Raw genomic sequence first — 56,679 nt, forward strand, 5'->3', positions numbered from 1 at the left:
CCCCAAAGGACTCGTCTTCTACTACTTCCCGACCAAGGACTCGATCCTGTCCGCCTTGATGTCCGAACGGGTGCCCACCCAGCCGATCGACGACATCGGCACGGTGGTGGCGCCGGGAGATCCGGCGAAGAGCTTGGTCAACCTCGATGCCGCCCTGAATCTGCGCGACCACCACTCGTCGGTGCTGCGGGTGATCCTCTGGCGGGAAGCAGACACCCATCCCGACGTGCGACGGCAACTGCGCCGCCTGCGCGACCACCTGCTCGAGGTCACCACGAAGGTGCTCCAGGCGAGCGCCCCGGTCCCGGTACGCCCGGGTACTCTGCGCGCGTGCGCGGCGGCCTGGGTCTCGGCGATGTTCGCCATCGCCAGCACCGACCGCCTGCACGCGCTCGACGGCCTGCCACTGCCCACCGCCGACGAAGTGCTGAACGTGGCGCAGGTGGTGGCGGCCGGGATGGCCCAGATGGGGTAGATCCGGAGTTATCCACAGCCGGTGTGTTGTCCACATGCACTGCCGCGGCGGGCACTCCGGGGGCGCCGGACGGTCACGATCGTCGGTATGGAAGCACCGCAACTGATCTCACGCCGGCAAGCCCTGGCATCCGGTCTGTCCGACAAGGCGCTGCACCGGCTGTGCAGAACCGGGCAATGGCAGCGCCTGCGCGCCGGGCACTACCTGAACTCTTCGGGTTCCGGTCTCGGCGCGACCGGCAGGCATCTGCTGCTGACGCTGGCGACCGCGGAGTCCGCGTCCGACGCCGCCATCACGAGCCACTGTTCGGCGGCGGTGCTGCACGGCCTGTCAACCTGGGGCATTCCGCTCGACCGAGTTCATCTGACCAGGAATCGGATCAACGGCGGCCGGCTGAGCAGACGGGTCGTGGTCCATTCGGCACAGGTGGAACCCGATGAAGTCACCCTGGTCGACGACATACGAGTAACCACCCCGGCGCGGACGGTCCTGGATATCGCTCGCTCGCAAGGATTCGAACAGTCGGTCGCTCTAGGGGATTCCGCGCTGCGCCAGGGTCTGACGACCACGACGGAATTGCGCGAACACCTTCGTCGTGCCCGGCACCGGCCCGGTTGCCGCCGAGCCGCCCTCGTCCTCGACTTCTTGGACGGCCGCAGCGAAAATGTCGGCGAATCCCGCAGCCGGATCCTGCTGCGTCAAGCCGGTCTCCCCGCTCCACAAGTGCAGGCCAGGGTCTTCTCCGACGACGAAATCTGCGTCGGCCGCGTCGATTTCCTGTTCCCGGATCTCGGCGTGATCGGCGAGTTCGACGGAAAGATCGATCATCGAGCCGCAGCGCGTGGCCCAGTACCCGCCGCACCCGTGGTCAGAGCGGAGCAGCAGCACGAAGCCCGGCTCCGATCCCTCGGCTGGGTGACCGTCCGCTGGGGGTGGGACGACCTTTCGGCTCCCACCCGCCTGGCCGAACGCTTGCACACCGCCATCCGCACAGCCTCCGGCAACCATCGCTCCGGTTACTGGACCCCCACCCCCGAACCATGAGCTGCCTGCCCACCGGACCGACGACCGAGCACCCTGGAAGTCGTTGCTCGGTCAAAGCCCCGAGCCGCTGCGCGAAGGGGCAGCGGGCCGGCTTCTCGAAGCACGCCGGGGGACGGGATGCCACGGTCTGCGGCGACGAGGTGGCCGACGCGAGCCGGAGCCGGGCCGTAAGGTACCGATCATGGTGCCCACCGAGAGGTCCGAGTTGGTGCGATCGGTCGTCGAGTCCTACCTGCTGGACGGAGTGCGCCGGTACAACCGCACCGAGGTCGCCGAGCAGTCGGGGACGACGACGGCGCTCACCAGGCGACTGTGGATGGCGCTCGGTTTTCCGTCGAGCATCGGCGACGAAGCGGTCGACTACGCCGACGCCGATGTCGCGGCGGTGCGCAACTTCGAGCAACTGAACGTGTTGTCCTCGGCCGACACCCGGCAACAGGCGGCGACCGCGCGCACCCTCGGCCAGGGCATGGCACGCCTGGCGGAATGGCAGGTCGATCTGGTGCTGGCGGAGATACAGGAGCGCATCGCCGGAGCCGAGCCCGATGCCGACCCCGAGCAGACGGTGCGCGCCGCCACCGAGGGCGCCATCGCCACGCTGGAGCAGTTGAACATCTACGCCTGGCGGCGCCATCTCGCCGCGGCGCTGTCGCGCTCGCTCGACCCGGGGACCAGCGCGGGTGAGTCGGTGCGCGAACTGGCCGTCGGTTTCGCGGACATGGTCGGCTACACCAGGCTGACCAGGCACCTGCACCCCGACGAGCTGTCCATGCTGCTGGAGGCGTTCGAATCGACCACCACCGCCGCCATCACCGAGAACGGCGGATGGGTGATCAAGAACGTGGGCGACGAAGTCATGTTCGCCGCGGAAACCGCGACCGAGGCCGCCCGCACGGCCCTGGCCATCCAGGAGTCGACCATGATGGTCGGCGGCACCCCCGACCTGCGGGTCGCTCTCGCCTACGGCCCCGTACTGCAACGTTTCGGTGACCTGTACGGCTCGGTCGTGAACATCGCGTCCCGGCTCACCGGCGTTGCTCGGCCGGGCACCGTCCTGATCGATGACCACGCCGCCGCCGCGCTGGAGGGCGATCCGGCATTCGACATCAAGCACCTGCGCAGCGTCCGGGTGCGCGGCTTCAACCGCCTTCGTCCGCACCTGCTGCGCCACAACGGAAAGAACGGCAGGTAGCCGACACCGCGTGCCACCTGCCCCCGGCGACCCCCCTAGGCTCGTCCGGTGGACAAGGACTGGTCACGGCTACGCGCCCGTTGCCTCGTGGAGGAGGACGCGGCGATTCTGGCCCTGCACAAACCTGCCGGCATCTCCGTCACCGGCGAGCGGCACGACACCGACCTCGTCGAAATGGCCGCCGCCGCGGGGGAAACGCTGTATCCGGTGCACCGGATCGACAAGGTGACCTCCGGCCTGATCTTGCTCGCGAAGGAACTGCGCGCGCACGGCGAGCTGACCAGGCAGTTCAACAAGCAGACCGCCGACAAGGCGTACCTGGCCGTCGTCGCCGCCACCGGCGTGCCCGATACCGGCGTGATCGATCTACCGCTCAGCGTGGGGCGCAAGAACCGGGTGCGGATCGCGGCGCCGCGCGAGAGCATCCGCCACGAAGCGGGCCGCTGGTTCGTCGACGACGCCGACCTGCTGCCCGCCAAGAACTACCCCTCGCTCACCCGGTTCGCGACGGTGCTGCGCGGCCCGGCGCACACCGTTCTCGCGCTGCGCCCGCTCACCGGCCGTCGCCACCAGATCCGCGTCCACCTGGCCTGGACCGGACACCCCATCGTCGGCGACCCGTTGTTCGACCGCTCCAGTGCCCATGCACGGACCTACCTGCACTCCTGGCAGCTGGGCCTCACCGCCTCGTGGCGCACCCCGCCGGAGCTGACGTTGTCCGCCGAACCGGACCCCGATTTCTGGCAGCCGCTGGACGAAGTCGCCGGCCCGTCCGCCCTCGAACGCGCTGCCCACTTGCTGCGGACCCTCGGCTAGCGGCGCCTTCCCTGCGGCGTCGGCCGTCCTCGCCGCACTGGGCGTCGACCATGGCGACGGGCCGAATCGCGTCCGCCGCGCCCGTTCCGGGCCGACCGGCATCCGTCCAGCAAGGTCCCGGTTGCCGACGGACGGAGTCGCGGCCACCCCGCACCGCACGGCTGCCGCCCGTGTGCGGGGCGGAACGGTGCGCGAGGCAGCCCGACCGCCTCGTCGACCTCGGCGGAGCGAAAACATCGGCTCCCGGTTCGTCCACAGTCATCCCCAGGCAATCGCCCGAGTGCACACAGCCGGTAGGGAAAGCCGCGCGGAGATGCGCGGCCGCGGGTCAGTTCGGCCAGTTCGGGGAGCGGCCGAGCAGCAGAAGGATCCGGTCCAGGGTCGGCGTTTGTCCCGGGACGGACAGGGCCGGGGCGAAGGCCGCGCCGGGGGCGGTGCGTTCGGGACCGTCGGGGACCGCGAGGGCGATGTTCAGCGCGGCTTCGCCCACGTCCGGATCGAGGGTGATGGTTTCGCCGATCGACCGCGCGACGTCCCAGGCGTGGACGACGCTGTCCACGAGGTGGAAGCCGATCGCCAGTTCGGCCGGGATCCCTCGATCGGGGAGGACTTCCGGCAGCAGCAGTGCGCGCTCGAAGACGTCCTCGGCGGCGAAACCCGCGAGCACGTCGTCCGCCGAGGCGCGATAGTCGGCGACCGGATCGCCGGACGCGCGAACGGCCCAGGCATCGGGATCTCCGCTGCCCCGCGCGGCCGCCGCGAAGCCGTGATTCTGTGCGGTCATGTGTTCCAGCAGGTCACGAAGGCGCCAGCCCGCACAGGGTGTTTCGCATTCCAGTTGATCGGGGCGCACGCGGGCGACGGCGTCCACGCTCGACCGAACCGAACGAGCGTGCTGGTCGCGCAAGACTTCCAAGGTTTTAGTAGGCATAAGCGTATCGTAAGCTTAAGCTTACGATTTGCCAAGCAGTATCGTCGATTCATGCCCACCGCCCGTCCCGATCTGGCCGCGATGATCGCGCCGCTCGTGCGGGCGCTCATCGCGGCGGAGACGCCCATCCTGGAGCGCCACGAGCTGTCGATGTGGGGCTACTCCGTCCTGCTCGGCCTGGACGCGGAGCCGGTCTACACCCAGGCGGCGCTGGCCAAGGCGATCGGCGCGGACAAGACCCGCATCATCGGCGTGCTGGACGAGTTGCAGCGCCGGGGCCTGATCAGGCGCGAACCGGACCCTTCCGACCGCCGGGTCAACCTGGTCTCGCTCACCGACGCGGGCCGCGCCCTCCGCGACCGCGCCCAGAGCGACATCCAAGCCGGCGAGGATCAACTGCTCGAGCAGCTCCCCGCACCGGACCGTCGCACGTTCCTGCGCGCCCTGCGCATCCTCTCCGCCGCGGTGTCCGAACAGCCCGGATCCTGACCACCAGGCTCCGTAGTGTGACTGAAGACACATATTCCAGGGTGACGTTCGCATGGTGGCGAGCGTCATGACGACTCGTAATGCGCAGGTCAACTAGCCTGATGACGTGTGGCGGACGTGACGCGCGCCCACTCTGACGCAATGCAGCGAACCCCTAGCGAAAGCGAATGCCGATGATCCTGGTGGCTCAGGTCAGCGACACCCATTTCGATCTCGGCGCCCGCAACACTCAGCGTGTACAGCGGGTGATGGAGTTTTTCGCCGGGCTGCGCCGCAGGCCCGATGCCATCCTGGTGACCGGCGACATCACCGATTCCGGCAAACCTGAGCAGTACGCAGAGGCCAAGCTCGCGTTCGACACCGAGATCCCGGTGTACGCCCTCCCCGGCAACCATGACGACCGCGCGGGCTTCCGCACCGGCTTGCTCGGCGAGCCCACCTCCGACGCCCCCATCAACCGCACACACCGGATCGGTGATCTCACCGTCGCACTGCTGGATTCGAGCATTCCCGGCGAGCCCGGCGGCCGGCTCGCCGACGAGACCTACCGCTGGCTGGTCGACGTGCTCGACGAGGCGCCCTCCGGCAAGCCGATCCTGCTCGCCCTGCACCACCCGCCAGCGCACCTGTACAGCCCGATCGTCGACGGGATCTCCCTGGCCGATCCGCAGCGACTCGCCGAGCTGGTGGCCGGGGACGACCGGATCGTCGCCGTACTCACCGGGCACGCGCACTCCGCCGCGACGACCACGTTCGGGGGGCGTCCGCTGCTGGTGGGTCCCAGCACCGCGTCGGTGCTCAGCGGCGAGTGGGAACTCGACCTGCCCGACCACGTGATGGACTACGCGCCGGACCCGACGGTCGCGCTGCACGTCATCGGTGCCGATCACCGGATCACCACCCATTTCCGGTCGGTCCCGATGGGCGGCCGGATCGGCGTGCAACCGGCTTGAGCGCGGTTTACCCGGCACCAGCCGGGGCACTCGGGAGGCACGAGACGCCTACCCGGGAGGATGCACCATGGTCGACCTGCCAGCCGCAGTGGTGAAGAGCGCGTTCGCGACCGGAGCGCGGATCCGGCATGCGCGGGTGTTCCACCCGAACGGGTTGCACCTGGCCGGTCGTCTGCACGCCGAACCCGAGTTCGAGCCGCTCTTCGGCAGCGGCGAACGTGCGGTGATCGCGCGGCTGTCCAAGGGCGTCGGACTGCCCAACGGCCTGCCCGACGTGCTCGGCCTGGCGTTCCGGGTACTCGACCGCGACGACGAGCCCTGGGATTTCGCGCTGGCCACCACCGGTCAGGGAGCGCTGGGCCGACTGGTGATCACCCCCGCGCGCGGCTGGGCCAGCGCACGTTACGGCTGCCTGATGCCCTACCGGATCAGCAACTCCGCGCCGACCTGGTTTTTCGCCGAGCCGGACGGCGTGCAGCCCGCCTCGGCGTCGCTCGAGGCGATGCAAGCCCACCTGAACGAGGATCTGGTGAGCTTCACCCTCAGCGCGGGCCGTCTCGGCGGACCCACCTGGCGGGTCGCCGAAATCACGCTTCGTCCCGCCGAATCCGCCGAGCACCGCACGGACTACTTCGATCCGATGCTCAACCACCCGGCCGAGGTGGAGTTGTTCCCCAAAGCCATCGGCAAGCTTCGCGAACTGGCCTACACGGGCAGCCGCAGCGGCCGCGGCGAAGGGGCTTAGCGCCGGAGGACGCGTTCGCGGCGATAGGCGGCCGGGGTGTTACCGGTCCACCGCTTGAAGGCGAAGATGAACGTCGAGGCTTCGGCGTAACCGAGGCGGATCGCCACATCGCTCACCGATAGCGGTGTGGCGCTGAGCATTTCCTCGGCCAAAGCCCGCCGCACTTCGTCCAGCAGCGCGCGATAGCTGGTTCCCGCCGCGTCGAGATGTCGGCGCAGCGTGCGTGTGCTCATGTTGAGATCGTTCGCCACGGCGTCGATGCCGGGTGGCGCGGCGAACCCGTCCGCGCCGCCGCGCGGGACGAGGCGCTCGCGTACCTCGGCCGCGATGCCGGTGCGGGCCCTGCGGCGGTGCACCAACTCCCGGCACTGCGCCAGGCACATCGCCCAGGTGTGCTCGTTGGCCTGCGGCAACGGTTGCTCCAAGAGCATGGGTTCGATGGCGAACAGGTTGCGCGGCATGTCGAACCGCGGGGCCACCAGGGTTACCTCCGCGATCCGCTCGGCGTAGCCCGGTGCGGGAAAACGGAATTCGGCTCTGGTGAGCGGCAGGCGCGTGCCGAGCAGATCGCTCATCACCTGATGCATCGCGGTGACGTCGCGTTCGACGAGGAACTGGCGCACGTCCGTCGGCACCGACTCGTCGTGCACCACCGCGACGAACTCGCTCTCGCCCCACTCCGCCACCGGCAGGCAGAACGTGAAGCTGAGGTCCAGGTAGCGCAGCGCGAAGCTGATCGCCTCCCCCAGCGTCGGGCTGCTGACGCAGGCGAAGCCGAAGATGCCGAAGGTGGTGATGCGGTAGCGGAGGCCGACCTCGACGCCCAGCGCGGGATGGCCTGCGAGTTCGCGGACGAGATTGCGGATGACCGCCAGTTCGGTGTGCGCATCGATCTGCGCGTCCGGATCGCGCAATTGCTGCTCGGTGAGCGCGGTGCCGTGCAGCATGCGCGTCACGGGCACGCCGTGTTCGGCCGCGTAGCCGACCATCAGCGCCACGCTGGCCACACCGCGCGGAAAATTCCAATCGCGGATCTCCGGATCCTGCACCCGCTCCACGCGGACATTATGGCCGAATTTCTCTATGCGACCGCACGGCGGCTCCTACAGTGGAGACAACTACGGTCGAAGTGAGGAGCGTCACATGACAATGCGCGATCAGCCGTCGATCCTCATCATCGGCGCGGGATTCGGCGGCATCGGCATGGCGATCGAATTGCGCCGCAACGGCTTCGACGACATCACCGTGCTGGAGCGCGCCGCCGACCTCGGCGGGGTGTGGCGGGAGAACACCTACCCCGGCGCGGCCTGCGACGTCCCCTCACCGCTGTACTCGTATTCGTTCGAACCCAAGCCGGACTGGCCGCAGCGGTACTCGGGGCGCACCGCCATCCACGCCTACCTGCGCGGCGTCGCCGAGCGGCACGGCGTGCTGTCGGCGATTCGTTTCGGCACCAGCGTCACCGACGCCGAATTCGACGACGCCACCGGCCGGTGGACCGTCCGCACCGCCGACGGGGGCAGCCGCATCGTGGACGTGCTGATCTCGGCGGTGGGCCAACTGTCGCGTCCGTCCCTGCCCGCCATTCCCGGCATCGACACCTTCGCGGGCCCGTCGTTCCATTCGGCCGAGTGGGACCACGACGTTGACCTCCGCGGCAAACGCGTCGCCTGCGTCGGCACCGGCGCGAGCGCTGTCCAGTACATCCCGGAGATTCAGCCGGAGGTGGCCCATCTCACGCTTTTCCAGCGCACACCGGCCTGGGTGATCCCCAAGTTCGACACCGATTACTCGCCGATCCAGCACAATCTGTTCGCGCGGGTGCCCGGCGCGCTGCTGGCCGAACGGTTCGGGTGGTGGTCGATCGCGGAGTTCGTCTCACTCGGGCTGGTCGAGGTCCCCGCCATCGCCCGGTGGGTGGCTCGCATCGCTTCCCGGCACCTGGCCGAGCAGGTCGAGGATCCGCGGCTACGCGCGAAACTCACCCCGGACTATCCGATCGGGTGTAAGCGCGCGTTGTTCTCCAACGACTACTACCCGGCACTGACCCAGCCGAACGTCCGGGTGGAGACCACCGCGATCAGCGAGATCACCCCGCAGGGCGTACGCACCGCCGACGGTGCGACGCATGAGGTGGACGTGATTATCTACGGCACCGGCTTCAAGGGCACGGAGTTCCTCTGGCCGATGGAGTTCTACGGTCGCGGGGGCCGCAGGCTGGCCGACGCCTGGGCCGACGGCGCGCACGCGTACTACGGCATCGCGGTGCCGGACTTCCCGAACCTTTTCCTCGTCTACGGGCCGAACACCAATCTCGGCGTCGGTTCGATCATCTACATGATCGAGTCGCAGACCCGCTACATCCGCCAAGCGGTGCGATGGCTCACCGACCATCCCGGCCACTGCGTCGATGTCCGGGCGGACCTGGAGGAGGACTACAACGTCGCGCTCCAGCAACGCCTGGCCCGCACCCCGTGGAACTTCTGCTCGAGCTGGTACCGCAATTCCGCGGGCCGCATCACCAACAATTGGCCCGGCTCGCAGACCAGCTACCGTCGCCGCACCCGGCGCTTCGATCCCCGGCACTACACCCTCAGCCCGGTCTCGTGACCGATCGCACGGCTGTCGGTCCCGCTCGAATGGGACTCGACCCGGCACCGCGCGCCGGGCTGGCAGACTTGTGCTGTGAATGAACTGCCCCGTCCGGGCGCATCGGAGCAGCGCGGGCCGCTGCGTCCGATCGAGCTGGCCACCGGCGCCGTGCTCGGGGGAGCCACCGTCGGGCTGGTGACCATCGGTTCGGTGATCCCGTTCGCCGGTGCGCTGCAGTTGGTCGCGGCGGTTCCGATCGGGCTGATCGCGCACCGTTTCCGGCCGCGCGCCCTGCTCACCGCGACCATCGCAGCGACGCTGGTCACCTTCGTGGCGGCCGGTATGGCGTCGGCGACGGTGCTGGTCGCCTCGGCCACCATGGGCGGCATCATCGGAACCGTGAAGCGGCGCGGCGGCGGTCTCGTCGCGGTGCTGGGACTCTCGCTGCTCACCGGGCTGGTGTGGGGCGCGCTCGCCGTCGGTTCGCTGCTCGCGTTGTCGAGTGCGCGCGAACTGGTCTTCGACAACATCCGCAACGGCGCGAGCGGCCTGCGGGATCTCGCCGCCCAGGTGGGCGCGGCTCCGCTCGGACGGCTCGTGGCGGACCTGGCCGACGCGGTGCTGCGCTCGTGGTGGGTGTGGCTGGGCGGTGGTGTCGCGCTCGGCATGATGGCCACCGGGGTGTGCTCCTGGTATGTCCTCGGCTCGGTGCTGGACCGGCTCGACTGGCTGCCCGGCCGGGACCGGCTCGACGCGCCGCTCGACGACCGGCCCGTCGCGCCGCTGCCGGTCACGCTCCAGCACGCTGGATTCCGCTACCCCGGCGCGGCTCGCGACGCGCTCGGCGACGTCGACCTGACCGTGCGGGTCGGGGAATTCGTCGCGGTGGTGGGCCACAACGGTTCGGGCAAATCGACGCTGACCCGGTTGCTGGCCGGTCTGCCGCCCACCTCGGGATCGGTGCGGCGGCCCGGCTCGGCCGGACTGGGGCGGCTGGGCGGCACGGCGCTGGTGTTGCAGCGACCGGAGAGCCAGACCCTCGGCGTGCTCGTCGCCGACGACGTGGTGTGGGGACTGTCCGCGCAACTCGCCGCCGAAGTGGACGTCGACGGACTGCTGGGCGAGGTCGGTCTCGCCGGGATGGGCGGCAAGGAGACCGCGACGCTGTCCGGCGGTCAGCAGCAGCGGCTGGCGGTCGCGGCGGCATTGGCCCGGCGTCCCGCACTGCTGATCGCGGACGAGGCGACCTCGATGATCGATCCGGAGGGACGCCGGGAACTGGTGGAACTGCTCGTGGACCTGCCGAAACGGCACCCGATGGCCGTGGTCCTGGTCACCCACCACGAAGCCGATGCCGCGGCCGCGGACCGGGTCGTGCACCTGGCCGGGGGTCGCACGGTCGCGCAGCTGCCCGCGTGGCCCCGTCCGGCGCGCGCCGTGCGCCGCAGGCCGATGGGCGAGCCGGTCCTCGAACTGCGCGATGTCCGGCACACCTACAACCGCGCGACGCCGTGGGAAGCGCCCGCGCTGCACGGGGTCGACCTGTCCGTCCGGCAGGGCGAAGCGCTGCTCGTCGTCGGCGGGAACGGCTCGGGCAAGTCCACGCTGGCCTGGATCATGGCCGGTCTGATCGAACCGAGTTCCGGCCGGTGCGAACTGCGCGGGAAGCCGGTCGGCAAGCAGATCGGCGGGGTCGGGCTGGCGTTCCAGCATTCCCGCTTGCAGTTGCAGAAGCAGACCGTCGGCGCGGAGATCGCGGACTGGGGTGGGCGCGCCACCGGCTCCGGTGCGGTCGGGCGCGCGCTGGACGCCGTCGGGCTGGACCGGTCGCTGGCCGCACGCTCGATCGAGGAGCTCAGCGGTGGCCAGGCCAAACGGGTGGTGCTCGCCGCGATCGTGGCCAGCCACCCCCAAGTGGTCGTGCTCGACGAACCGCTGGCCGGACTCGACCCCGAGGGCCGAGCCGACATCGTGGAATTGCTCGCCCGGCTCCGGGATGCCGGTTTGACGCTGATCGTCATCTCGCACGACGTGGCCGATATGGCGGCGGTGTGTGACCGTACGGTGCACTTGCGGTCGGGTCGCATCCTGAGCCCGGAATCCGCGTGGGCGGCCACGCCGGAGCCGAGCAAGGCGGCCGCGCGAGCCGACTCCGGAGCGCTGCACGCGCCCGGTGAATCGGCTTGGCGGTTCGAGCACGGAGGTCGATGATGAGCACTGTTCTACTGCGTCAAGTGCCGGTCGCCAGTCCGGTGCACCGGCTGTGGGCGGGCACCAAGATCATCGGCGTGTTCTTGATCAGCCTGGTGTTGATGTTCCTGCCGTCCTGGCCGGTGCTCGCTGTGATGACGGCGTTCCTGGTGTTCGTGGGCGTCGTCGCCCGCCTGCCGCTCGGCACGCTGCCGCGTCCGCCCTGGTGGTTCTGGGCGCTGTTCGTCGTCGGCGGGCTGCTCACCGTCCCCGTCGGCAGTACGGCGGTGCTGCGTTACGCGCAGATCGCGACGTTCACTCTGATCCTGGTGACCGCTTCGTTCCTCATCGCGTGGACCACCCCGATGGGCGACGTCGCACCCGCTCTCGCCAAGCTGGGCGCGCCGCTGCGCAGGCTCAGGATGCCGGTGGACGAATGGGCTGTCGTCGTCGCGCTCACCCTCCGCGGCCTGCCGCTGCTCATGGAAGAGATCCGGGTGCTGCGCGCCGCCCGTCGCCTCCGCCCCAAAGACGGCATGCTCGCCCGCGCGGCCGACAACCCGCTCATCGACATCCTCACCGCGGCCATGGCGGTAGCCACCCGCCGCGCCGGTGAACTGGGTGAGGCGATCACCGCACGCGGTGGCACCGGCCAACTCACCGCCCATCCCAACGCTCCCGGCCTGCGCGACGCGCTCGCCCTCGTGCTGGTCTTCGGCGTGTGCCTCGGCTCCATCTTGCTGCACGCACTGCTCTGACACCCGCGAGAGCGTGAGCGGGCACAAGCGGAAGCGGGGCGAGAACCTGGATCGAATCCGAATCGGTCCCTGATGGTGTCCGGGAAAATTTCGGCGTCCGATATTCGCTGATCATTTGCAGATCGACTGGCATCACTTGAGCTACACCCCGGCCGAAGCCCCCCGGAACCAGCGCAGACAGTCTGCGTACCGCGCTGACGCCCGAGCCGGCCGTCAGCGCGGGCCAGGGTGGACCCGAGGCCGATCCGCGCACTACTCGGCCGGCCCGGTCCGGTGGCCAGAATGCGTCCCTCCACCAGCGCACGTCGCGATGCCCAGAAAGATGCTCCTGTGCTGGCACTTACGCCGACCGACACCGCAATGTGAATGCTTCGAATCAGATGCTTCAACTCGAGTGTTTCGTCGAATCGCCTGCGATAGAGCCGAACCTGCGTGATCAATACACTCGAAGCCAGGCTCAATAAATAGCGATTCGCTATTTCCCAGAAGGGGCGGAAAGCCGGAAGATTACCCTCTGAATTCGTGTCCCAAACCCCACCGGCCCCAGTACAGTTATCACTCGGAAGTAACTGTCTTTTGGATCACATCACGGATGTACACGCCGGCGGGGGAAGGAAATTCGGCGTGCGCCGCGTTCTCTATTGCTCGAAGCCTGATGAAGATTGGAAACCGAGAAATGATTCTGCGGAAAGTCACCGCCGCTGTCGTGCCACTGGTCGCCGCGCTCACGGTGGGGTCCGGTGTCACGCACGCTGAACCGACCGCGACAGCGGTTCCGGATATCGGCTACCAAGCCGAGCTGATCGGGAACAAGGTCGTCACGACGCTGACCGCGGGCACGTTCGAGGTGCGCGGCGAGACGGTCGACATCAAGGACGCGGCAGGCGACGTCGCGGTCACGCTCCCGCTCGCCTTCCGGCAGGACGGGCTCGAATACCCCATGTCCCACGTCGTGCGGGACGCGGGCCGGGTGCTGGAGCTGACCGTCGTCAAAGACGCGGCACAGGCCCGCCCCGTGGCCACGCCGGTCGCGTCGCCGTTCGAGAACCAGCGGGCGATGGACGCTTTCCTGTCGCAGTTCGGCATCGCCACCGCGGTCGGCGGATTCATCGGCACGGTCATCGGAGCGCTCGTCGGTTTGACGGGCCTCATCGGAGGACCCGTCGGTATCGCCACCGTGCTCGCGGGCGCGGGTATCGGCGGCATCATCGGCACCATCGTCGTCGGTGGACCGGCCTTGATCATCGCCGGTATCGATCTGATCAGCACGCTGGCCGCCCCGCCCGGCAGCACCAAGTGGATGGACACCACCGGGCGCTCACAGAACTGACCGGTACCCCCGGGCACTATGCGCACCGAATCGACCGCGATTCGGTGCGCTTTCGTCTGTGCGGACAGTCGGTGACTCTCGGCGGCGACTACCTGGCTCAGGCACCGTCGTCCGTCGGTCGGGTACGGTGCCGCACCGCCCGTGACTCCCCGAAACGAACGCCACGCACACACCCGAGGCCACCGACGAACGCTGCCGCACCGCCGGTGACTCCTCGGAACGAACGCCACGCTCACACACCCGCATCCGTCGGCAAGTCCGGTGCGCACGGCCGTCGCCGACGATCAGGCGATCGTCCACTCACCGCTCACGGCATCCGGGGGCCACCGGTAGACCCGCGAACCGATCGGCGAGGAAGTTCATCGCGCCCGGCGCCTCACCGATCGCCGCCGGGTTGTGGGTGGGCAGCATCGAGTGCACCGAGGTGATCGCCGCCCCTTGCGCGCAGTACCGGCCGACCAGGTCGGTGAAGCCCGCCACGGGGATCACGTCGTCGGTGCGACTGTGGTACAGGTACATCGGCGTCTCCGGTGCGTTGCCGCCGAGCTCCTGGGCGTCGGTCGCGGCGCGGAAAGCCGGATGCGACAGCAGATCCGGAACGACGGCGAAGTCGTCGACCCGCGCGCCGACGTACTTCGGCACCAGGTCCGACCCGCACATGGCGGCGTTCTCGACCAGCGCCGCGCGCCCCCGCTCGTTGAGCAAATCCAGCACGCCATTGCCGGGTTCGTTGCGTGCGATGGCGAACAGGATCAACAGCGCCAGCCCGGCCTGCACGGTGCCGTCGGCCTCGCGAGCGATGGCAGGCCAGTCCGCCGGAACGCCACCCGAGGTGATGCCCGCGAACCGGACGTCCGGCGCGTACCGCGGCTGCATCTGCGCCGCCCACAGCGTGGCGAACGCGCCGCCCGAATAGCCCCACGCGCCGATGGGCGTCGCGGGCCCGAGCCCGGCCTGCGGGAGATCACGGGCCGCCCGGATACCGTCCAGCACACCGCGCCCGGAGTTCACCCCGTCGAGGAACCGTGAACGCGGCCCCTCGTAGTCGCCGGCCACCACCGCCCACCCCCGCCGCAGCGCCTCCGCCATGAACGGCGTGTCGATCAGCGTGTTCACGGCGCCGCTGTCCCAGCCACCGCGCAGCGCGTACGACGGCGCGCACCGCGTGCCGAGACTGTCCTCGGGCACCTGATACGACAGCAGGGGCCGGGCGCCCGGACCGAACCACGGCAGCATCGGGACCATCACGGTCGCCACGTCGGCCACCGGAGCGTCGCTCGCGTCGGTGCTGCGATACTTCACCTGCCACGCCGAAACCGGCAGGGGCACGGGCAGCCCGAACAACGCGATCGGGCGGGAATCCAGCACGGCGCCGTCGTGGTAGCGCTCGAGGTCCGCGGGGGCCGCGTAGAACGGGTCCTGGTCCGGCGGCGGTAGCTCGGCGTGTGCCGCGGGGACGGCGGCTAGAGCGATCAACGCGGACAGCGCGATCCCCAGGATCGCCGTGCGCACAGGATGGTTGCTCGCCTGCGAGATGACAGGCGCTGCGTGCATATCCTTCATCAGGGCCTCCCCGGTCCCGGCGAGGCGGTGAGTGTCCCGGTGCGGGGGCGCCGGTTCACCTGGCCTCCAGACTTCAACGGTACTGCCGGGCCGACCGACCCGGCAACGGTCGATCGCAGGTCACACCCACCGCCGCCGTTGTCCGCCCGGGTGGTTACAGTGTTGGCCAAAACATCCCTGGCGCAATCGAATAGCTGCCCGGCGTCACCCCGCCCACAGCGTGAGCGCAACGAAGAGGAGTAGCCGAGCATGCGGCATGGCAACGGACTGGACATCCCCGAGGGACTCGCCGACGTGTGCACGCCCGACCGGATGGCGGTGATCGTCTACGACATGCAGGTCGGCGTGCTCAGCCAGTTGCCGGACGGGCCGGAGATCATCGAGCGGGTGGTTCGGGTGGTCGACGCGGCCCGCTCGGGTGGCTACCCGGTGATCTTCCTGCGCCACTTCTTCCTGCCGGAGCGGCTGAGCGGGGCCTTCGCGTTGCGCATGGCCATGAGCTGGCAGCAGGTGGATTCGGTGGACGATGTCCGCTTCATCCTCCAGCGCGACACCCCCGCCTTCGAGCTGGTTCCCGAATTGCGGCCGCGCGCCGACGAGGTGGTGTTCGACAAGACGTCGATGTCGGCCTTCGAGGGGACTCCGCTGGCCTCGACGCTGCGCGACCTGCGCATCGGCGCCTACGCGATCGCGGGCGTCGCCCTGGAGATCGGCATCGCGCCCACGGTCACGCATTCCACCGATCTCGGCTTCGTCCCGGTGGTGATCAGCGACGCGGTCGGCGGCCGGGACAAGGAGGCCATGGCGCGGGCCTACGAGGATTTCGAATTCCAGGGCCACACGCTGGTGACCGACATCGCCACCATCACCCCGCTGCTCGCGGGCCGCGACTGACCCGCGAACGGGACCCGGCCACGACCGGGTCCCGTTCGATGCTCACTGCTCCCGCAATGCCTTCTTGGCCGCGTCCTGGGCGGCGTCGACCTGGCTCGCGAACTTGTCGCCCGTCTTCTCGTCGACGAGGTCACCCGCCTTGTCGATGACCGCGTCCAGCTTGTCCGCGTTCTTCTGGGCCAGGTCCATCGCCTTGCCCGCCAGGTTCTTGAAGTCCACCGTGCACTCCTCGTCTCGCGCTGGAACAACCGCGAGACAACCCTACTCAGCGCCCAGCCAAGCCGGGTGCCACAACCGGCCCGTCTCCGTCCAGTTCATGAACCGCACGGTGCCACCGAGTTTCGGTGTCACCCACACCGCTTCCTTGCGTTCTTCGGCGGTGAGGTCGTTGTCGAACGGCGATGTCTTGCGTTCCAGCTTGCGCAGCCGCGCGGCCAGCTCCCGCAGGTTCGAGTCGTCGAACCCGGTGCCTACCCGTCCCACGTAGACCAGCCTGCCGTCGTGCGGAATGCCGACCAGCAGCGACTTGAACTCCCGCGCGGTGCTGCGCCGCCACCCCCCGATCAGTACCTGCTGAGTGCGCCAATTGCGCTGCTTCACCCAGGAATGCCCGCGCTTGCCCGGCAGGTACACCGAATCCTTGCGTTTCGCGACCACGCCCTCCAGCCCGTGGTCCCGGCTGTAGCGCAGGGCCTCGGCGCCCGAGCCGTCCAGTCGCGGCGGCACCACCATCGACGGCGCGTTCCCGGCGAGCGCCTCCAGCACCCTGCGGCGATCGGAATATCGTTTGCGCAGCAGCGACGTGCCGTCCAGGTACAGCACGTCGAACGCGACGAACACCGCCCGCGCGGCATCGGCTTGCAGCAGGCCGAGGTTCGCCACCCCGTGATCGTCGAAGACGACGGCCTCGCCGTCCAGCACCACCTGGTGTCCGGACAGTTCCCGCCGCAACGCCGCGATGCCGGGATAGCGGTCGGTCACCACATTCCCCGCCCGGCTGTGCAACGTGATCGCTCCGGAGTCGATTTCGGCGATCAGCCGGAAGCCGTCCCACTTCGTCTCGAAGCACCACTCGTCGGCGTCGAGATCGGCCACGTCACCTTGCGTCGCGAGCATCGGCGACAGGCCGCGTGGAAGCGGCGCGGGCGCGTTGACGGGACGAATGATCCGGGCGGGCGGGCGCTGCGGCTGCTCCTGCGGTTCGGCTCCGTTGCCCGCCCGCATCAGATGCATCAGCCATTGGTTGCCGTTGGTCTGGATCAGCGCGTACCGGCCGGCGAGCCGCTGACCGTGGAACCGCACGATGACCTCGTCGTCGCGCCACTTCTCGGTCTCGTAGGTGCCGGAGTCCCAGATCGTCATCTCGCCCGCGCCGTATTCGCCCTTCGGGATGGCGCCGTGGAAGTCGAGGTACTCCATGGGGTGGTCCTCGGTGTGCACGGCGAGGCGGTTCTGCTCGGGAGAGGTCGGCGGGCCCTTCGGCACCGCCCAGGACACGAGGACTCCGTCGCGCTCCAGCCGCACATCCCAGTGCAGGCGGCGCGCGTGATGTTCCTGCACGACGTAGCGGTTGTCCGCCCCCGGCGCGGGTGGCTGCGCGGGAACGGGCTCGGGCGTGCGGGACGGATCCCGCATCGATCGGTACTTCGTCAACGCGTCCGGGCCTGCCCGCATCGCGGAGGAATCATTCCTCGCGGGCTGCGCATCCAGTTCGGCGAGCAGATCGCCGTCCGATCGATATCTGGCGAGCACTTCGTCGAACCGCAGATGCCGCAGCTTCGTCCGGTTCTCGATCTCTTTCCAGGTGCGCGGGGCGGCGACGTTCGGCTCCGGCCGCCCCCGCATCGAGTAGGGCGCGATGGTGGTCTTGGCGGCGTTGTTCTGGCTCCAGTCGAGGAAGACCTTGCCGCCGCGAGCCGCCTTCGCCATCGTCGCGGTAACCAGGTCCGGGTGCAGCCGTTGCAAATTCGCGGCCACCTGTTTCGCCACCGTGGACGCGCCGCCGGGGCTCAGCTCGCGATCCAGCGGCACGTAGAGGTGGATTCCCTTGCTGCCGCTGGTCACCGGGAACGCGTGCAAGCCGATTCCCTCGACCATCTCCCGCACCGCGAGCGCGACCACGGCGCATTCGGCGAGCCCGACCCCCTCGCCCGGGTCCAGATCGAAGACCAGCCTGGTCGCCGGGCCCATGTCGTCGCCGTCGAAGCGCCACTGCGGCACATGCACTTCCAGCGCGGCCTGCTGCGCGATCCAAGCCAGCCCGGCCTCGGCATCGATCAGGGGGTAGACGACCTTGCGATCGGAATGCCGCAGGGCGCGCCGTTCAATCCAGGAGGGGGCGTGCGACGGGAGATTCTTCTCGAAGAAGGACGGCTCGTCTACACCGTTGGGCCAGCGCTTGCGGGTGACCGCCCGCCCGGCGATATGCGGCAGCATGGCGGGCGCGATCGCTGAATAGTAAGCGATCACTTGGCCTTTGGTGGTCCCGGTGGCCGGGTACAGCACCTTCTCGAGGTTGCTCAGGTCAACCTCGATACCACCGAACTCGCGGCGGGCCACCATATCCGAAGTGTAGCGGCGGAGACCCGGCTGTGGGTCTCCGCCGCCGACTCAGGCGTGCGGTCCGGACTGATCCGGCGGGACCACCTTCTTGGCGGCCTCCTTGCCCTTGGCGATCTTGTCGGTGTACTTGCCGTGCGTCTTCTCGTCGATGAAGTCACCGGCTTTGTCGACTGCTTGGTTGATCTTGTCGGCGTTCTTGGCCGCCGCGTCCTTGCCCTTGTCGACCAGGCCTTTGACCGTATCCGCGAAACTCATCGCCGTGATCCTTCCTGTCGCCCTACTAGCAGAAGTCGTTCACTCGACATTCTCCCACCAGGAATCCGCAGGTGGGGCACTCGACGGGTCCACACGCTGCCCGGGTATCGGCACCGCGACATCGGTGCCCGCCGCCCGCGCCGCTGCCACCATGCGCCGGACCGGCTCGGACCAGCCGTGGAAGGCGAGATTGAACGTGGCCCAGTGGATGGGCACCAGCAGTCCGTGACCGGCATTCCCGCCACACAGATCGGCGTGTGCCCGTACCGCCTCCTCGGGATTCATGTGCACATCCGGCCACCGCTCGTCGTAGGCGCCGATCGGCAGCAGCGTCAGGTCGAACGGGCCGAGCGCCGCGCCCGCCTCGGCGAACGCCTTGGTGTAGCCGGTATCGCCCCCGAAGTAGGCGCGCCGCGTCGGACCGACGATCGACCACGAGGCCCACAACGTCGTATTGCGCAGCAGGCCGCGTCCGGAGAAATGCCGCGCCTCCGTGCAGGTGAGCACCAGATCCACGCCGTCGCGGTCGCGGCCGAGTTCGGCGAGCGACACCGAACCGCCCCAGTCCAATTCGATGATGCGATCCTCCGGGACACCCCAGTGCCGCAAGTGGGCCCCGATACCGACCGGAACCAGGAACGGCGCGCTCTGGCGTGCCACCAGTTCCCGCACCGTCCACTTGTCCAGGTGGTCGTAGTGGTCGTGCGAGATGAGCACCGCGTCGATCGGGGGCAGGTCGGCCAGCGGCTGCGGCACCGGATGCAGCCGCGCGGGCCCGACCAGCGCCGACGGCGAAACTCGCTCGCTCCACACCGGATCGGTGAGAATGCGGTACCCGTCGACCTCGACCAACGTTGTGGCGTGGCCGTACCAGGTGACGGCGAGCGCGGACGCCGCCGTCGGTTGCTGCGGTGTCCGCAGTGGTATCGGGCCCCGCGGTCTGCCCGCGTTGCGTCGGGTCAACGCCGAGACCAGCAGCGAGGGAGCCGAACCCGCGACCACCTGGCTACTGGGCTCGGTGTTGTGGAACTGTCGGTCGCGATAGGTCGCCGCGCCCATCGCGTACGGCTGAATCGCCGAAATCGAAGCGCCCATCGCCGAAGGGATGTCCCAGACCGCCCGGACCACCCAGGTGATGCCGAGCGCGCCCGTCGCGGCGCCCGCGATGCGTCTGATGTCCATCATCGCCCCACAAATTTCGCGGCGCGCTTTTCCTGCCTGGCCAAACGACCCTCCTTGGCGTCCTCGCTGGTCCACGCCGCCTCCAGTGCCGCGCGCTGCTGCGCGGTTTCCGGATCACGCGTCCCGTCATCATTGAGCACCAGCTTCATGTGCCGCAGGGACAACGGGGCCAATGCCGCGATCTCCTTGGCCCAGGCCTGCGCGTCGGCTGCCGCACCGATCCGGTTGGCGAACCCGAAGGCGTAGGCGTCCTCGGCCGATATCTGTTCGGCGCCCAGCAACACCGTGCGCGCCGGACCGCCGCCGATCAAGGCGACCAGCCTGCGCACGGTCCACCGGTCCACGCTGATGCCCAGTTTCGCCGCGGGAATCGCGATGTAGGCCTCCGGTGAGATCACCCGCAGATCCGAAGCCAGCGCCAGTTGCACGCCCGCCCCGATCGCGGCGCCGTTGATCGCCGAAATCACCGGGATCGGCGCGGATTCGATGGTGTGCAGCGCTTCCAGCCACCCGGACAGGAAATCGCCGGAGTACACGCCGGACAGATCGGCGCCCGCACTGAAGATCGGGCCGCGCCCGGTCAACACGATGACCCGCGCCTGATCGGCGACAGCGGCGAGCACGGCCTCGCGCAGCAGCGTCACGAGTTCGTAGTTGAGCGCGTTGCGGCGCTCTTCGCGCTGAAGTTCGATGGTGACCACGTCACCGTCCCGGCTGACCCCGAGCATGCGACCTCCCCGACTGAACGGTCCGTCTGATCTCTTCACTCTGCCACAGGGGATCACCCTTTCCGCACCGGGCGATACGATCACCGGCTGTGCCGACCGACTTCGACATTCTGGTGATCGGCGCTGGTCAGGCCGGACTGTCGGCCGGTTACCACCTCCAGCGCCTCGGGCTGCGTCCCGAGCGGCACTTCCTGCTCGTCGACCGCTCCCCCGGGCCCGGCGGCGCGTGGCAGTTCCGCTGGCCCTCCCTGACCTTGGACACGGTCAACCGGGTGCACGATCTGCCCGGTATGTCGTTCGCCGAGACCTTGCCGCCGGGTTCGTCGTCCGCGCCCGCGGCAGCAGCCGTGCCGCATTACTACGAGCTGTACGAGAAACGGTTCGACCTGCGTGTGCACCGGCGGGTATCGGTCACCGTGGTCTGTGATCGCACCGAGAACGGCGACCCGGCCGATCGCGGTGCGGTGCTCAACGCGGAGACCGACGCGGCCGGCCTCCTCCGGGTGCGCGGCCTGATCAACTGCACCGGCACCTGGGAGAATCCGTTCGTTCCGCACTATCCGGGAGCGCGGAGCTTCGCCGGTCGCCAGCTGCACACCCGCGACTACCACAATGCCGAGGAATTCGCGGGCAAGCACGTCGTGGTGGTCGGCGGCGGCATCTCGGCTGTTCAACTGCTCGACGAAATCTCCCGAGTCACCACGACGACCTGGGTCACAAGAACGCCGCCGCGCTTCCGTGCGGGCGCTTTCACCGAAGAAGCGGGGCGAGCCGCGGTCGCGGTGGTCGAAGACCGGGTCCGGCGCGGGCTGCCGCCGGGATCGGTGGTCTCGGTCACCGGTCTGCGGCTCGACGACCGGTTACGAGCGGCGCGAGCTCGCGGCGCGCTCACCCGTCTGCCGATGTTCGAGCGCATCGAACCCGGTGGGGTGCGGTGGGCCGACGGAACCTATCAGCAGGCGGAGGTGATTCTGTGGGCCACCGGCTTCCGCAGCGCGCTCGACCACCTCGCGCCGCTGCGGCTGCGCGGGCCCGGCGGCGGCATCACCATGTCGGGACGGCTGGCCACTGAGGTAGCCGCCGATCCGCGCATCCACCTGATCGGCTACGGGCCGTCGGCCAGCACCGTCGGCGCCAATCGCGCGGGACGCGCGGCGGCGCTCGAACTCACCCGGCATCTCGGGCTGCGCTGACGGGCGCGCCCGGCCCGGTATCAGTCGATCAGGCCGAGTGTGAACGTGTCCGGATCCCCGCCGATGCGCGAACCGGTGTCCAGCGCGTTGATCGCGTCCATCTGCTCCGCGGTCAGCTCGAAGCCGAACACGTCGAAGTTCTCCGCGATCCGCGACGGCGTCACCGACTTCGGGATGACCACATTGCCCAATTGCAGATGCCAGCGGATGATCACCTGCGCCGGCGTGCGACCGACCTCGGCGGCCACCTGGTTGATGGTGGCGTCGTCGAGCAGAGTGCCCTGCCCCAGCGGGCTCCACGCCTCGGTGGCGATCGCGTTGGCGGCGTGGAACTCGCGCAGTTCGCGCTGCGCCAAGCTGGGGTGCAGCTCGATCTGGTTCACCACCGGGATCTCACCGGTCTCGCCGATGAGCCGCTGGATGTGCGCGACCGTGAAGTTCGAGACGCCGATCGACCGTACCCGGCCCTGCGACTTCAGCGCCTGGAAGGCACGGAAGGTGTCCACGAAGCGGTCGGCCGCGGCCACCGGCCAGTGGATGAGGTAGAGGTCGAGGTAGTCCAGGCCGAGCCGCTGCATGCTGCCGTCGAACGCGCGCAGCGTCGAGTCGTAGCCCTGGTCGGCGTTCCACAGCTTGGTGGTGACGTAGATCTCGTCGCGGGGCAGGCCGAATTCCCGGATCGCGCGGCCGGTGCCCTCCTCGTTCCCGTAGATCGCGGCGGTGTCGATACTGCGGTAGCCGACCTCGAGCGCGGTGGTGACGACCGAGGAGACATCCTCGGCGGGTACCTGGAATACGCCGAAGCCGAGCTGCGGGATCACGTTCCCGTCGTTCAGCACGATCGAGGGAACGGTGCTGGTCTCGCTTTTGAAGGTCACATTCCGACGGTAGAAGTGCGGCGGCGAACCGTCAATCACGCACTCGGGTGTGTTGGCCTGTAATTTGCTGGGACCACGTGCGGTCAGCTCGTTCCACCGGGCAGCCCAAGCCGCCGGTACCGCGCCTGTCGCGCCGCGAGCACCTCCGGTTCGGGCCGGGCACGCAGGGTCGCCAGTTCGTGCGCGATCGCAGCGACCATCCGGCGGGCGAAGTCCACCGGCTCGTCCGCCGCGTCGGGAAGCTCCGGCACGATCCGGTCGACCACGCCGTCATCCAGCAGGTCGGCGGCGCTGATCCGTTGCGCCGCGGCCAGTTCAGCTGCATGGTCGGTGTCGCGGAAGACGATGGCGCTCGCGCCTTCCGGCGGCAGGGGGGCCAGCCACGCGTGCGTGGCGGCGAGTACCCGGTCGGCGGGCAGCAGCGCCAGCGCACCACCGCCAGTGCCCTGGCCGAGCAGCACCGACACGGTCGGAGTGTCCAGCGTAACCAGATCGGCGATGCAGCGGGCGATCTCGGGCGCCAGCCCGCGCTCCTCGGCCTCCTTGGACAGCGCCGCGCCCACCGTGTCGATCACCAATACCAGCGGCAGCCGCAACTCCTGAGCAAGCGCCATACTGCGCCGCGCCTCCCGCAGCGCGGCCGGGCCCATGGTGTTCTCGCCCTGCTGGCCGCGCCGGTCGTGCCCGAAAACCACGCACGGCTGCCCTCGGAAACGACCGAGGGCGAGCACGGCGGTGCGATCGGACTCGCCCTGGCCGGTGCCGCTGAGCGGAACTCGTTGCGTCACATGACGCAGAAGCTCCCTGATGCCGGGGCGCTGTGAGCGGCGGGAGATCAGGACCGACTGCCACACCCGAACGTCCGCAGCGGAATTCCGCTCGTCATCGGGTCGAATCCGCTCCAGTTCAGCATCTTTCGGATCCCGAGTACGGCCGGGCGCAGTCGAGGACTGCGGTCGCGACGCGATCGGCTCGGAAGATCGGTGTGCCGCAACGGAATCAGGCAACTCGATACCGCTGAACACACTCAGTGCGCGATGGGCGATGCGGCGGAATACCGGAATCGTCAGAACGCCGTCGATGACGCCACGCCGATACAGATTCTCCGCGGTCTGCACGCCTTCCGGGAAAGGCCTGCCGTAGAGGGCCTGATAGACCCGAGGGCCGAGAAACCCGATGAGCGCTCCGGGCTCGGCGAACGTGATGTGGCCCAACGAGCCCCAGGAAGCGAAAACGCCGCCCATTGTGGGGTCGCGGAGGTAGACCACGTAGGGATGCCCCGCCGACTTGTGGGCCGCCACCGCACCGGCGATCTTCACCATCTGCACGAAGGCGACGGTGCCTTCCTGCATCCTGGTCCCGCCGGAGGTCGGCGAAGCGATCAGCGGCAGCCCGAGTTCGGTGGCGCGCTCGACCGCCGAGACGATCCGCTCCGCCGCGGCGACGCCGATCGAGCCGGCCAGGAAGCCGAACTCGCAGGCGATCACGGCCACGCGCCGACCACGCAGCAGTCCTTCACCGGTAAGCACCGATTCGTCGGTGCCCGCCGCGACCGCCGCCTTTCGCAAGGCATCGCGGTACTGCGGAGAAACGGCCACCGTCACCGGCGGCCGGTCCCAGCTGACGTAGGAGTCCGTGTCGAGCAACCGCTCGAGTAACTCTCGCGCCGAAGTACGCACCGGGCGAGCCTATCCGGCCCTACCCGGCGCTCCGGCGAGCCACGCGAGCACTCAGTAGCCCTGCATCACCTTGCGCAGCGCGTACTCGGTGAGCGCGACCAGCGCCTGCTTGGCCGGCTCACGACGACGCGCATCGATGGACAGGATCGGCACATCGGCGGGCACGGCGAGCGCCTGCCGGATGTCCTCGATCGGGTATCGCGGCGCGTCGTCGAATTCGTTGAGCGCCACCAGGAAAGGTAGGCCGCGCGCTTCGAAGTAGTCGACAGCCGCGAAGCTGTCCTCCAGCCTGCGGGTGTCGACCAGCACGACGGCGCCGATGGCGCCACGGATCAGGTCGTCCCACATGAACCAGAACCGATACTGGCCGGGTGTGCCGAACAGGTACAACACCAGATCGTCGGCGAGACTGATCCGGCCGAAGTCCATCGCCACGGTGGTGGTCGACTTCATCGGAATGCCGGTCAGGTTATCGATCCCGGCGCTGGCATTGGTCACCAATGCCTCGGTGCGCAGCGGAACGATCTCCGAGACAGCACCGACCAACGTGGTCTTCCCGACACCGAAGCCACCGGCGACCACGATCTTCGCCGATGTCGGCTTGCTGGTACGGGTGTCGACCTGCGCCGTCGAATCAAATACGCCGGAGTCCACTGAGAACCCTTTCGATCAGCTCGCGACGCTCATCGTCGCTGGAATCGTCTTTCAAAGTCGCCGATACGCGTACGTGCCCGGCCTCGATCAAATCGGCCACGAGCACACGGGCCACGCCGATCGGGATACCCAATCGGGCTGCTACCTCGGCAACGGACGGCGATTCTCTGCACAACTCCACGATTGACGTCTCGATGTTGGTCAGTTCGAACTGCCGCTCCAGGGCGACCGGATGCGATGCGACGAGAGCCTCCAACGCCAACTCGACCGCGGGCCTGGTGCGGCCTGCGGTCAGCGAGTATGGGCGTACAAGGCTCGGCTCGGCGCTCCCCACGCGGTGATCTTCTATGTCCATCCCACCATCAGGAACCCATCGTGACGCGTGGCGTGGCCTGAACAGTCTGGCCAACACGCTCGACCAACAGAGCCATCTCGTAACCGACCTGACCGATGTCACACGAAGTGTTGGTCAGTACCGCGAGATAGGAACCGTCGCCGACAGCCATGAGTAGCAGGTAACCGTGCTCCATCTCGACGACGGACTGCAGCACGGTGCCACCCTCGAACAGGTTCGAGACGCCGACTGACAGGCTGGCCAGACCGGCCGTGACGGCCGAGAGCTGTTCGGCGCGGTCGACGGGCAGCTGTGCACTCGCGGCCATGAGTAGGCCGTCCGCCGAAACCAGGACGGCATGGGCTACGCCAGGAACCTCGTTGGCAAAGTTCGAAACCAGCCAATCCAGCTGACGATTCGTACCACCTAGATCGGGGTTCATCGGTCTCCTTTATCTCCGGTTAGGTTCATTGCTCTCATTGCGCGGCCATCCCGGACGCCCTGCTGGTGACGACTCAAGCTGGACCTGATCGTTTCTGGGTCACGGCGCGGCGCCCGATCCGCCGCACCGGTCACGCCGCCGGGGACAAGCCTTCCGCCCGGATTGCGTTGAGGCAAGCCCGCCGCCGTTTTCGTCTCGGGCTGCGCCTCGCTGGCGCGCCGAGCCGCTTGCCAACCTTCGTCACCCGGCGATTCGAAGGACGCGGCCACCTGGGACCGATCCGCGTTGGGATCCGACAGCCACGCCGACATCATCTCGGCGAAGATCGGCGTTCCGCCTATCGACGCCCCCGACTCGTCCGCGGGCTGCAGCCTCGTCTGGAAGAACGAGGCCGTCTTGGCCGGGTTGGACCGGTAGCTGTGCTTGCCGGGATCACGCCCCGGCGGGGTGGCGGGCTGCTCTTCGCTCGCGGCGTGCTGGCCGCGTTGCGGCAGCGCGATACCCGGCGGGACGGGCTGGCGCTGCGGCGCTTGCGCACCAGGCTGCCGTTGCGGCAGACCCGTCAGCCCGCTCTCGCGCTGCGGCGGGCCCGACGGTGCGGGTGGACGCTGCGGCAGACCGTTCACCGCACCCGCCTCACGCTGCGGCAGGCCACTCGCCGCCTCATGCTGCGGCAGACCGTTCGAGGCCGACTCCCGCTGCGGAAGACCGCTGACGGCGGGCAGCGCGCCGGAGCCCGGCTCACGCTGCGGCAAACCATTGGCGGACTCACGCCGCGGAAGGTGATGGGCACCGGAATCGCGTTGCGGGAGGCCGCTACTCGGTTCACGCTGCGGTAGTCCACCGGGTGCGGCGTCGCGTTGCGGGAGGTTCGGCGCAGGCTGCCGCGGCGGCAGGCCGGTCGAGCCCGGTTCACGCTGCGGCAAGCCGCCCAAGGCCGACTCACGCTGCGGCAGACCCGTCGAACCCGGCTCACGCTGCGGCAGACCACCCAACGCGGACTCACGCTGCGGCAGACCACCCGACGCCGACTCACGCTGCGGCAAACCCGTCGAACCCGGCTCACGCTGCGGCAAACCGCCCAAGGCCGACTCACGCTGCGGCAAACCGGTCGAACCCGGCTCACGCTGCGGCAGACCGCCCAAGGCCGACTCACGCTGCGGCAAACCCGTGGAACCCGGCTCACGCTGCGGCAGACCACCCAAGGCCGACTCACGCTGCGGCAAACCCGTGGAACCCGGCTCACGCTGCGGCACACCGTTCGAACCCGGCTGCCGCTGCGGTAGGCCGGTGGGACTCGATTCACGCTGCGGCAGACCGCCGGCGGCGGGCTCGCGTTGCGGCAGACCACCCAGACCGGCTTCGCGTTGCGGCAGACCGCTCGCCGAGTCGCGCTGCGGCAGACCACCGGAGGCGGCTTCACGCTGCGGCATGCCGTTGCTGCCCGGCTGACGCCGCGGCAGACCGGTGGTCGGCTGCGGCGCACCATTGCCGCCCGGCTGACGCACCGGCAGCTCGCCCGAGTTCGGCTCGCGCGGCGGCAGGCCAGAACCGGACTGCTCCGCGGGACTACCGGGCTGACGCGGCGGCGGACCGCCAGGGGTGAGGTTGCGCTTGGGCAGGTTGGCCGCGGCCAGCTTGCCACGCTGCGGACCACTGGGCGCCTGCTGACCCGGCGCGGGCCGCAGGCTGGTCCCCGATGGCTGGGCCTCCGAGCGCATGCCGGACGACGGCATCGCCGATCCGGGCTGCCGCTGCGGCAGTCCGCCGGGGCCGGTGGGGATGGGACCGCTCGGCGTGCCGGTGGGTTTGGCGCCGGCGACCGGAATCGGGCCGCTCACCCCGGGATCGACAGTGACCATGACATTGCCCCCAGGAGTCCGGGTGACCGCCCGCGTCTGCATGGACGACGGACGCTGCGGCACGGCGGCCTGCGGCGAGGGCTGCGGAGTGACCGGCTGCGGAGTCACCGGCTGGGGAGTGAGCGACTGCGCCGCGCTCGGCTTACCCGCGACGATCAGTCCGACCGGCACGTGCACGGTCACCGTCACGCCCGGATCGCGCGCGGTGTCGAAGGTCGGGCGCAGCCGCACGGTGAGACCGTGCCGCTCGGCCAGCCTGCCCACCACGAACAGACCCATGTGGCGGGCCGTGTCCGGCCCGGGCTCGGCGGTCTGCTCCAAGCGGCGGTTGATGTCGGCCATCTCGGCGGGCGGCATACCGATGCCACGGTCGGCCACCTCGATGAGCAGGCCCTGATCGTGCGCCTGCGCGAAAGTGAACTTGACGTCGGTCTCCGGCGGCGAGGCGCGCAGCGCGTTGTCCAGCAGCTCGGCGAACAGGTGCGCGAGGTCGGAGGCGGCGGGTTCCTTCAGCGAACCGCGCGGCGTGGCGCCGAGCTTCACGCGCTCGTAGTCCTCGACCTCGGAGATCGCGGCGCGCAGCACGTCGGCGATCTCGACCGGGGCGGACTTGGCGCGGCGCTGCCTGGTGCCGGCGAGAATCAGCAGGTTGTCGCCGTTGCGGCGCATGCGGGCGGCGAGATGGTCGAGCCGGAACAGGTTCTCCAGCAGGCGCGGGTCCTTCTCGTCGTACTCCATCGCCTCGATGAGGGTGAGCTGATGGTCGACGAGCGACTTGGACCGCCGCGCCAGGGTCTCGAACATGTCGTTGACCTGCGAACGCATCTTCGCCTGGTCACTCGCCAGGCGCAGCGCCTGGCCGTGGATGTCGTCGACCGCGCGGGCCAGCTGACCGATCTCCTCGGTGCTGCGCACCGGCATCGGCTCCAGCGGCACTTCTTCCGGCGAGGCGCCTTGGCGGAGCTGGGCGACCTCGTGCGGCAGATCGCTCTCGGCCACGCGCAGCGCCGCCAGCCGCAGCCGGTGCAGCGGAACGATCATCGAGCGGGCCACGAAGACCGCGAGCAGCAGCGCGGCGAGGATGGTCGCGATGACGACCGCGGTGTAGGTCCACGCGTCGCGCTGGGCGGTGGTCACCAGCGAATCCATCGCGGAGTCGATGTCCTTGGTCGACTTGCCGACGACGTGCTCGTAGACCGCGAGGCTGTCGGTCAGCGACTTCTTCAGGTCACCGATCGGGAGCTGGCCCGCCTGGGCCTGCGGGCTGGTCAGCAGCGCGACCCTGGTGTCGATGCCCGCCCGCAGATCGGCGATCGAGGTGTCACCGTCGGGAAAGCGGTGCGCGACCACGTTGAGCAGCGCACGCTCCGTGCTGGACGCGATGAGGAAGCTCTGCACACCGGCCTGCTGGTTGCGCAGCACCTCCGGGAAGGAGGCGACCACGCTGACCAGCGCGGCACGGGTGTTGAGCGAGTCGACCAGCCGTAGTTTGGCCGCGTCGACACCGCCGTCGCTGACCTGGCCGACGGTGGTTTCGACGATATGCACGCTGTCGTTGCGGACGCGGTCGATCAACGCGACGGTATCCGAGGCCGGACCGGTGGAAGCGCCTTTACCCTGCGCGCGGACGGCTTTGGCCTGGTTGAGCATGCTGTCCAACGACGCGCGCGCACCGGGAACGGTGTTCAACCGGTCGGCCGACTTCTCCGCGTTGGCGATCGCTTTGTCCAGATCCGCCAGGTTCTGATCGGTCACAATGGACACGTTCGGCGCCAGCGTGACCATCTGCGAACTCGCAGTGGTCGCCGTCTGCGCGCTGAGCCCGGTGACCACCGGGATGGCGGCGACGTTCTCCGAGATGTCGGCGAGCCGGTTCGAGTCCGCGAACTCCGATGAGATCCTGGACACGCCGAGCCCGACCGCGACCGCCAGAGGCACGGCGAGCACCGCCGTCACCTTCCAGCGCAGGTCCCAGTTGCCCAGAGCCCAGCGGCTGCTGCCGGACCTAGCGGCGTCACGCATCTCCCACTCACTTTCCAAACTGGCCTCTACCACGCGCCATCAACCGAACCTCCACATTCGCGTGCTTGGCTCGACAGGTGGAGCTGGCCGAGAGCTGCGGCTGGCCGAGAAATTGCGTCTACGACGGCCCAAATAAGTGACATCAGATTCTAACGGATCAATAACTTCTTGGGTGACTGGGCGTGATGTCGCGATCATTGACCTGCCGATTCCAGGCAAAACCAAAGGTAGCGGCACCCACCCGGGCGTCGCGTGAAGTCTGCCACAATCAACCAGATCTATCGAGGCGGGCATCGAGGCGAGGCTAGGGAGTCACGGGGTTGAACGTGCGGCACGAGTATCGACCGGCCTATCAGACCAGCTTGGTGGATCCCGCCGAGTTCTGGGCCGGCGCGGCCGAGGCGATCGACTGGGACGTGCCGCCGACGCAGATCGTCGACACCGGCGCCCGCCCGGTGGCCAGGTGGTTTTCCGGCGCTCGCCTCAACACCTCCTTCAACGCACTCGACCGGCACGTCCACCCCACCGCCCCCGGCGTCCCCGATCGCGCCGATCAACCCGCTCTGATCTACGACTCGGCCATGTCCGACGCCACCGTCGTCTACACCTACGCGGAGTTGCTCGACAAGGTGTCGCGGTTCGCCGGTGCGATGGCCCGGCTGGGCGTCTCGACGGGCGATCGCGTGGTGATCTACCTGCCGATGATTCCCGAGGCGGTGGTCGCGATGCTGGCCTGCGCTCGCATCGGCGCGGTCCACTCCGTCGTGTTCGGCGGCTTCGCGGCCCCGGAGCTGGCCGCTCGCATCGATGACGCGGAGCCGGTGCTGATCATCACAGCCTCCGGCGGCCTCGAACCGAGCAAGAAGATCGAATACCCGCCCATCGTGTTGCAGGCGCTTGATCTCGCCGAGACAACCGCGCCGCGCACGGTGATCGTCAAGCAGCGGCCGCAGTTCGACACGATCCCTTTCCCCGCTCCGCAGCCCGCCACCGAGTACCTGCCGAGTTCGGCGCAGACCGTGGCCGCGCAGTGGCTCGATTGGGACGACGCCGTGCGCGACGCGCCCGCGGCCGATCCGGTCTCGCTAGCCGCGACCGATCCGCTCTACATCCTCTATACCTCCGGCACCACCGGGAAGCCGAAGGGAGTGGTCCGGGACAACGGCGGGCACGCGGTAGCCCTCGCCTGGTCGATGCGCAACATCTACGACATCGACGCGGGCCAGGTGATGTGGTCCGCCTCCGACGTGGGCTGGGTGGTCGGTCACTCCTACATCGTCTACGCGCCGCTGCTGGTCGGAGCCACCACGCTGCTGTACGAAGGCAAGCCGATCGGAACGCCGGACGCGGGCGCGTACTGGCGGGTGGTCGACAAGCACAAGGTCGAGGTGTTGTTCACCGCCCCGACCGCGCTGCGTGCCATCCGCAAGGCGGACCCACGGGCCGAGCTGGCGCACCGCCACGACCTGTCCTCACTGCGCGCCCTGTTCTGCGCGGGCGAACGCCTGGATCCGGCCACCTACGCCTGGGCCGAGGAAATCCTGCTCGCGGGTCGATCGGACTGCCCGGTCGTCGATCACTGGTGGCAGACCGAGACCGGTTGGCCGATCTGCGCGAACCCGCTCGGCCTGCAGCGGCTGCCGATCAAACCGGGCTCGGCCTCGGTACCGGTTCCCGGCTACCGACTACGTGTGCTCGACTCCTCCGGCAACGCGGTGGCGCCGAACACCGAGGGCAACATCGTCATCGGGCTGCCGCTGCCGCCCGGCACGCTGACCGGGCTCTGGCGCGACGACGCCCGCTACGAACGCTCCTACCTCTCCGCCTATCCCGGTCACTACCTCACCGGCGACTCCGGCTATTTCGACGAGGACGGCTACCTCTACGTCCTCGGCCGCAGCGACGACGTGATCAACATGGCCGGGCACCGGCTCTCGGCGGGCAGCATCGAAGCGGCCATCGCGGGGCACGAGGCGGTCGCCGAATGCGCCGTCATCGGACTGCCCGACGAGCTCAAGGGGCACCGGCCGCTGGCCTACGTGGTGCTCAAGTCCGGCGTCGACATCGATCCGGACCGCTTGCGCGACGAGCTGATCGAGCGGGTGCGCACCCAGGTCGGCGCCATCGCCACGTTGCACGACGCCGTCGTCGTGACGGCGCTGCCCAAGACCAGGTCCGGCAAGATCCTGCGCAAGACCATCCGGCAGATCACCTCCGGTGAGACGTTCGAAGTGCCCTCCACCATCGAGGACCCGGGCGTGCTCGCGGCGCTGGAGCAGCAGATCCGCGCGGCGCGGCCCGAGTGGCGGGATCCGGCGCACGACAACAGCGGGAACAGCGACGACGTGGTGGCGCCCGGCGTGGATCCGGTTGTGCCGTCCTGAGTTTCCATAGCGCCGGTGCAACGTCCTCAGAGTTTCCACAGAGGATGTTCAGATCGGTGCCAACAGTTCGAAATAGCCTCGAGACCGCCCCGAAACCAAATCGATGATCTGGAGGCAATACATCATGAAACGTTCCGTAGGCCGCCCCGCCGTCGCCGCTCTCGCCGCAGGTGGATTCGCCACGGTCACGTTGTTCCTGAGCCCGGCCATCGCCGGCGCGGGCCCGATGGAGTACGCCGAGCCACTGCTCACCTCGGACTGCTCGTTCGCCCAGGTCGACGCGGCACTGCACGACAAGGCGCCGCAGCTGGCCGCGGTCCTCGACGCCAACCCGCGCCAGAAGGCGGAGTTGCAGCGCAGGTTCGACCAGCCGGTCGAGCAGCGCCGGGCCGAGTTGCGGCGGGCCATCGACGAGAACCCGGACGCGGTGCGCCAGGCGGAGAACGACCCGCGGACCGCGCAGTTGCGTGACACCATCCGCGTAGTAGCCGAGACCTGCCACAACTACTGATCCCAGCGAAGACATGGGCGACTCGCCGGGTTTGCCCCGCCCCGGTGGGTCGTCCCGCGGCAGATGAGCCCGGGTTCCGCGTACCCGACTCGCACAACGCGAGGTTTCCCCGGAGGCGGGGAGCAGAATGGATGACGTGACCTCGACCTCGAATCCGACGGTCCTCGTTGTCGACGACGACGAGGACGTGCTCGCCTCGGTCGAGCGCGGGCTGCGGTTGTCCGGCTTCCAAGTCCTCGTGGCCAGGGACGGCGCGCAAGCGCTGCGCAGTGTGAACGAATACGCGCCCGACGCCATCGTGTTGGACATGAACATGCCCGTGCTCGACGGCGCGGGGGTGGTGACCGCGTTGCGCGCGATGGGCAACGAGGTACCGATCTGTGTGCTCAGCGCCCGCGCGTCGGTGGACGACCGCATCTCCGGACTGGAGTCCGGCGCCGACGACTACCTGATCAAACCGTTCGTGCTGAAGGAGCTGGTGGTACGGATCCGGGCGCTGCTGCGCCGGCGGTCGGACACACCCGCCCCCACGACACCGGGCGCGGTCACCGTCGGCCCGCTCGAGGTGGACGTCGCGGGGTACCGCGCGCTGCTGCAGGGCCGCGAGATCGAGCTCACCAAGCGGGAATTCGAGCTGTTGTCGACGCTGGCCAGGAATGTCGGCGTGGTGCTGAGCCGGGAACGTCTGCTGGAACTGGTGTGGGGCTACGACTTCGCCGCCGATACGAACGTGGTGGACGTCTTCGTCGGCTACCTGCGCCGCAAACTCGAGGTGGACGGCACCCCCAGGCTGCTGCACACGATCCGCGGCGTCGGATTCGTGCTTCGAGCACCGAAATGACCGTGTCCGCCGCCGCGCCGCCGGAAACCCGACGGCGCCGGTCGTTTTCGCTGCGCACCCGGGTCGCGGGCGCGGCGGCCGCGGGCGCGATCATCATCGTCACCCTGATCAGCCTGATCAGTATCCGTGCCATCGAGCGCAACAACGTGCAACAGTCCGATCAGCAACTCACCGTCGCGGCGCGGATCGTGCTGATCGAGCCGCAGATCGCGGTCCGGTTCATCAGCCTGACCGGGCTGAACAACGACATGGCCGTGACCGTCCGGGACAACGGCGATGTCGTCGCGAGCACACCCACCGAACTGCCGTCGCTGCCGACCGGTTCCCGCACCGTCCCGGTGGGCGGCACCCCGTACCGGATCCTCACCACCATCGAGAATCAACCCGCGGGCCGGGTGGTCTCGCTCGGCATCCCCGCCGCGGGCGCCGCCGAGGCCACCGCCGAGCAGCAACGGTGGGTGCTCGGCGGCGCTCTGCTGGCCATCGCCGCCGCCGCGGGACTGGGCTGGTTACTCGCCGGCGCGGCGGTGCGCCCGATCGTGCGGCTCACCCGGCAGGTGGGGGCACGCAGCGCGTATCCCGATCCCCGCAATCCCCAGGCGCCGGTGGAAGGCGCGGGCGTGCACGAGGCCGAACAACTGGCCGACGCGGTGAACACGATGTTGCAGCGGGTGGATCAGGCGCATGCCCAGACCGCCGCGGCCCTGGAGACCGCCCGCGACTTCGCCGCAGTGTCCGCCCACGAGCTGCGCACCCCGCTGACCGCGATGCGCACCGACCTCGAGGTGCTGCGCACCCTCGACCTGGACGAGGCGCAGCGGGCCGAGATCCTGGACGACTTGCAGCGCAGCCAGGGCCGGGTGGAGAGCACGCTCGCGGCGCTGGAGCGGCTGGCCACCGGCGACCTGACCAACGAGCGCGACCACGTCGCCACCGACGTCGGCGACTTGTGCGATCAGGCCGCACACGACGCCATGCGGCATTTCCCCGGCCTCACGGTGCGCATCGATTCCGACGCCGAACTGGTCACCCGCGGCCTGCCCGCCGGGCTGCGGCTGGCCGTGGACAACGCGCTGGCCAACTCGGTCAAACACGGTGGAGCCACCGAAGCCCTGGTCTCCGCGCACCGCGGGCCGGGGGGACACATCGTGATCTCGATCGACGACAACGGCCGCGGCATCCCGGTGGAAGAGCGCGAAGCCGTCTTCGACCGCTTCTTCCGCGGCAGCGGAGCGAGCAAGGGCGGCTCGGGCCTGGGCTTGGCGCTGGTTGCCCAGCAGGCCCAATTGCACGGCGGTCGAGCATATTTCGACGAAGGCATGCTGGGCGGAATCCGCTTGGTCCTGGATCTGCCCGGCAGTGGATGATTCGTGTGACGTTCGTCGATCGCGATCAGGGGAATAGCTTTGCGATCGCCGCCACGATCTCGTCCGGCGCGTGTTCCTGAATGAAGTGCCGCGCGCGCGGCAGCTCGACAACGTCGATATCGGTGAAAGCGGCCCGCATTCGCGGGATACAGGCCTTCGGACGGAACACCATGTCACGCATTCCCCACACCAACAGGGCCGGCTTGTCGCCGAGTAGGACGGGCACGTCTCGGGCGAGCTGGTCCAGCAGCGGGCGTGCGGCACGAATTTCCTTGGGCGTCACGGCGAGTCCGGCCCGGGCTTCCGCTGTGGGTTGCACCGAGCGATAGTGGTCGGCCTCGGCCGGGGTGAGCAGACGCCCCAGCTCGGCGAGCAGGACGCGCTCGACGAGGAAATTCTGTTCGAGGATCCGCCGCCGCATCGGACGGCTGCCCATGATCATGCTGAAAGCGCGATTCGCCATGGCTTCGGTCGGCCAGAACGAGGTGTTGCCCAGCACGATTCCCCGCACCCGATCGGCGCGTGCGGTGACCGCGCCCAGACCGATGGGTCCGCCCCAATCCTGTCCCATCAGAACGAAGCCGTCGAGTTGCAGGTGATCGATCAACTCGCCGAGGACCGCGGTGTGCTCGGCGATCGTGTAGCCGAAACCCGCGGGACGTTCGGACAATCCGAAACCCAAATAGTCGAGAGCGATACACCGGTACCGGTCGCGCAGGCCCTTCACGATGTGACGGTAGAGAAAACTCCACGTCGGAGCGCCATGACAGAACAGGATCGGTGGCCCGGCACCCTCGTCGATGTAGTGAACCCGGCCGACGGACGAGTCGAACCAGCGCGACTCGAAAGGGTACAGATTCCCGTCGGGAACGAAGTCGATCAGCATTGGGCCCTCCCTCCCTCCGGACAGGCTACCTGGGGTGTGGACCCGAGCAAGCGGTAGCACCCACCGAACCGGCCGTCTCCGAGTCTTCGGGGACGAGCCGGTTCACGCGGCAGGGCCACCGCGTAGGCGAAGTACTCGAAGGGAGGCACATCCTCTCGCGAACCAGACAGCGGCCTCCGGCAGGCCTGCACCGCGCGGCTCCACGCAACCGGATCATGCCCGGCCTGGATGCGCGAGGACTGACCGCCCCTTACTCAACTCTCAGAGAAACGCCGAGGGGCGCGCCATAACTCGCGTCTAGGGTCTGCGGCGTGATCGGAAAACGGGCCCGCTGGGGCCTTCTCGCCGTTGCCCTCGTCTCGGCCGGCGCCCTCGGCGCCGGAATCACCGCGTGTACCGGGAACGACCGGGGGCCAACAGGAATCGCTCTGATCGATGCCGATACCGGGCCCACCGGTGCGCGCGTGGTCAAGGCGTTGCAGGACGCCGGGGGCTATGAATGGACCGTCGCGGCGCCGGGCGAGGTGAGCGCCGACGACTACGCCGCGATCATCACACTGCCCGCCGATCTCACCGAGTCGATGGGCACCCTGGCCGGGCCGCAGCCGAAGCGGGCCAAGGTCACCGTGGACACCCACGAAGACGCCGACGCGGACCTGGTGCACGGCGCGGTGACCGCGGTGACGCATCGGATCGGCGCGGTGGGCGTCGACACCGCCCTCACCGCTGTCACGCAGGCCAGGGCCCAGCTGTCGCAGGTGCAGTTCACCGCCCAGCTGCTCAACGCGGGCGTCGGCGCGGCCGCCGCGGGCGCCGACCAGTTCAGCTCCGGCGCCGACCAACTGCTCGGCTTTCTCGAGTTCGCCAAAACGGGCTCGGCGCAGCTCACTTCGGCCATTGCGCTGCTGAATTCCACCGTCGACGGCGCCGCCGCGCAAGCCGACCAGCTCGCCGCCGCCCTCGATTCGACCGGCATCACGATCGCGCAGGTGGAACGCACGGCGAACACGGTGAGCGGCGGTCTCGACCAGATCCTGCCGCTGTTGCGGGCTCTGCCCTTCGCGATCGATCCGGCACTCGCCGACATCATCGGGAAACTGGAAGCGCTGCGCAGCGTGTCCGCGCAGGCGGGCTCCCAGCTGACCGGTCTCGGCTCGCTCGTCGGCGGCGCGGTGGACCCCGACACCGATCTCGGCACGCTGCTTCGCACCGTCGTCGACCGTCTCACCGGTGCGAGCGCGCAACTGTCCGAGGGCGCGAAGCTCGCCGAAGGCCTACCCCGGCTCGCCGAACAGGGCGGCGCCCAACTGGTCGATGCCATCAGCCAGCTCACCGGCGGCGTGAACCAGTTGCAGACCATCACCCACAACCTGAGCACCCAAACCGACAAAGCCGTAGCCGCCCTCCCCCAGCGCAGCAGCAGCCAGCAATCCGCCCTCGCCTCCGCCCTCACCGACCCGGTCGAGATCGTCCGGCAGTAGGCCCGGATACGACGATGGCCCGTGTTCCGCAGCGGAACACGGGCCATACATCTCGCGCCCGCGGATGCGGGCACTGTGCCGAACTAGTTGGCGTTCAGCAAATCGATCACGAAGACCAGCGTCTTGCCCGACAGGGGGTGACCACCGCCGGCCCCACCGTAAGCCAGCTCCGGCGGAATGGTCAGCTGACGACGACCGCCGACCTTCATCCCGGGGATGCCGTCCTGCCAGCCCTGGATCAGGCCACGCAGCGGGAAGGTGATGGACTCACCGCGGTTCCAGGAGGAGTCGAACTCTTCGCCGGATTCGAATTCGACGCCCACGTAGTGCACTTCCACGGTGCCACCGGGCACAGCTTCCTTGCCTTCGCCCTCGATGATGTCCTTGACCACCAGATCGGTGGGCGCGGGCCCTGCCTGGAATTCGATCTCCGGTTTGGTCATTCGGCTATCCCCTTCGATAGGTGATGGATGAATTTCGTCAACGATTGGTGATCTCGCGGTAGTCGCGGGCGCCGTAGCCGGTGTAGATCTGCCGGGGACGGCCGATCTTCAGTGGTTCGCTGTGCATCTCGCGCCAGTGCGCGATCCAGCCGGGGAGCCTGCCCATGGCGAAGAGCACGGTGAACATCCGGGTGGGGAAGCCCATCGCCTTGTAGATGACGCCGGTGTAGAAGTCGACGTTCGGGTACAGGCGGCGCTCGATGAAGTAATCGTCGGTGAGCGCGGCTTCTTCCAGGGCCTGTGCGATGTCGAACAGTTCGTCGTGGCCGCCGAGCTTGCTCAGGATGGCGTCGGCGTGCTTCTTGGCGATCGAGGCGCGCGGGTCGTAGTTGCGGTAGACGCGGTGCCCGAAGCCCATCAGCTTCACCCCGTCTTCCTTGTTCTTGACCTTGCGGATGAACTCCTTGACGTCGCTGCCGCTTGCCTTGATGCCGTCGAGCATCTCCAGCACGGCCTGGTTCGCGCCGCCGTGCAGCGGGCCCCACAGCGCGTTGATGCCGCCGGACACCGAGGTGAACAGGTTGGCGTCGGACGAGCCGACCAGGCGCACGGTCGAGGTGGAGCAGTTCTGCTCATGGTCGGCGTGCAGGATGAGCAGCATGTCCAGCGCCGCGGCGACCTCGGGGTCCACCTCGTAGGGCTCGGCCGGGAAGCCGAAGGTCATCCGCAGGAAGTTCTCCACCAGGCTCAGCGAGTTGTCCGGGTAGAGGAAGGGCTGGCCGACGGACTTCTTGTACGAGTACGCCGCGATGGTGGGCAATTTGGCCAGCAGCCGGATGGTGGACAGCTCGACCTGTTCGGGGTCGCGCGGGTCCAGCGAGTCCTGGTAGTAGGCCGACAGGGCGTTCACCGCCGAGGACAGCACCGGCATCGGGTGCGCGTTGCGCGGGAAGCCGTCGAAGAACCGCTTCAGGTCCTCGTGCAGCAGGGTGTGCCTGCGGATGCGGTCGGTGAAGTCCTCGAGCTGGGCCTGGGTGGGCAGCTCGCCGTAGATCAGCAGGTAACTGACCTCGATGAAGGTCGAGACCCCCGCGAGCTGGTCGATCGGGTAGCCGCGGTAGCGCAGGATGCCCGCCTCACCGTCGATGTAGGTGATCGCCGACTTGGTCGGGGCGGTGTTCATGAAGCCCGGGTCGTATGTCACGTACCCGGTGCTGGCCAGCAGCTTTCCCAGCTCGATCCCGTCGTTGCCCTCAGCGGCCCTGGTGACCGTCATCGGGAACTCGCCGCCGGGGTAGGCAAGGACCGGCTTGGCGTCGTCGTCGACGTTGATGATGTTCTCAGCGGGCACGGAAGGATCCCTCTCAGGCTAGAACCACAGGCACCGGCGCGGTCGGCGCACGATGCGCTTGCCTCAACGCTAGCCGTTCACCGACGCGGACAATACCGGAGGGTAGTCCTGCGGCGGCTCACAAACACATCCCGGCGCGGTGAGGTTCCGCGCCCATGGAACGGAGCGGTCGCCGGGCGCTCGCGGTGCACGTCAAACGGCGATTCGGGCATGAACGCGCCCCACACGGTAACGCGTGAAGGCCGGGAACGCGACCGCCGCGAGCAGCACACCCACCATCACGAACGCGCCTCCTCCGGCGGCGGCTACAGCGGTACCCAGGCTCGCCGCGGCGAAACCGTGGGCAACATCACCGATGCGCGGGCCACCGGCGACGACCACGGTGAACACCCCTTGCAATCGTCCGCGCAGATCGTCGGTCGCCACCGTCTGCAGCATCGTGACCCGCAACGCGGCCGAGACCATGTCCACCGCGCCGCCGAAGGCCGAGCAGGCCAGCGCGATCCACAAACCGGCGCCGAGGGCCAGGCCGTGGCCGGTGAATCCGACGGCGAGGCCGAAGCCGACCATCGCCAGTCCCCACAGCGCGATGCACACCAGCACGGCGAGCCCCTGCCTGCGGATGCGCGGGATCCAGCCGGAGAACACCCCGCCGAGCACCGCGCCCGCCGACATCGAGGCGAACAGCAAGCCGAGCGCGACACCGCCGGTGGCCGGATCGCCGAAGGTCTCGTGCGCGATCTGCGGGAACAGCGCGCGCGGCATGCCGAACACCATGGCGATCACGTCCACCGCGAACGACGCGAGCAACACCCGCTGCGTGGCGAGGTAGCCGAACCCGTCGAGCACCGTGCGGAATCCGGCGCGACGCACCGTTCCGGTGGGCGGCAGGGCGGGCAGCCGCCACACCGCCCACAGGGTGGCCAGCAGTGCGACGGCGTCGATCAGGTACAGCGTGGCGAGCCCGACCACGGGGATGAGCGCACCGGCCAGCACCGGCCCGGCGATGGCACCGAACTGCATCACCGTCATGTTCAGCGAATTCGCGGCGGCCAGTTGATCTTCCGGCAGCAGGCGCGGGATGGCGGCGCTGCGGGTGGGCTGGTTCACCGCGAAGAACGCCTGCTGCACGGCGAACAGGCCGAGCACGAGCCACACGTTCTCCACCCCGGCCGCCGCTTGCAACCAGAAGGCCAGCGCCGTCAGCCCGGTGCCCGAATTCGTGATCAGCAGGAGTCTGCGCCGGTCGAGTACGTCGGCGAGCGCGCCGCCCCACAGGCCGAACACGATCAGCGGCACCAAGCCGAACAGCCCGGCCAGCCCGACGTAGCCGGAGCTACCGGTGATCTGGAAGATCTGCTGCGGCACCGCGACGACCGACAATTGCGCGCCGATCATGGTGACGATGCCCGAACTCCACAGGCGCCGATAGTCCGGATCACGCAGCGGAGTGACGTCGGCGAGCAGTTTCACCGCCGCAGCGTATGCAGTCCTCCCGGCCGGTTCGACGCGAGAATTCTCACGCCCGTTCCGGGAATACCTCAGGGTTGCAAGCGCTCGATCGTCGTCGTCGCGTCGTCGATGCGCATCCGGATGCGGTTGTGCAGCCTGCCGCGCCGCCCTTGCCAGAACTCGACCTCGTCGGGGCGCACCAGGTAGCCGCCCCAGTGCGGTGGCACCGGAATCTCGTCGACCTCGGCGAACCGCGCGGTCGCCTCGGCCAGCGTGCGATCCAGCTCGGCCCGCGAGCCGATGGGCTGCGACTGACGTGACGCCCAGGCGCCCAGTTGCGAGTCCCGCGGCCGGGAACGCCAGTACTCCACCGTCGTCTCGGCGGGAACCCGCTCGACCGCGCCGCGCAGATGCACCTGCCTGCCCAGAGCGGGCCAGACGAAGGTGACCGCGGCATACGGGACGGCGGTCAGCTGCGCCCCCTTGGCGGAGTCGTAGTTGGTGTAGAAGATCACCCCGTCCGGCGAGAGGCCTTTGCACAGCACGGTCCGCGCGACCGGCCGCGGCTTGCCGTCGGCCAGCGACACCGTGGCCAGCACCATGGCGTTGGGTTCGGCGATGCCCACCGCGGTGGCCTGTTCGATCCAGTGCCGCAGCAGCGGTTCCCAACCACCCGCGAGCCAGGTCTCGTCCAGGTCGACGTCGTCGTTGCCGCCGTGCGGAAGGCCGCCGTAGTCGACCCGCATGGCCGCGAGATCCGATGAATTGTCCAGGTCACGCATGGGCCAGACGTTACTCCCCGGTAGCAGCGAGCTAAGGTTTTGATGATCGGCATGTGCTCGTCAAATCCGACATCTTCCCATCGGCGAGAACGTGTGAACCAAGTGCAAGGAGAGTCGCGACATGACTACCAGCCCCGCGGTTTCCGGTGGGCAGGCCACCGTACCCAGTGATTTCGTCAGCGGCCTCGAGGGCGTGGTGGCGTTCACCACCGACATCGCCGAACCCGACAAGGACGGCGGCGCGCTGCGCTACCGCGGCGTCGACATCGAGGACCTGGTCGAGGGCCGGGTGACCTTCGGTGACGTGTGGGCGTTGCTGGTCGACGGGTCGTTCGGACGCGGCCTGCCGCCCGCCGAACCCTTCCCGCTCCCGGTGCACACCGGCGACGTGCGCGTCGACGTGCAGGCCGGGCTGGCCATGCTGGCGCCGATCTGGGGCTACCAGCCGCTGCTGGACATCGACGACGAGACCGCCCGCGAGAACCTCGCCCGCGCCTCGGTCATGGCGCTGTCCTACGTCGCGCAGTCGGCGCGCGGCATCTACCAGCCCGCGGTTCCGCAGAAGAAGATCGACGAGTGCACCACGGTCACCGAGCGCTTCATGACCCGCTGGAAGGGTGACCCCGACCCGCGCCACACCGAGGCCATCGACGCCTACTGGGTCTCCGCCGCCGAGCACGGCATGAACGCCTCCACCTTCACCGCCCGGGTGATCGCGTCGACCGGCGCGGACGTCGCGGCCGCGCTGTCCGGCGCGATCGGCGCCATGTCCGGTCCGCTGCACGGTGGGGCGCCCGCGCGTGTGCTGCCGATGATCGAAGAGGTCGAGCGGACCGGCGACGCACGGGCCCTGGTCAAGGGCATCCTGGACCGCAAGGAGAAGCTGATGGGCTTCGGTCACCGGGTCTACCGGGCCCAGGACCCGCGCGCCCGCGTCCTGCGCGCCACCGCGAAGCGGCTGGCCGCGCCGCGCTACGAGGTCGCCGCCGCATTGGAGCAGGCCGCCCTGGCGGAGCTGCGCGAGCGTCGTCCGGACCGCGCCATCGAGACCAACGTGGAATTCTGGGCCGCGGTGATCCTGGACTTCGCCGAAGTGCCCGCGCACATGATGCCCGCCATGTTCACCTGCGGCCGCACCGCCGGCTGGTGTGCGCACATCCTGGAGCAGAAGCAACTGGGCAAGCTGGTCCGCCCGGCGGCCATCTACACCGGCCCCGTCCCTCGCAAGCCCGAAGAGGTCGCGGGCTGGGCGACGATCGCGCACACGTAGCCGGAGCTCACAGCGCACGTCCGCGAGCCGGATGTGACGGCGGAAGACGTTGTGCCGCCGTCATGTCCGGCTCGCGTAGCATCCGGGGGGAGCTAGAGGACTAAGGGATGCTGGACAAAGGAATATCGAGGCGGGGAATGCTCGGCGTCGGTGCCGTGCTGGCCGCGGGATTCGCCGCCACCGGGTGCGGCGCCACTCAGAACACGTCTTACGCGCAGGCGCGCGCATCGGCCGCGCCCGGCGCCGCCGCGGGGGTACGGGCCGCTCCCGTCTCGGCCGCCCCCGCGGCCGGACCACCATCCACCGTCGCCGCCGAATACGCCGGGATGCGGCCACAACGGTGGGGCGTCGAGATGGCGGGAATCATGAGCACATTCCCGGCCGCGGGCAAACAGATGGCGCTCACCTTCGACGCCTGCGGCGGCCCTGGCAACAACGACATCGATGAGTCGCTGGTGAACTTCCTGATCGCCGAGCGCATTCCCGCCACGCTGTTTCTCAACAAGCGCTGGATCGATGCCAACCGTGCGCGTGCCGCGCAACTGGCGGCGAATCCGCTGTTCGAACTGGCCAATCACGGCGTCGCGCACAAACCGCTCTCGGTGAACGGCCGCGAAGCCTATGGCATCGCGGGGACGAGATCGGCGCGGGACGCCGCCGACGAAGTGTGGGCCAATCACGAGTTGCTGACCACGCTGACGGGCACGCCGCCTCGATTCTTCCGCGCGGGCACCGCGCATTACGACGACGTCGCGGTGTCCATAGTCGACGAATTGGGCGAAACCCCGGTCGGTTTCAGCATCAACGCCGATTTCGGCGCGACCGCGTCGGCCGCGAAAGTGCAATCGGCGATGAATGCCGCTGCCCCGGGCGCTATTTCACTGGCCCATATGCACCGGCCGCACTCGGGAACCGCGGCGGGCATGATCGCGGCACTCCCGCAGATCCGCGCGATGGGTTTCACCTTCGTGCACCTGTAGCCGTCCGGCCGAATCCGCGCGCCGTTCACTCCTCGAGCGAGGCGATCCAGTCGACGGCGACCGTTTCACCGTGATCGACATCGAAGAAGGCCACCTCCAGATGCTGGCCCAGGTCGACCAGACGGATGGCGTTCAACGGCACCGGCTGGACCAGCCGCACCCGCCACGGTTTGAGTTCGTCCCAGGCGCGCAGCTCGAGGTCCAGGCGCAGCACCGGGTCGTCGCGGCCGGAGTAGTCGGCCGCGACGGGCGCGGCGGCGAGCACGGTGGCGTCGGCGCGGCGGCCGTCGGCGAGGATCTTCGCGATGCTCGCCCGGCCGGATTCCTCGAGGTCGGGCACGTACAGCACGAGGCGGTCGCGGTCGCGCGGGTCCACCCGGCAGCACACGACATCGCCGGCCCGCATCCATTCCAGGTCCGCGTCCGCCATCCGCTGCCGGACCCGGCTCTCGTAGGGGAACTCCCCGGCCAGCTGCACCCGCACCCAGAACACGTGGCCCGGTTCGGTGCGCCGCGGGCGCACGCCGAGGATCGTCGCGGTCCCCGCTTCACCCCGGATCAGCAACTCCCGCCGCATCGCGTCCGAGACCGTCGCGCCGCGCAGCCGGAAATTCCGCGCCCGCTCGCGCAGTCGCCACCTCGAGTTAGCTGACGGCATGCTCATGGGCGCTCACGTTAGCCGGAGTGTGGGCGTCGCCACAGCGATACCACCGACTACCCTGTTCGCCATGACCTCTGCGTTTCCGACCATTCCCGACGATCTCAAGCCCGCCGACGGACGGTTCGGTTGCGGCCCCTCCAAGGTGCGTCCGGAGCAGCTGCAGTCGCTGGTGAACGTCGGCGCCTCGGTGTTCGGAACCTCGCATCGGCAGAAACCGGTCAAGGATGTGGTGGCGCGGGTGCGCTCCGGCTTGCGCGAACTGTTCGGCCTGCCGGACGGCTACGAGGTCGTGCTCGGCAACGGCGGTACCACCGCTTTCTGGGACGCCGCGGCGTTCGGCCTGGTCCGGGAACGTTCGCTGCACCTGACCAACGGTGAGTTCAGCTCGAAGTTCGCCGCGGTGACCAAGGGCAATCCGTTCATCGGTGATCCGATCGTGGTCTCGGCCGAGCCCGGCAGCGCGCCGGAGCCGGTGTCGGACCCGTCGGTCGACCTGATCGGCTGGGCGCACAACGAGACCTCGACCGGGGTTGCCATCCCGGTCCGGCGTCCCGCGGGCTCGGAACACGCGCTCATCGCCATCGACGCCACCTCCGGCGCGGGCGGCCTCCCGGTGACCATCACCGACGCCGACGTCTACTACTTCGCCCCGCAGAAGTGCTTCGCCGCCGACGGTGGCCTGTGGGTCGCGCTGATGAGCCCGGCCGCGCTGGCCCGGGTGGAGGAGATCAAGGCGTCGGGCCGCTGGACCCCTGACTTCCTGTCGCTGCCGATCGCGATCGACAACAGCACCAAGGACCAGACCTACAACACCCCCGCGCTGGGCACCCTGCTGCTGTTCGCCGATCAGATCGAATGGCTGAACGGCAACGGCGGTCTGGACTGGGCGGTCAAGCGCACGCTTGACTCGTCGTCGCGGCTGTACTCCTGGGCCGAGTCGAGCGAGTACGCCACCCCGTACGTCACCGACCCGGCGCACCGCTCGCAGGTGGTGGGCACCATCGATTTCGCCGACTCGGTCGACGCGGCCGCGGTGGCGAAGATTTTGCGCGCCAACGGCATCGTGGACACCGAGCCGTACCGCAAGCTGGGCCGAAACCAGCTGCGTATCGGCATGTTCCCGGCGATCGATCCGGACGACGTCAGCCTGCTGACCCGCTCCATCGACTGGGTCGTGCAGAATCTCGGCTGACCGCCGCGCATTTCGTCCCCACGGCCGCAACACGCCCGGGATCGACACGCCGCAGAATTAGGCACAGCGGAGCAAACAGAGCAGATTAGCGGGGCGCGGACGTCTCTCCGGAGATTTCCGTGCCGCGTGTCCTGCCCCATGAATCTCAGAAGTGCACTACTGTTTCGGAAAGTGGGCGGTGTCGCGAGTCGACGCGATAAGGAGGTAACGGTGCGTGAACTTCGAGTGATCGGGGTGACGCCCGACTCCACGCACATCGTGTGTATCGACACCGAGTCCGGTCAGAAGTTCCGGCTGCCCGCCGACGACAAACTGCGAGCCGCCGCGCGCGGAGACCTTGCCCGATTCGGCCAGATTGAGATCGAAATGGAAGCAACTATGCGTCCCCGCGATATCCAGGCCCGTATTCGCGCAGGGGCCTCCGTGGAACAGGTCACCGAAGAATCCGGAATGCCGGCCAGTCGCGTCGAGCGATTCGCTTATCCGGTCCTGCTCGAGCGCGCCCGCGCCGCCGAGCTCGCCCAGAAGGCGCACCCGGTCCGCCCCGACGGTCCCGCCGTGGACACCCTCATCGATGTGGTCACCGCCGCGTTCACCGCGCGCGGGCACAATATCGAGGGCGCGGAATGGGACGCCTGGAAGGACGAGAAGGGCTACTGGGTCGCCCAGTTGCAGTGGCAGAACGGACGTTCCGAGATCGCCGCGCACTGGCGTTACCAGCCAGACGCGCACGGCGGCTCGGTCTCGCCGCTCGACGACCCGGCTTCCGATCTGATCGATCCGGATTTCGGCCGCGCGCTGCGCGGACTGGCGACGATCCTGCCTCCCGAACCCGAACCGGCTCCGCCTCAGCCGGAACCGGTGGTCGAAACGCGTCCCGCCCCGCCGGCCGCGCCGCCCGCGCGCACCGCGAGCCGCCAGAGCCAGAGCCAGAGCCAGCCGACGTTGGACGAATACTACGAACAGCGGGCCGTCGCGGCAGGCGGCAGCGCCGCCGCGATCCCGGCGGGCAACAGCGCCGCGCCCGCCACTGCCGCTACAGCGGCACCCGCGGCTGCCGGTAACGCGGTGCCCGCCAACGGCGCCGCGACCACCACGACCGCCGCCGCGGAGACCACCGCGCCTGCGCCCGCCGCCACCGAGGAGCCCGCGAAGCCCGCGGCCAAAACTCCGGCTCCAGCTCCGGCGAAGCCGAGTCGCAGCAAGCGCGGCAAGGCTCCGATGCCGTCCTGGGAGGACGTACTGCTCGGGGTACGCAGCTCGGGTCACTGAGCCCCGCCCCACGCTCGGTCGTGCGGCAGTATCGGTCGGGTGACGCGAGAGCGCGTTCGAGTTCCGGGCCCTTTCCGGGGAATACCCGTGTGCTCGTGAAATCAGTGATCACGAACAGGTGTTCGCGGTGCGAAGCCGCACCGCGGCCGGTACGGGGCGAGTAAATTCTCGGTGTGGTCGACGACGTGCGTCGGCGCCGGGCAGGTCACCGCAGCGGTGCGCCGGTCAGCGCCCCCGGACGTTGCTCGAAGTTCGCGGAGTTGATTCGTGCAACTATCGGGAGGTGCCGGAATGCTATCCAAGGCGTGGTCGCTCTGGTACGTCGACGCACCCGCCCCCCGGACGGTACTGCGCGCGAACCACGATCCGGATCCCGTAGCTGCACTGGCCCTGGCGAGGCAACTGCACGAAGATCGCGATGTACAGCCGATCATGGTCGGCACGCTGGCGGGTTGCGCGGGCCCGGCTACCGACGAGGTGTGCATCGGCTGCTTTCCCGGCGTAACGGTGCTGTGCTCCGCTCAGTCCGCGCGCATCCACCCGACCGAGATCCCGGAGTTGCTGGTGCGCCCGCTGGCCTCGGAGCACACCTACCTGGTGTCGTTCGACGTCGAGCACGGCTGGGGCGCGTTCGCCCATTGGGAGCGCGGCGAGTTCCGCAGATCGTTCAGCGCCACCCGGGTGCGCATCCTGGAGGACGAGGGACTTCCGCTGGTGTGGGAGCGGCCGTACTGGGCCGGCGAGCATCCGGTGCGCAGGCGCGCGGGCGAACTGCTCGACCCCCAGTCGCTGCCGTTCGATCCGCCCGACTTCGCCGACGCGGCCAACAACAAATGGCTCGGATTCCACCACCGCGAGCAGTCCACGCCCGGCGAGCTCGCGCCGGGCGACATTCCCGTCTGCAAGTTCGCGCTGTATCCGAAGGGCACGATGCCCCACCCTCCGGTTCGCGGCCCGGCCGACGGCGGTGCGCATACGTCATCGCGCAGACGTGGTCTGTTCGGCTGGCTGCGCGGACACGACCCCGTCGGCTAGCCGCGTCGCCGTCGGCGTACTGCTAGGCGGCCGATCCGCCGAGCAGCAGCACGACCCATCCGAGCAGAACGCCCGCCGCGCCGCCGCCGATCACCCATCGCGTCACCGGGGCGAAACGCCAGCGCCAGGCAGTGGGGGCGGCGCCGCCGACCGCGACCAGATTCACGGCCACCGCGAGCAACGGGTGCACTTCGGCCAGCGCGGCCCCGAACGAATACACCGCGACCGCCGTGAGCAGCGCCACCATGATCGCCACGGTCAGGCCCGCGCCCCATGGAGTCGGGTCCTGGTAGGACGGATACGGTCGATACGGTCCGGTCACGCCGTCCTCACCCGCTCGTAGAACGCCATCGCGGCCGCGGTCGCGACATTGAGCGAATCGGTGCCGGGCGTCATCGGAATGCGCGCGCGGACCTCGGCGGCCCGCATGGCCTCCTCGGTCAGCCCCGGCCCTTCGGCCCCGAGCAACAACGCCACCCGCTCCCCCGTCATCGCCGCCGCCAGATTCGCCGCCGCCGAGTCGGGAGTGAGGGCGATGATCTGGAATCCCTTGCGCCGCAGTATATCCAGACCGTGCGGCCACCCCGGCACGGATGCGAACGGAACCCGCAGCACATGCCCCATGGACACCCGGACGGCGCGTCGGTACAACGGGTCGGCACAGCGGTCACCGAACAGGATCGCGTCGGCCCCCAGCCCGGCCGCGTTGCGAAACATGGCGCCGAGATTCTCGTGGTCGTTGACGCCTTCGAGCACCGCGACGGTGCGCGCCTTCTCGAGCACCTCGTCCAGTCCGAGCTCGGTGGGGCGGCGGGCGACGGCCAGCACGCCGCGGTTGAGGTGGAACCCGACCACCTCGGCCATCACCTCGGCCGTCGCCCGGTAGTACGGCACGCCGACGGCCGCCAAATCGCCGGCCAGCTCGGCGCGCTTGCGCTCGACGCCGAGCAGCGCGGTGGGCGCGAAGCGCGAATCGAGCATCCGCTGGACCACCACGACGCCCTCGGCGATCACCAGTCCCTTGCGCCCCGGCAGATCGGGCCTGCGGTCGGCCGACTTGAGATCGCGGAAGTCGTCGACCCTGGGGTCCGCGGGGTCATCGATATCGATCACGTCGGCCACCGCTCCATCCTGCCGGGCGGTCGCGGCCGAGGCCGAATCGGTGTTCGCCCGGCGGTCGTGGGCAGCGGAAAACCCGGTGCGGGTGGATGCGCGAACGTGGGATGGTCGAGCCATGACCCTCTCGGGAATCACGGTTCGGTCAGCCACCGCGGACGACGCGCCCGCGATCACGACGCTGGTGGAGACCTCGTTCGGCACTCGCTACGACCCGGCCGAGGCGCAGCACATACCGCTGCTGTTCCCGCTGGAGGACTCGATCGTGGCGGTCGAGGGCGGACAGGTGGTCGGGCACGCGCAGTCCACCACGATGACGGTGACGGTGCCCGGCGAGCGGACCGTGCGGGTGTGCGGCATCGCGGGCGTCGGCGTGGCGCCCACGCACCGGCGGCGCGGCATCCTTCGCGCCATGTATACCGAACAGCACCGGCGCGTCGAGGCGGCCGGCCTGCCCCTGACCATGTTCACCGCGAGCGAAGGCGGCATCTACGGACGGTTCGGCTACGGCACCGCGACGCGGGAGAACGCGGTCGGCATCGAGCGCCGGTTCGCCGAGTTCCTTCCGTCGGCGCCCGATCCCGGCGGTGTCACACTGCGCCCGCCCGGCGACCTACGTTCGGCCGCGGAAGCGATCTACGACCGCTGGCGCAAGCTGGTGCCGGGCGCACAGGTACGCCCGGCGGCGGCCTGGGACCTCGTGTTCGACGATCCCGAGCGCTACCGCGAGGGCGGCAGCACGCTGTTCGGCCTCCTGCACGCCGACGGTTACGCGCTGTACCGATACCACTCGGACGGCCGGGCGCGGACGGTGGAAGTCGTCGAACTGCGAACGGTCACCGCCGAAGCGCACGCGGCCTTGTGGCGGGCCGTGCTCGGCCTCGATCTGGTCCGGCGGGTGGATGCCGTGCTCACCGACCACGACCCGCTGCCCTATCTGCTGACCGATCCCCGGCTGGTGCGCACCACCGCCCGCTACGACGGGCTGTGGCTTCGCCTGATGGACATCCCGGCGGCGCTGACGGCGCGCGCTTACGCGGGCGACCTGGACGTTACGCTCGCGGTGGCCGACCCTTTTCGGAACGCGGGCGGCACATTCGCGCTGCGCGTGCGGAACGGACAGGCGGAATGCGAACCGACCGATCGCGCGGCCGATCTCGAACTCGGCATCGACGTGCTCGGCAGCATGTATCTCGGTGCGTATCCCGCGCGGGTGTTCGCCGCCGCGAACCGATTGCGGACCAAGGATTTCGCGCACGTCCGCGCACTCGACGACGCCTTCCGCACAGAGCGGGACGCGATGCTCGGGTGGTTCTTCTGACGACGCGCACCGCGCGGGCTGGCATGCTGGTCCCATGAAGCCGATTCAGTTGGTTCTCAACATCCTGTGGCTGGTCTTCGCCGGGTTCTGGCTGGCGCTGGGCTACATCGTGGCCGGCATCATCTGCTTCATCCTGATCATCACGATTCCCTTCGGCATCGCGTCGTTCCGGATCGCCGCCTACGTGCTGTGGCCGTTCGGGCGGACCACCGTGGAGAAGCCGGGCGCGGGCGCGGGCTCGCTGGTCGGCAACATCATCTGGTTCATCGTCGCGGGCTGGTGGCTGGCGCTGGGCCACCTGCTCACCAGCATCCCGCTGTTCGTCTCGATCATCGGTATCCCGTTCGGCTGGGCCAACTTGAAGTTCATCCCGATTTCGCTGTTCCCGCTGGGACGGGAGATCGTGGACAGTGATCGTCCCTTCGGGGAGCGGTAGCCGCCGAACGCTCCGGGCCGCGGGCTCGGCCGTGCGATATTTCTGTGATCTACGTCACAGACTGTTAACGAAATCACACCTCCGTGCGAATGTTAGCTAGAAGGTAACTGATCTTTTCCAGTGCCCATCGCGTCCCGAGCGGGCGCCGAGCCGACCGCACAGGAGGGCTCCACCATGACCGACCGCACCGCCCGCCGGCCCGACTCGGAGACCGCGCCGCTCGCGCCGATCGCGGTGACCCTGGGACTGCTGCTGCTCATCGGCGCGGCCACCCGGCTCACCCACCTGCCCCGATGGGCCGACGACTACGGGGTCCTGGTCTATCCGGCCTTCGTTCTCTGCCTGACCATCGCGGGCAGTCTGCTGTGGTGGGGCGCCGGGATCGTCGTCCGGCTCATCCGCACGAACCGCTGATCCATGCCGCCGTCGGCGGCGCGAACGGTGAATCCCGTTGTGCTATTCGGATTCCGCGACGATCTGCTTCATGATCGCCACGGCCCTGGTCAGCACGACGAGCTGCTCCTCGGTGAGCGTCGACAACTGCTCGGTCATCCACGCCTCACGGGCGCTGGCTTCATCGGCGATGAGCGCACGGCCCGCCGAGGACAGCGAGACGATGATCTGACGGCCGTCGGTGGGATGCGGGTTGCGCTCCACCAGATCGAGGTCGGTGAGCGAGGCGATGACGCGGGTCATCGAGGGAGGCTGCACGCGCTCCTTCGCCGCGAGCGCCCCCGGTGTCATCGCTCCCTCGCGCGCGAGGGTGGCGAGCGCGGAGAGTTGCGTCAGCGAGATCTGCGAGTCGGCCCGACGGCCGCGCAGGTGTCGCGTCAGTCGAACGACCGCCAGCGAGAGCTCACCAGCAAGGGCTCTGACGTCCGATGGCGTTGTCACAGTGGCAAACGATACGGGACCGCGGGCGGCCGGTCGCGGCTTCCGGCCACTGGCACACCGCCCCGGCGCCCTGCGGCCGACGGACTTCGTCCAGCCGGGCCGATTAGGCTGGGACCGTGACACGGAAAGTCCCGCAACTCCCACCGCGCCTGACCGATCCGCGCCCCGTGCTCGCGGTCGGCAGCGCATTGTGGCTGATCGCCACCGTGGTGGTGTGGGCGGGCGGCGACCGGTGGGCCTCGGCTCGACCGGTCTGCCTGATGGGACTCGTGGTCGGATTGATCGCGCTCGTGATCTATCTGATTCAGCGGCGCGGCGCACGACGCGGGGACAAAGGCGCGCAGACCGGTTTGTAGCCGATCGGGTTACGGTCGGCCGATCTCGAACTCGTCGGTCGTGCCGGTGATCGGAGCGAGCGCGCCACCGGAATCCAGACGGGTCGCGTAGTGCTGGAAGCGATGGCGTCCCGGCTCGGCATCGAGGGGAATGTCCCAGGTGAATCGGGCTGTCGACGCGGCGAATCCCCGCTTGCTCCAGTGGTATTTCACCGCCCACTCGCCCTCGTTGGCCACGCGCACCCAATCGCCCGACGCGTTCCTGCGCTGCACTTCCAGGAACGTCCCGTTTCGCCGGTTGTCGTGTTTCGGGTGCGCCGAGACGAATTCGGCCACCACTTGGTCGCCGGGGCCATAGAACGGATGCGGCTGCACCAGTACGTCACCGAAGCCGCGCCCCGGCACGGCGGCGTCCGGACCGGCGCCCGGCTGGAAGTTCGGTTGCAGATGGGACACGTCGCGCGGCGCCGGACCGCGCGGCACCGGCGTGCGGGCGGCGAACGCCGCTGCCAGACGGGTGAACTCCTGCTGATAGGCGCACAGGGTATAGCGGCCGAACAGCGTCGAGGCGCCCTCGTACTGCTGGGAGTCGTATTCCTCGGGTGTGGTGACGTATTCGTGGTAGGCGTTCGCGTATCCCTGCATGAGCACCTGCTCCAGTGGGACGCCCAGCGCGGCGGCGACGGCCCGGCGGATGCGCAGCCCCGACGTGATGGTGAATTCGCCACCCGCGGCGGCCAAATAGAGTTCGCCGATGCGAACGAGCTGAATCGGCAGCACATTCGGCACCCACGCCACCGGAGGCAGCAGGCCGAGCGGCACCGCGATCGCTTTCGGCGCTTGCGCGTCCGCCAGCCAGGCCGGAGCGGGCCGGGCAGGGTCGCCGAGTGCCTCGAGAAACGGATTGCGCACACCCTCCGGGATCGGGCCGCCGGGCAAGCCGGGACCGTCCTCGACGCTGCCCGCGATCAGCGAGACACCCGCCGCGGCCGGTGCGGTGCGCCGCGGCCTGCCGTCCGGTGTGAAACGGCCGTCCACGGCGATGTCCGCCAGGTCGATGTAGCAGAGCATCCCGTCGACCGAGCCGGAGATCGACCGCGCCCGCGAGATCGCCTCTTTCGACGCCAGGTACTGCCGCTCACCCAGGATGCGGGTGTTCTCGAATTCGTCCTCGGTCGGCCCGGAGCCCTGACGCAGATTCAGGTTCGGGGACATGTCCCCCGCGTTGGTCTGCGCGAAGGCCGCGACGAACGCGGGCGTGCCGTCCAGGTAGCGCACGCCGTGCTCGATGTGCTCGGCGGAGAACGAGGCGTAGCCCTTGTTGTCCGAGCTGATCAGCCGGTTCGCGTTGGTCATCGACGTGTTGTGGGTGGCGAACCAGGTGATGACGCCTGCCATTCGCCCGCTTTTGCGCAGGACGAGACTGGTCACCGCGGGGTCTATGGCTTCCGGGAAATGTTCTTTGTCCGCGGGCGGATTGAGTTCCCAAGCCACCCGCGAGCGGTTCACACTCGCGTTGTGCAGCTCGGCGCGGCCCAGCGCGAGCGAGCCGGGGCCCAGATCTGCGTGCGCGGCGGCGATCGCCTCGACGATCCCGTTCACCTCGGCGTCGTACACCTGCTGCTGGAAACCGAGGATGGACAGGTTGTAGGCGTAGTCGTTGCTGGAGCCGCCACAGGTCGCGTGCGAATGCGTGGAGGTGAGCAGGACGTTCTGCTCGGTGTACAGATCGCCGAAGCGCCGGGCCAATTCGGCGAGCACGCCGCGGTGCACGGATTGGAAGATCATCCCGTTCTCGGCGACCACGAAGACGATTCGCCGCCCCGCGCTGCCGATGATGAACGCCCTCGCCCTGGGACGCAGGTGGATTCCCGCGGTCTGCTGTTCGAGCTGGGAGTAGCCCATCATCCCGCATTCGGCGGCCGGGCCGGTGATGTCGGAGAGTCCGACGCCGATCTCGTAACCGCCCGCCGTCGGCGCGGCGGCCGCAGGAGCGGCGAGTGCGTCGGTCATCGCGGGCACCGTCGCGGCCGCGAGCGTGGCAGAACCGATCGCGGTCCGGGCCAGAACAGTTCTGCGCGACACCGGCATACCGGTCTCCCTTCTGTCTCGATGCAGCGAACCACACAACTGGTCACTCGTCCAGTCAAATTTTTTTCGGCCCGCGAATTGACTGCGCGGGCCCTGGGCGCTTAACTCCCTTGGGTGTCCTCCCGATTGAGCGTCGAAGAACGACGGGCCCACCTTATCGAGGCCGCGATCGGCCTTGCCGAGAAAAAGGGCGTTGCGGGCGTGACCACGCGCGATGTCGCTCAGGCGGCGGGTGTCTCGCTCGGTGTGGTGCATTACTGTTTCGAAAACAAGGACGCGCTGATGACCGAGCTGGTCAAAGCGTTGTCCATGGAATTGCGCGATTCCGTCGACGCAAACGAAACGGTATGGCAGGACGTCGGAAGTGGAAAAGAAGCCCTTCAAAAATTGATCCGAGCGGGACTGGAACTCATGTGGCTGAACATCGAAGCCACTCCGGAACGGCAGCTGCTCACTTACGAAACAACTACATACGCGTTACGCGAAGGCGAGCAAACCCCGGCGAAACTCGCGATCGCGCGCGAGCAGTACAACTTCAACGACTCGACGGTCGCCGACATCCTCGAGCACGCGCGTGACGCGACCGGCACGCGCTGGTCGGTCCCGGTGCAGACGCTGAGCCGATTCACGCTCAACGTCATCGACGGCGTGGTGCTGCGCTGGCTGGTGGACGACGACAGCGAGAGCGTGCGCGGACAGCTGGATCTGCTGAGCGAGATGCTCACGGAATACGCGGCGCAGTAGCCGCCGCTCAGCCGCCCAGGCGCGGCGCGCGGACGTGCACGGCCGAGCCGGTCTGCCACCAGGGCACCGCGACCGTGGCCTCGATCGCGCCGCTCAGCCGCACCGTCAGTTCGTGATGCACGACCAGCTCGCCCGCTTGCGCGGGCAAGGCGAACAGCTGCCGCAGCACGACACCCAGTGGCTCCGCCGCCCAGGTCGTGCGGCGGCCGGTATCGGTGACCTCGGCGGTGACGGCTTCGGACACCAGCGGCAGGTCGAGCAAAGCCGCCAGGGCCGAAGAGTTTTCGGTGTCGCCCGCCACCAGTCGATCCGGCGGTACCGCCAAGCCGAACCACGGGCGATCGAGGATGAAGGCGTCCGCCGGATCGACCACGGCGCCGGTGAGCACGCGCACGCGATCGGGTGGTTGCAGGTCGGCGAGATCCAGCAGATCCGCGGCGACGGCGGCCGCCAGGCGGGCATGGGTACGCGAAACGACTTCCGGCGAAGGTGTTCTCGATGGGTCCGCGAGCGCGTCCAGTAGCGCGGCAGCCAGCTCGTCGGTGATCGTCCCGGGATCGGCGAGGACCCCGCGGCAAGCGTCCGGGTCGACACCGGCGACAGCGAACACCGGTAACAGCCCGTCGAACTCGGTGTCGGCGGGATGGCGGAAGAGTCCCAACGGGGTGCTGTCGATCCGTGCGTATCTGCGCAGCCACCACGCGGTGTAGCCGTCGGCGTCGGCCAGCAGGCGGCGGGCGCGCGGCGCGAGGGCCAACTGCCGCAACGCTTCCGGCCAGGCGGCGTCATCGATCAGGTCGAGGTCGCGGACGGCGACCAGCTCCGGCGGATCGTCCGGCAGCGTGGACCACCAGTGTTCCTCGTCGTCCAGATCGTGGTCCGGACCGGTCGGATCGGCCTCGACGATCAGACCGAAATCCCAGCCGACGCCGACGGCGCGCAACGCCTCCGCGCCGTAGCGCTCGACCAGTTCCGGGTCGGCCGTGCCGAACGGCGCGTCGGGCACGAGCAGGTCGCGCAGCGGCGCGCCGGGCAGCAGCAGTTCGTCGGCCGGCCGCGATTCACCTTCCGTGTCGGGCAATTCGAGCAGCCTCAGCCAGCAAGGCAGTGCCTCCGGAGCCGCGTGCGCGGCCAGACGCAGGATCGCATCGGCGGTGTCGGGGTCGTCCGGGTGATCCTCCAGCTCGGCGCGCAAGCCCGGATCGGTCAGGAGATCCTCGGCGGTGGCCGACCGCGCGCCCAGCCGAGCCAGCAGGGGATGCGCGGCCTCTGGATGCGCCAGCCTGGCCCAGTGCACCGGAATCGCGACCTCGAGCTGATCGTCCAGTATCACGGTGCGTGGCCCGGTAACGAGCCTGCCGTCGGCCAGCGGCACCGCCAGCGCGCCCAGTTCCTCCGCGGTGAGCGGATCCACCACGAACGGTTCCAGGGCGGTATAGAACTGCCGCCACCAACTCGGCGGCCGCTCCAGCCCCCCGGACAATTCCGCGAGCCGCGCCAATCCGAGCCGGTGCACATCCAGCACACCCATGGCCTCGGTGTGCGCCCGCCCGGAGAGGTCCGGGATGACCAGCGGACCGGCCACCTCGTCGAGCAGGGCAGCCAATTCCGCGGTCAGTCCGGCGAAGACGTAGGCGCGGGTGGGGACAGCCACGTCCTGCGGGTGCGGCACTACGGCGGCCGACGACGACCCGGCGATGTCGGACGGAATCCGTTCGCCGGACACCGATGTGCTGCCGGGTCCGGCGGTCCGGTCTTCGACCGTCCCGGCGCTCAGCAGGTTTGGCGACTCGATCGCCGCATGTGGCGCATCGGCGTCGAGGCCCCATGCTTCGACGTGGGCCACGGCAGGCGATTGTTCTTGCGGCAGCGCGTCGTCCGCTTCGTGAGGGGCGAGGGTGTTCGATCCGGCGTAACCCTCGGTGAAGGGCCCGAGTTCGGCGGCGAGCTGCCCGGCGTCGACCGGGCCTTCGTGCGTGCGCCGGTGGGTGGCGACCACGGGCAGCCATGGTCGCGTTTGCAATTCGCGCAGCAGTGCTTCGCGCAGCAGACCATCCGCCTCGCTGCGAGC

The 56,679-nt window shown here is 69.0% G+C and carries 53 protein-coding genes (1 of these 53 only partly in view); 28 read left to right on the forward strand and 25 right to left on the reverse strand.

Features of this window, described 5'->3' with window-relative positions:
• From ACFU5M_RS09590 to ACFU5M_RS09605, 4 genes are all read left to right on the forward strand, one after another.
• A partial coding sequence (locus tag ACFU5M_RS09590) for a TetR/AcrR family transcriptional regulator (RefSeq protein ID WP_379046541.1) occupies positions 1-475 on the forward strand: 475 nt, incomplete at its 5' end.
• 87 nt (positions 476-562) lie between these two features.
• Positions 563-1,519 (forward strand): type IV toxin-antitoxin system AbiEi family antitoxin domain-containing protein, encoded by a 957-nt coding sequence (locus ACFU5M_RS09595; RefSeq protein ID WP_379046544.1) that lies wholly within the window; start codon positions 563-565, stop codon positions 1,517-1,519.
• Between the two features lie 181 nt (positions 1,520-1,700).
• Positions 1,701-2,711, forward strand: coding sequence for an adenylate/guanylate cyclase domain-containing protein (locus ACFU5M_RS09600; protein ID WP_379046547.1), 1,011 nt, complete (start codon positions 1,701-1,703; stop codon positions 2,709-2,711).
• A gap of 48 nt (positions 2,712-2,759) precedes the next feature.
• The gene (locus ACFU5M_RS09605; protein WP_379046550.1) at positions 2,760-3,527 is read left to right on the forward strand and encodes an RluA family pseudouridine synthase; all 768 of its coding nucleotides are present in this window, start codon (positions 2,760-2,762) and stop codon (positions 3,525-3,527) included.
• Positions 3,528-3,855: 328 nt separating this feature from the next.
• On the opposite strand, the gene ACFU5M_RS09610 is transcribed toward ACFU5M_RS09605, so the two are convergent.
• Complete coding sequence (locus ACFU5M_RS09610; protein WP_379046555.1) at positions 3,856-4,458, reverse strand: TIGR03086 family metal-binding protein; 603 nt, start codon at positions 4,456-4,458, stop codon at positions 3,856-3,858.
• A gap of 51 nt (positions 4,459-4,509) precedes the next feature.
• Here ACFU5M_RS09610 and ACFU5M_RS09615 point away from each other — a divergent pair, with 51 nt between their 5' ends.
• From ACFU5M_RS09615 to ACFU5M_RS09625, 3 genes are all read left to right on the forward strand, one after another.
• Positions 4,510-4,947: a MarR family winged helix-turn-helix transcriptional regulator gene (locus tag ACFU5M_RS09615; protein WP_379046558.1), complete on the forward strand. Its 438-nt coding sequence runs from the start codon at positions 4,510-4,512 to the stop codon at positions 4,945-4,947.
• A 167-nt stretch (positions 4,948-5,114) separates the two neighbouring features.
• Positions 5,115-5,900: a metallophosphoesterase gene (locus tag ACFU5M_RS09620; protein ID WP_379046561.1), complete on the forward strand. Its 786-nt coding sequence runs from the start codon at positions 5,115-5,117 to the stop codon at positions 5,898-5,900.
• A 67-nt stretch (positions 5,901-5,967) separates the two neighbouring features.
• Complete coding sequence (locus ACFU5M_RS09625; RefSeq protein ID WP_379046564.1) at positions 5,968-6,645, forward strand: phosphodiesterase; 678 nt, start codon at positions 5,968-5,970, stop codon at positions 6,643-6,645.
• On the opposite strand, the gene ACFU5M_RS09630 is transcribed toward ACFU5M_RS09625, so the two are convergent.
• Positions 6,642-7,703: an AraC family transcriptional regulator gene (locus ACFU5M_RS09630; protein WP_379046567.1), complete on the reverse strand. Its 1,062-nt coding sequence runs from the start codon at positions 7,701-7,703 to the stop codon at positions 6,642-6,644. The two genes, ACFU5M_RS09625 and ACFU5M_RS09630, sit on opposite strands and share 4 nt — an antisense overlap.
• A gap of 91 nt (positions 7,704-7,794) precedes the next feature.
• Here ACFU5M_RS09630 and ACFU5M_RS09635 point away from each other — a divergent pair, with 91 nt between their 5' ends.
• The 4 genes from ACFU5M_RS09635 (at position 7,795) to ACFU5M_RS09650 (ending at position 13,515) form a co-directional block, all read left to right on the forward strand.
• Positions 7,795-9,255, forward strand: a complete 1,461-nt coding sequence (locus tag ACFU5M_RS09635) for a flavin-containing monooxygenase (RefSeq protein ID WP_379046788.1) — start codon at positions 7,795-7,797, stop codon at positions 9,253-9,255.
• Between the two features lie 75 nt (positions 9,256-9,330).
• Positions 9,331-11,448, forward strand: a complete 2,118-nt coding sequence (locus ACFU5M_RS09640; RefSeq protein WP_379046570.1) for an ATP-binding cassette domain-containing protein — start codon at positions 9,331-9,333, stop codon at positions 11,446-11,448.
• A complete protein-coding gene (locus ACFU5M_RS09645; protein WP_379046573.1) occupies positions 11,448-12,185 on the forward strand; it encodes an energy-coupling factor transporter transmembrane component T family protein in 738 nt (245 codons plus the stop codon). Before ACFU5M_RS09640 ends, ACFU5M_RS09645 begins: the two co-directional genes overlap by 1 nt.
• Before the next feature lie 676 nt (positions 12,186-12,861).
• A complete protein-coding gene (locus tag ACFU5M_RS09650; protein ID WP_379046576.1) occupies positions 12,862-13,515 on the forward strand; it encodes an ammonium transporter in 654 nt (217 codons plus the stop codon).
• A 300-nt stretch (positions 13,516-13,815) separates the two neighbouring features.
• Here ACFU5M_RS09650 and ACFU5M_RS09655 read toward each other — a convergent pair whose 3' ends face one another.
• A complete protein-coding gene (locus ACFU5M_RS09655) occupies positions 13,816-15,078 on the reverse strand; it encodes a lipase family protein (protein ID WP_379046579.1) in 1,263 nt (420 codons plus the stop codon).
• 249 nt (positions 15,079-15,327) lie between these two features.
• Here ACFU5M_RS09655 and ACFU5M_RS09660 point away from each other — a divergent pair, with 249 nt between their 5' ends.
• Positions 15,328-15,972, forward strand: coding sequence for a cysteine hydrolase family protein (locus ACFU5M_RS09660; protein ID WP_379046582.1), 645 nt, complete (start codon positions 15,328-15,330; stop codon positions 15,970-15,972).
• Between the two features lie 42 nt (positions 15,973-16,014).
• Here ACFU5M_RS09660 and ACFU5M_RS09665 read toward each other — a convergent pair whose 3' ends face one another.
• The 5 genes from ACFU5M_RS09665 to ACFU5M_RS09685 are packed head-to-tail and all read right to left on the reverse strand — an operon-like array spanning position 16,015 to position 20,699.
• Positions 16,015-16,191 (reverse strand): antitoxin, encoded by a 177-nt coding sequence (locus ACFU5M_RS09665; protein WP_245676435.1) that lies wholly within the window; start codon positions 16,189-16,191, stop codon positions 16,015-16,017.
• 42 nt (positions 16,192-16,233) lie between these two features.
• Positions 16,234-18,534 carry an ATP-dependent DNA ligase gene (locus ACFU5M_RS09670; RefSeq protein ID WP_379046586.1) on the reverse strand — a complete coding sequence of 767 codons (2,301 nt, stop codon included), beginning with the start codon at positions 18,532-18,534 and terminating at the stop codon, positions 16,234-16,236.
• A 48-nt stretch (positions 18,535-18,582) separates the two neighbouring features.
• Positions 18,583-18,789 carry an antitoxin gene (locus tag ACFU5M_RS09675; RefSeq protein ID WP_379046589.1) on the reverse strand — a complete coding sequence of 69 codons (207 nt, stop codon included), beginning with the start codon at positions 18,787-18,789 and terminating at the stop codon, positions 18,583-18,585.
• 39 nt (positions 18,790-18,828) lie between these two features.
• Positions 18,829-19,971 (reverse strand): MBL fold metallo-hydrolase, encoded by a 1,143-nt coding sequence (locus ACFU5M_RS09680; RefSeq protein WP_379046793.1) that lies wholly within the window; start codon positions 19,969-19,971, stop codon positions 18,829-18,831.
• The gene (locus ACFU5M_RS09685; protein ID WP_379046592.1) at positions 19,971-20,699 is read right to left on the reverse strand and encodes an enoyl-CoA hydratase; all 729 of its coding nucleotides are present in this window, start codon (positions 20,697-20,699) and stop codon (positions 19,971-19,973) included. The genes ACFU5M_RS09680 and ACFU5M_RS09685 overlap by 1 nt, the downstream gene beginning before the upstream one ends.
• Before the next feature lie 89 nt (positions 20,700-20,788).
• Here ACFU5M_RS09685 and ACFU5M_RS09690 point away from each other — a divergent pair, with 89 nt between their 5' ends.
• Positions 20,789-21,892, forward strand: coding sequence for an NAD(P)-binding domain-containing protein (locus ACFU5M_RS09690; RefSeq protein WP_379046595.1), 1,104 nt, complete (start codon positions 20,789-20,791; stop codon positions 21,890-21,892).
• A gap of 20 nt (positions 21,893-21,912) precedes the next feature.
• Here ACFU5M_RS09690 and ACFU5M_RS09695 read toward each other — a convergent pair whose 3' ends face one another.
• From ACFU5M_RS09695 to ACFU5M_RS09720, 6 genes are all read right to left on the reverse strand, one after another.
• Complete coding sequence (locus ACFU5M_RS09695; protein WP_379046598.1) at positions 21,913-22,770, reverse strand: aldo/keto reductase; 858 nt, start codon at positions 22,768-22,770, stop codon at positions 21,913-21,915.
• An 83-nt stretch (positions 22,771-22,853) separates the two neighbouring features.
• Positions 22,854-24,449: a carboxyl transferase domain-containing protein gene (locus ACFU5M_RS09700; RefSeq protein WP_379046601.1), complete on the reverse strand. Its 1,596-nt coding sequence runs from the start codon at positions 24,447-24,449 to the stop codon at positions 22,854-22,856.
• 51 nt (positions 24,450-24,500) lie between these two features.
• Positions 24,501-25,103, reverse strand: coding sequence for an ATP/GTP-binding protein (locus tag ACFU5M_RS09705; RefSeq protein ID WP_174186021.1), 603 nt, complete (start codon positions 25,101-25,103; stop codon positions 24,501-24,503).
• Positions 25,084-25,458: a DUF742 domain-containing protein gene (locus tag ACFU5M_RS09710; RefSeq protein ID WP_014981573.1), complete on the reverse strand. Its 375-nt coding sequence runs from the start codon at positions 25,456-25,458 to the stop codon at positions 25,084-25,086. Before ACFU5M_RS09710 ends, ACFU5M_RS09705 begins: the two co-directional genes overlap by 20 nt.
• Before the next feature lie 7 nt (positions 25,459-25,465).
• Complete coding sequence (locus ACFU5M_RS09715; RefSeq protein WP_011207200.1) at positions 25,466-25,879, reverse strand: roadblock/LC7 domain-containing protein; 414 nt, start codon at positions 25,877-25,879, stop codon at positions 25,466-25,468.
• Complete coding sequence (locus tag ACFU5M_RS09720; RefSeq protein WP_379046605.1) at positions 25,876-29,763, reverse strand: ATP-binding protein; 3,888 nt, start codon at positions 29,761-29,763, stop codon at positions 25,876-25,878. Before ACFU5M_RS09720 ends, ACFU5M_RS09715 begins: the two co-directional genes overlap by 4 nt.
• A 320-nt stretch (positions 29,764-30,083) precedes the next feature.
• On the opposite strand from ACFU5M_RS09720, the gene ACFU5M_RS09725 reads away from it, so the two are divergent.
• The 4 genes from ACFU5M_RS09725 to ACFU5M_RS09740 all read left to right on the forward strand — a co-directional run bounded on the left by ACFU5M_RS09725 (position 30,084) and on the right by ACFU5M_RS09740 (position 34,866).
• Positions 30,084-32,147 (forward strand): AMP-binding protein, encoded by a 2,064-nt coding sequence (locus ACFU5M_RS09725; RefSeq protein WP_379046608.1) that lies wholly within the window; start codon positions 30,084-30,086, stop codon positions 32,145-32,147.
• A gap of 124 nt (positions 32,148-32,271) precedes the next feature.
• Entirely contained in the window at positions 32,272-32,658 is a 387-nt protein-coding gene (locus ACFU5M_RS09730; protein WP_062968882.1) for a hemophore-related protein, read from the forward strand.
• Between the two features lie 127 nt (positions 32,659-32,785).
• Positions 32,786-33,499, forward strand: a complete 714-nt coding sequence (locus ACFU5M_RS09735) for a response regulator transcription factor (RefSeq protein ID WP_379046612.1) — start codon at positions 32,786-32,788, stop codon at positions 33,497-33,499.
• A complete protein-coding gene (locus ACFU5M_RS09740) occupies positions 33,496-34,866 on the forward strand; it encodes a sensor histidine kinase (RefSeq protein ID WP_379046615.1) in 1,371 nt (456 codons plus the stop codon). The genes ACFU5M_RS09735 and ACFU5M_RS09740 overlap by 4 nt, the downstream gene beginning before the upstream one ends.
• Positions 34,867-34,891: 25 nt before the next feature.
• Here ACFU5M_RS09740 and ACFU5M_RS09745 read toward each other — a convergent pair whose 3' ends face one another.
• On the reverse strand, positions 34,892-35,752 hold the full coding sequence (locus ACFU5M_RS09745) for a haloalkane dehalogenase (RefSeq protein WP_379046618.1): 861 nt from the start codon (positions 35,750-35,752) through the stop codon (positions 34,892-34,894).
• Positions 35,753-36,063: 311 nt separating this feature from the next.
• Between ACFU5M_RS09745 and ACFU5M_RS09750 the strand changes: the two genes are divergently transcribed.
• Positions 36,064-37,233: a hypothetical protein gene (locus tag ACFU5M_RS09750; protein WP_379046621.1), complete on the forward strand. Its 1,170-nt coding sequence runs from the start codon at positions 36,064-36,066 to the stop codon at positions 37,231-37,233.
• An 83-nt stretch (positions 37,234-37,316) separates the two neighbouring features.
• Here the strand turns inward: ACFU5M_RS09750 and ACFU5M_RS09755 are convergent, their stop codons facing one another.
• The 4 genes from ACFU5M_RS09755 to pdxH form a co-directional block, all read right to left on the reverse strand.
• Positions 37,317-37,676, reverse strand: coding sequence for an FKBP-type peptidyl-prolyl cis-trans isomerase (locus ACFU5M_RS09755; protein WP_379046624.1), 360 nt, complete (start codon positions 37,674-37,676; stop codon positions 37,317-37,319).
• A gap of 37 nt (positions 37,677-37,713) precedes the next feature.
• A complete protein-coding gene (locus ACFU5M_RS09760; protein ID WP_379046627.1) occupies positions 37,714-39,027 on the reverse strand; it encodes a citrate synthase in 1,314 nt (437 codons plus the stop codon).
• A gap of 192 nt (positions 39,028-39,219) precedes the next feature.
• Entirely contained in the window at positions 39,220-40,500 is a 1,281-nt protein-coding gene (locus tag ACFU5M_RS09765; RefSeq protein WP_379046630.1) for an MFS transporter, read from the reverse strand.
• Between the two features lie 68 nt (positions 40,501-40,568).
• On the reverse strand, positions 40,569-41,261 hold the full coding sequence (gene pdxH, locus ACFU5M_RS09770; protein WP_379046634.1) for a pyridoxamine 5'-phosphate oxidase: 693 nt from the start codon (positions 41,259-41,261) through the stop codon (positions 40,569-40,571).
• 121 nt (positions 41,262-41,382) lie between these two features.
• Here pdxH and ACFU5M_RS09775 point away from each other — a divergent pair, with 121 nt between their 5' ends.
• A complete protein-coding gene (locus ACFU5M_RS09775) occupies positions 41,383-42,531 on the forward strand; it encodes a citrate synthase 2 (RefSeq protein ID WP_379046637.1) in 1,149 nt (382 codons plus the stop codon).
• Between the two features lie 107 nt (positions 42,532-42,638).
• Positions 42,639-43,511 carry a polysaccharide deacetylase family protein gene (locus ACFU5M_RS09780; protein WP_379046640.1) on the forward strand — a complete coding sequence of 291 codons (873 nt, stop codon included), beginning with the start codon at positions 42,639-42,641 and terminating at the stop codon, positions 43,509-43,511.
• A 25-nt stretch (positions 43,512-43,536) separates the two neighbouring features.
• Here the strand turns inward: ACFU5M_RS09780 and ACFU5M_RS09785 are convergent, their stop codons facing one another.
• Positions 43,537-44,175 (reverse strand): hypothetical protein, encoded by a 639-nt coding sequence (locus ACFU5M_RS09785; RefSeq protein ID WP_379046643.1) that lies wholly within the window; start codon positions 44,173-44,175, stop codon positions 43,537-43,539.
• 64 nt (positions 44,176-44,239) lie between these two features.
• Here ACFU5M_RS09785 and serC point away from each other — a divergent pair, with 64 nt between their 5' ends.
• The 3 genes from serC (at position 44,240) to ACFU5M_RS09800 (ending at position 47,671) form a co-directional block, all read left to right on the forward strand.
• Entirely contained in the window at positions 44,240-45,364 is a 1,125-nt protein-coding gene (gene serC, locus ACFU5M_RS09790) for a phosphoserine transaminase (RefSeq protein ID WP_379046645.1), read from the forward strand.
• 210 nt (positions 45,365-45,574) lie between these two features.
• The gene (gene sepH, locus ACFU5M_RS09795; RefSeq protein WP_379046648.1) at positions 45,575-46,636 is read left to right on the forward strand and encodes a septation protein SepH; all 1,062 of its coding nucleotides are present in this window, start codon (positions 45,575-45,577) and stop codon (positions 46,634-46,636) included.
• A 291-nt stretch (positions 46,637-46,927) separates the two neighbouring features.
• Entirely contained in the window at positions 46,928-47,671 is a 744-nt protein-coding gene (locus ACFU5M_RS09800) for a DUF6928 family protein (RefSeq protein ID WP_379046651.1), read from the forward strand.
• Positions 47,672-47,693: 22 nt separating this feature from the next.
• Here the strand turns inward: ACFU5M_RS09800 and ACFU5M_RS09805 are convergent, their stop codons facing one another.
• A complete protein-coding gene (locus ACFU5M_RS09805; protein WP_379046654.1) occupies positions 47,694-47,993 on the reverse strand; it encodes a DUF2537 domain-containing protein in 300 nt (99 codons plus the stop codon).
• Entirely contained in the window at positions 47,990-48,793 is an 804-nt protein-coding gene (locus ACFU5M_RS09810) for a TrmH family RNA methyltransferase (RefSeq protein WP_379046657.1), read from the reverse strand. The genes ACFU5M_RS09805 and ACFU5M_RS09810 overlap by 4 nt, the downstream gene beginning before the upstream one ends.
• Positions 48,794-48,905: 112 nt before the next feature.
• Between ACFU5M_RS09810 and ACFU5M_RS09815 the strand changes: the two genes are divergently transcribed.
• The 3 genes from ACFU5M_RS09815 to ACFU5M_RS09825 all read left to right on the forward strand — a co-directional run bounded on the left by ACFU5M_RS09815 (position 48,906) and on the right by ACFU5M_RS09825 (position 50,958).
• Positions 48,906-50,108 (forward strand): GNAT family N-acetyltransferase, encoded by a 1,203-nt coding sequence (locus ACFU5M_RS09815; protein ID WP_379046659.1) that lies wholly within the window; start codon positions 48,906-48,908, stop codon positions 50,106-50,108.
• Positions 50,109-50,142: 34 nt separating this feature from the next.
• The gene (locus ACFU5M_RS09820; protein WP_379046662.1) at positions 50,143-50,544 is read left to right on the forward strand and encodes a YccF domain-containing protein; all 402 of its coding nucleotides are present in this window, start codon (positions 50,143-50,145) and stop codon (positions 50,542-50,544) included.
• A 174-nt stretch (positions 50,545-50,718) separates the two neighbouring features.
• Positions 50,719-50,958, forward strand: coding sequence for a hypothetical protein (locus tag ACFU5M_RS09825; RefSeq protein ID WP_379046665.1), 240 nt, complete (start codon positions 50,719-50,721; stop codon positions 50,956-50,958).
• A 42-nt stretch (positions 50,959-51,000) separates the two neighbouring features.
• On the opposite strand, the gene ACFU5M_RS09830 is transcribed toward ACFU5M_RS09825, so the two are convergent.
• Positions 51,001-51,438 carry a MarR family winged helix-turn-helix transcriptional regulator gene (locus ACFU5M_RS09830; RefSeq protein ID WP_067795985.1) on the reverse strand — a complete coding sequence of 146 codons (438 nt, stop codon included), beginning with the start codon at positions 51,436-51,438 and terminating at the stop codon, positions 51,001-51,003.
• Between the two features lie 116 nt (positions 51,439-51,554).
• On the opposite strand from ACFU5M_RS09830, the gene ACFU5M_RS09835 reads away from it, so the two are divergent.
• The gene (locus tag ACFU5M_RS09835) at positions 51,555-51,794 is read left to right on the forward strand and encodes a DUF2530 domain-containing protein (protein ID WP_379046668.1); all 240 of its coding nucleotides are present in this window, start codon (positions 51,555-51,557) and stop codon (positions 51,792-51,794) included.
• Between the two features lie 9 nt (positions 51,795-51,803).
• Here ACFU5M_RS09835 and ACFU5M_RS09840 read toward each other — a convergent pair whose 3' ends face one another.
• Complete coding sequence (locus ACFU5M_RS09840; RefSeq protein ID WP_379046672.1) at positions 51,804-53,864, reverse strand: neutral/alkaline ceramidase; 2,061 nt, start codon at positions 53,862-53,864, stop codon at positions 51,804-51,806.
• 126 nt (positions 53,865-53,990) lie between these two features.
• Here ACFU5M_RS09840 and ACFU5M_RS09845 point away from each other — a divergent pair, with 126 nt between their 5' ends.
• The gene (locus tag ACFU5M_RS09845; protein ID WP_379046675.1) at positions 53,991-54,608 is read left to right on the forward strand and encodes a TetR/AcrR family transcriptional regulator; all 618 of its coding nucleotides are present in this window, start codon (positions 53,991-53,993) and stop codon (positions 54,606-54,608) included.
• Between the two features lie 7 nt (positions 54,609-54,615).
• On the opposite strand, the gene ACFU5M_RS09850 is transcribed toward ACFU5M_RS09845, so the two are convergent.
• Positions 54,616-56,679, reverse strand: partial view of a sacsin N-terminal ATP-binding-like domain-containing protein gene (locus ACFU5M_RS09850; protein WP_379046678.1) — the 3' portion only. It continues 972 nt past the right edge of the window; 2,064 of the gene's 3,036 nt are visible here — the last part of the coding sequence; the start codon falls outside the window, past its right edge; its stop codon occupies positions 54,616-54,618.

Source organism: Nocardia sp. NPDC057455 (assembly GCF_042802775.1).
Lineage (GTDB): Bacteria > Actinomycetota > Actinomycetes > Mycobacteriales > Mycobacteriaceae > Nocardia.

What these genes read in the sequence shown, in the direction of transcription:
- ACFU5M_RS09660 (WP_379046582.1), top strand. Translation starts at nt 15,328, where the DNA reads ATGCGGCATGGCAACGGACTGGACATCCCCGAGGGACTCGCCGACGTG.
- ACFU5M_RS09740 (WP_379046615.1), top strand. Translation starts at nt 33,496, where the DNA reads ATGACCGTGTCCGCCGCCGCGCCGCCGGAAACCCGACGGCGCCGGTCG.
- ACFU5M_RS09785 (WP_379046643.1), bottom strand. Translation starts at nt 44,175, where the DNA reads ATGAGCATGCCGTCAGCTAACTCGAGGTGGCGACTGCGCGAGCGGGCG.
- ACFU5M_RS09710 (WP_014981573.1), bottom strand. Translation starts at nt 25,458, where the DNA reads ATGGACATAGAAGATCACCGCGTGGGGAGCGCCGAGCCGAGCCTTGTA.
- ACFU5M_RS09600 (WP_379046547.1), top strand. Translation starts at nt 1,701, where the DNA reads ATGGTGCCCACCGAGAGGTCCGAGTTGGTGCGATCGGTCGTCGAGTCC.
- ACFU5M_RS09840 (WP_379046672.1), bottom strand. Translation starts at nt 53,864, where the DNA reads ATGCCGGTGTCGCGCAGAACTGTTCTGGCCCGGACCGCGATCGGTTCT.
- ACFU5M_RS09780 (WP_379046640.1), top strand. Translation starts at nt 42,639, where the DNA reads ATGCTGGACAAAGGAATATCGAGGCGGGGAATGCTCGGCGTCGGTGCC.
- ACFU5M_RS09825 (WP_379046665.1), top strand. Translation starts at nt 50,719, where the DNA reads ATGACCGACCGCACCGCCCGCCGGCCCGACTCGGAGACCGCGCCGCTC.
- ACFU5M_RS09615 (WP_379046558.1), top strand. Translation starts at nt 4,510, where the DNA reads ATGCCCACCGCCCGTCCCGATCTGGCCGCGATGATCGCGCCGCTCGTG.
- ACFU5M_RS09655 (WP_379046579.1), bottom strand. Translation starts at nt 15,078, where the DNA reads ATGAAGGATATGCACGCAGCGCCTGTCATCTCGCAGGCGAGCAACCAT.
- ACFU5M_RS09685 (WP_379046592.1), bottom strand. Translation starts at nt 20,699, where the DNA reads ATGCTCGGGGTCAGCCGGGACGGTGACGTGGTCACCATCGAACTTCAG.
- pdxH (WP_379046634.1), bottom strand. Translation starts at nt 41,261, where the DNA reads ATGCGTGACCTGGACAATTCATCGGATCTCGCGGCCATGCGGGTCGAC.
- ACFU5M_RS09670 (WP_379046586.1), bottom strand. Translation starts at nt 18,534, where the DNA reads ATGGTGGCCCGCCGCGAGTTCGGTGGTATCGAGGTTGACCTGAGCAAC.
- ACFU5M_RS09625 (WP_379046564.1), top strand. Translation starts at nt 5,968, where the DNA reads ATGGTCGACCTGCCAGCCGCAGTGGTGAAGAGCGCGTTCGCGACCGGA.
- ACFU5M_RS09800 (WP_379046651.1), top strand. Translation starts at nt 46,928, where the DNA reads ATGCTATCCAAGGCGTGGTCGCTCTGGTACGTCGACGCACCCGCCCCC.
- ACFU5M_RS09650 (WP_379046576.1), top strand. Translation starts at nt 12,862, where the DNA reads ATGATTCTGCGGAAAGTCACCGCCGCTGTCGTGCCACTGGTCGCCGCG.
- ACFU5M_RS09675 (WP_379046589.1), bottom strand. Translation starts at nt 18,789, where the DNA reads ATGAGTTTCGCGGATACGGTCAAAGGCCTGGTCGACAAGGGCAAGGAC.
- ACFU5M_RS09595 (WP_379046544.1), top strand. Translation starts at nt 563, where the DNA reads ATGGAAGCACCGCAACTGATCTCACGCCGGCAAGCCCTGGCATCCGGT.
- ACFU5M_RS09755 (WP_379046624.1), bottom strand. Translation starts at nt 37,676, where the DNA reads ATGACCAAACCGGAGATCGAATTCCAGGCAGGGCCCGCGCCCACCGAT.
- ACFU5M_RS09775 (WP_379046637.1), top strand. Translation starts at nt 41,383, where the DNA reads ATGACTACCAGCCCCGCGGTTTCCGGTGGGCAGGCCACCGTACCCAGT.
- serC (WP_379046645.1), top strand. Translation starts at nt 44,240, where the DNA reads ATGACCTCTGCGTTTCCGACCATTCCCGACGATCTCAAGCCCGCCGAC.
- ACFU5M_RS09735 (WP_379046612.1), top strand. Translation starts at nt 32,786, where the DNA reads ATGGATGACGTGACCTCGACCTCGAATCCGACGGTCCTCGTTGTCGAC.
- ACFU5M_RS09720 (WP_379046605.1), bottom strand. Translation starts at nt 29,763, where the DNA reads ATGCGTGACGCCGCTAGGTCCGGCAGCAGCCGCTGGGCTCTGGGCAAC.
- ACFU5M_RS09820 (WP_379046662.1), top strand. Translation starts at nt 50,143, where the DNA reads ATGAAGCCGATTCAGTTGGTTCTCAACATCCTGTGGCTGGTCTTCGCC.
- ACFU5M_RS09645 (WP_379046573.1), top strand. Translation starts at nt 11,448, where the DNA reads ATGAGCACTGTTCTACTGCGTCAAGTGCCGGTCGCCAGTCCGGTGCAC.
- ACFU5M_RS09635 (WP_379046788.1), top strand. Translation starts at nt 7,795, where the DNA reads ATGCGCGATCAGCCGTCGATCCTCATCATCGGCGCGGGATTCGGCGGC.
- ACFU5M_RS09715 (WP_011207200.1), bottom strand. Translation starts at nt 25,879, where the DNA reads ATGAACCCCGATCTAGGTGGTACGAATCGTCAGCTGGATTGGCTGGTT.
- ACFU5M_RS09745 (WP_379046618.1), bottom strand. Translation starts at nt 35,752, where the DNA reads ATGCTGATCGACTTCGTTCCCGACGGGAATCTGTACCCTTTCGAGTCG.
- ACFU5M_RS09680 (WP_379046793.1), bottom strand. Translation starts at nt 19,971, where the DNA reads ATGGACATCAGACGCATCGCGGGCGCCGCGACGGGCGCGCTCGGCATC.
- ACFU5M_RS09730 (WP_062968882.1), top strand. Translation starts at nt 32,272, where the DNA reads ATGAAACGTTCCGTAGGCCGCCCCGCCGTCGCCGCTCTCGCCGCAGGT.
- ACFU5M_RS09620 (WP_379046561.1), top strand. Translation starts at nt 5,115, where the DNA reads ATGCCGATGATCCTGGTGGCTCAGGTCAGCGACACCCATTTCGATCTC.
- ACFU5M_RS09815 (WP_379046659.1), top strand. Translation starts at nt 48,906, where the DNA reads ATGACCCTCTCGGGAATCACGGTTCGGTCAGCCACCGCGGACGACGCG.
- ACFU5M_RS09610 (WP_379046555.1), bottom strand. Translation starts at nt 4,458, where the DNA reads ATGCCTACTAAAACCTTGGAAGTCTTGCGCGACCAGCACGCTCGTTCG.